This window comes from Marivita sp. (assembly GCF_020055675.1).
Taxonomy (GTDB): Bacteria; Pseudomonadota; Alphaproteobacteria; order Rhodobacterales; family Rhodobacteraceae; genus Marivita.
Map to the genome: position 1 here is coordinate 56,654 of NZ_JAIPUS010000012.1, position 47,757 is coordinate 104,410.

General features: G+C 62.0%; 48 protein-coding genes, 2 tRNA genes and 1 pseudogene (1 of these 51 running past the window's edge). 33 read left to right on the top strand and 18 right to left on the bottom strand.

Annotated features, from left to right (window positions below):
- Together serS and LCF59_RS09965 are read right to left on the bottom strand one after the other, a co-directional pair.
- Positions 1–1,004, bottom strand: the 5' portion of a protein-coding gene (gene serS, locus LCF59_RS09960) for a serine--tRNA ligase (RefSeq protein WP_292287316.1). 289 nt of this gene lie to the left of the window's left edge; the window shows 1,004 of its 1,293 coding nt (coding positions 1–1,004); it begins with the start codon at positions 1,002–1,004; its stop codon lies beyond the left edge, outside the window.
- Between the two features lie 72 nt (positions 1,005–1,076).
- Positions 1,077–1,736, bottom strand: a complete 660-nt coding sequence (locus LCF59_RS09965) for a trypsin-like serine protease (RefSeq protein ID WP_292287317.1) — start codon at positions 1,734–1,736, stop codon at positions 1,077–1,079.
- 195 nt (positions 1,737–1,931) lie between these two features.
- Here LCF59_RS09965 and yajC point away from each other — a divergent pair, with 195 nt between their 5' ends.
- The 10 genes from yajC to LCF59_RS10015 all read left to right on the top strand — a co-directional run bounded on the left by yajC (position 1,932) and on the right by LCF59_RS10015 (position 8,721).
- Positions 1,932–2,219 (top strand): preprotein translocase subunit YajC, encoded by a 288-nt coding sequence (gene yajC / locus LCF59_RS09970; protein ID WP_292287318.1) that lies wholly within the window; start codon positions 1,932–1,934, stop codon positions 2,217–2,219.
- Between the two features lie 32 nt (positions 2,220–2,251).
- The gene (gene secD / locus LCF59_RS09975; protein WP_292287319.1) at positions 2,252–3,910 is read left to right on the top strand and encodes a protein translocase subunit SecD; all 1,659 of its coding nucleotides are present in this window, start codon (positions 2,252–2,254) and stop codon (positions 3,908–3,910) included.
- Between the two features lie 18 nt (positions 3,911–3,928).
- Positions 3,929–4,897 carry a protein translocase subunit SecF gene (gene secF / locus LCF59_RS09980; protein ID WP_292287320.1) on the top strand — a complete coding sequence of 323 codons (969 nt, stop codon included), beginning with the start codon at positions 3,929–3,931 and terminating at the stop codon, positions 4,895–4,897.
- Entirely contained in the window at positions 4,890–5,474 is a 585-nt protein-coding gene (locus tag LCF59_RS09985; protein ID WP_292287321.1) for a TSUP family transporter, read from the top strand. Before secF ends, LCF59_RS09985 begins: the two co-directional genes overlap by 8 nt.
- A gap of 14 nt (positions 5,475–5,488) precedes the next feature.
- On the top strand, positions 5,489–5,845 hold the full coding sequence (locus LCF59_RS09990; RefSeq protein WP_292287322.1) for an Mth938-like domain-containing protein: 357 nt from the start codon (positions 5,489–5,491) through the stop codon (positions 5,843–5,845).
- A 134-nt stretch (positions 5,846–5,979) separates the two neighbouring features.
- Positions 5,980–6,594 (top strand): heme ABC exporter ATP-binding protein CcmA, encoded by a 615-nt coding sequence (gene ccmA / locus LCF59_RS09995; RefSeq protein ID WP_292287323.1) that lies wholly within the window; start codon positions 5,980–5,982, stop codon positions 6,592–6,594.
- Positions 6,591–7,247 (top strand): heme exporter protein CcmB, encoded by a 657-nt coding sequence (ccmB, locus tag LCF59_RS10000; RefSeq protein ID WP_292287324.1) that lies wholly within the window; start codon positions 6,591–6,593, stop codon positions 7,245–7,247. The genes ccmA and ccmB overlap by 4 nt, the downstream gene beginning before the upstream one ends.
- 58 nt (positions 7,248–7,305) lie before the next feature.
- A complete protein-coding gene (locus LCF59_RS10005) occupies positions 7,306–8,034 on the top strand; it encodes a heme ABC transporter permease (RefSeq protein WP_292287325.1) in 729 nt (242 codons plus the stop codon).
- Positions 8,034–8,189, top strand: a complete 156-nt coding sequence (gene ccmD / locus LCF59_RS10010; RefSeq protein WP_367273382.1) for a heme exporter protein CcmD — start codon at positions 8,034–8,036, stop codon at positions 8,187–8,189. Before LCF59_RS10005 ends, ccmD begins: the two co-directional genes overlap by 1 nt.
- Positions 8,182–8,721, top strand: coding sequence for a DsbE family thiol:disulfide interchange protein (locus LCF59_RS10015; protein ID WP_292287326.1), 540 nt, complete (start codon positions 8,182–8,184; stop codon positions 8,719–8,721). The genes ccmD and LCF59_RS10015 overlap by 8 nt, the downstream gene beginning before the upstream one ends.
- Before the next feature lie 374 nt (positions 8,722–9,095).
- Here the strand turns inward: LCF59_RS10015 and acnA are convergent, their stop codons facing one another.
- Positions 9,096–11,885, bottom strand: a complete 2,790-nt coding sequence (gene acnA, locus LCF59_RS10020; protein WP_292287327.1) for an aconitate hydratase AcnA — start codon at positions 11,883–11,885, stop codon at positions 9,096–9,098.
- A gap of 217 nt (positions 11,886–12,102) precedes the next feature.
- On the opposite strand from acnA, the gene LCF59_RS10025 reads away from it, so the two are divergent.
- Complete coding sequence (locus LCF59_RS10025) at positions 12,103–12,813, top strand: thioredoxin family protein (RefSeq protein WP_292287328.1); 711 nt, start codon at positions 12,103–12,105, stop codon at positions 12,811–12,813.
- On the opposite strand, the gene LCF59_RS10030 is transcribed toward LCF59_RS10025, so the two are convergent.
- Positions 12,777–13,718: a lysophospholipid acyltransferase family protein gene (locus LCF59_RS10030; RefSeq protein ID WP_292287329.1), complete on the bottom strand. Its 942-nt coding sequence runs from the start codon at positions 13,716–13,718 to the stop codon at positions 12,777–12,779. The two genes, LCF59_RS10025 and LCF59_RS10030, sit on opposite strands and share 37 nt — an antisense overlap.
- 132 nt (positions 13,719–13,850) lie before the next feature.
- Here LCF59_RS10030 and LCF59_RS10035 point away from each other — a divergent pair, with 132 nt between their 5' ends.
- Both LCF59_RS10035 and LCF59_RS10040 read left to right on the top strand, forming a co-directional pair.
- Positions 13,851–14,066, top strand: a complete 216-nt coding sequence (locus LCF59_RS10035) for a hypothetical protein (protein ID WP_292287330.1) — start codon at positions 13,851–13,853, stop codon at positions 14,064–14,066.
- Positions 14,067–14,075: 9 nt separating this feature from the next.
- Complete coding sequence (locus LCF59_RS10040) at positions 14,076–14,795, top strand: sirohydrochlorin chelatase (protein ID WP_292287331.1); 720 nt, start codon at positions 14,076–14,078, stop codon at positions 14,793–14,795.
- A 30-nt stretch (positions 14,796–14,825) separates the two neighbouring features.
- Here LCF59_RS10040 and LCF59_RS10045 read toward each other — a convergent pair.
- Positions 14,826–14,902 (bottom strand) — tRNA-Ile (locus tag LCF59_RS10045).
- Positions 14,903–15,016: 114 nt separating this feature from the next.
- On the opposite strand from LCF59_RS10045, the gene purM reads away from it, so the two are divergent.
- From purM to rnd, 3 genes are all read left to right on the top strand, one after another.
- On the top strand, positions 15,017–16,063 hold the full coding sequence (purM, locus tag LCF59_RS10050) for a phosphoribosylformylglycinamidine cyclo-ligase (RefSeq protein WP_292287332.1): 1,047 nt from the start codon (positions 15,017–15,019) through the stop codon (positions 16,061–16,063).
- On the top strand, positions 16,060–16,653 hold the full coding sequence (gene purN / locus LCF59_RS10055; RefSeq protein ID WP_292287333.1) for a phosphoribosylglycinamide formyltransferase: 594 nt from the start codon (positions 16,060–16,062) through the stop codon (positions 16,651–16,653). The genes purM and purN overlap by 4 nt, the downstream gene beginning before the upstream one ends.
- A gap of 72 nt (positions 16,654–16,725) precedes the next feature.
- Positions 16,726–17,883: a ribonuclease D gene (gene rnd, locus LCF59_RS10060; RefSeq protein ID WP_292287334.1), complete on the top strand. Its 1,158-nt coding sequence runs from the start codon at positions 16,726–16,728 to the stop codon at positions 17,881–17,883.
- 93 nt (positions 17,884–17,976) lie between these two features.
- Here rnd and LCF59_RS10065 read toward each other — a convergent pair whose 3' ends face one another.
- Entirely contained in the window at positions 17,977–18,495 is a 519-nt protein-coding gene (locus LCF59_RS10065; RefSeq protein WP_292287335.1) for a hypothetical protein, read from the bottom strand.
- A 133-nt stretch (positions 18,496–18,628) separates the two neighbouring features.
- On the opposite strand from LCF59_RS10065, the gene LCF59_RS10070 reads away from it, so the two are divergent.
- Positions 18,629–19,042: a SufE family protein gene (locus tag LCF59_RS10070; RefSeq protein WP_292287336.1), complete on the top strand. Its 414-nt coding sequence runs from the start codon at positions 18,629–18,631 to the stop codon at positions 19,040–19,042.
- Positions 19,043–19,239: 197 nt separating this feature from the next.
- On the opposite strand, the gene trpE is transcribed toward LCF59_RS10070, so the two are convergent.
- From trpE to fabI (LCF59_RS10095), 5 genes are all read right to left on the bottom strand, one after another.
- Positions 19,240–20,754, bottom strand: coding sequence for an anthranilate synthase component I (gene trpE / locus LCF59_RS10075; protein ID WP_292287337.1), 1,515 nt, complete (start codon positions 20,752–20,754; stop codon positions 19,240–19,242).
- A gap of 7 nt (positions 20,755–20,761) precedes the next feature.
- The gene (locus LCF59_RS10080; protein WP_292287338.1) at positions 20,762–22,606 is read right to left on the bottom strand and encodes a peptidylprolyl isomerase; all 1,845 of its coding nucleotides are present in this window, start codon (positions 22,604–22,606) and stop codon (positions 20,762–20,764) included.
- 42 nt (positions 22,607–22,648) lie between these two features.
- On the bottom strand, positions 22,649–23,845 hold the full coding sequence (locus LCF59_RS10085) for an aminotransferase (RefSeq protein ID WP_292287339.1): 1,197 nt from the start codon (positions 23,843–23,845) through the stop codon (positions 22,649–22,651).
- Positions 23,846–23,944: 99 nt separating this feature from the next.
- The gene (gene gpt, locus LCF59_RS10090) at positions 23,945–24,448 is read right to left on the bottom strand and encodes a xanthine phosphoribosyltransferase (protein ID WP_292287340.1); all 504 of its coding nucleotides are present in this window, start codon (positions 24,446–24,448) and stop codon (positions 23,945–23,947) included.
- A 157-nt stretch (positions 24,449–24,605) separates the two neighbouring features.
- Positions 24,606–25,412, bottom strand: coding sequence for an enoyl-ACP reductase FabI (fabI, locus tag LCF59_RS10095; protein WP_292287341.1), 807 nt, complete (start codon positions 25,410–25,412; stop codon positions 24,606–24,608).
- Positions 25,413–25,578: 166 nt separating this feature from the next.
- Between fabI (LCF59_RS10095) and pdxH the strand changes: the two genes are divergently transcribed.
- The 5 genes from pdxH (at position 25,579) to LCF59_RS10120 (ending at position 31,627) form a co-directional block, all read left to right on the top strand.
- Complete coding sequence (gene pdxH, locus LCF59_RS10100) at positions 25,579–26,184, top strand: pyridoxamine 5'-phosphate oxidase (protein WP_292287342.1); 606 nt, start codon at positions 25,579–25,581, stop codon at positions 26,182–26,184.
- Positions 26,185–26,287: 103 nt separating this feature from the next.
- On the top strand, positions 26,288–26,827 hold the full coding sequence (locus LCF59_RS10105; protein ID WP_292287343.1) for a cold-shock protein: 540 nt from the start codon (positions 26,288–26,290) through the stop codon (positions 26,825–26,827).
- A gap of 32 nt (positions 26,828–26,859) precedes the next feature.
- On the top strand, positions 26,860–27,282 hold the full coding sequence (locus LCF59_RS10110; protein ID WP_292287344.1) for a DUF192 domain-containing protein: 423 nt from the start codon (positions 26,860–26,862) through the stop codon (positions 27,280–27,282).
- Between the two features lie 69 nt (positions 27,283–27,351).
- Positions 27,352–27,428 (top strand) — tRNA-Pro (locus tag LCF59_RS10115).
- Positions 27,429–27,964: 536 nt separating this feature from the next.
- Positions 27,965–31,627, top strand: coding sequence for a vitamin B12-dependent ribonucleotide reductase (locus tag LCF59_RS10120; RefSeq protein WP_292287345.1), 3,663 nt, complete (start codon positions 27,965–27,967; stop codon positions 31,625–31,627).
- A gap of 219 nt (positions 31,628–31,846) precedes the next feature.
- On the opposite strand, the gene LCF59_RS10125 is transcribed toward LCF59_RS10120, so the two are convergent.
- On the bottom strand, positions 31,847–32,512 hold the full coding sequence (locus LCF59_RS10125) for a YafY family protein (protein WP_292287346.1): 666 nt from the start codon (positions 32,510–32,512) through the stop codon (positions 31,847–31,849).
- Between the two features lie 185 nt (positions 32,513–32,697).
- Between LCF59_RS10125 and LCF59_RS10130 the strand changes: the two genes are divergently transcribed.
- Genes LCF59_RS10130 through LCF59_RS10145 form a run of 4 tightly spaced genes read left to right on the top strand, consistent with a single transcriptional unit; the run spans position 32,698 to position 35,173 of the window.
- Positions 32,698–32,940 carry a twin-arginine translocase TatA/TatE family subunit gene (locus tag LCF59_RS10130; protein ID WP_292287347.1) on the top strand — a complete coding sequence of 81 codons (243 nt, stop codon included), beginning with the start codon at positions 32,698–32,700 and terminating at the stop codon, positions 32,938–32,940.
- Between the two features lie 6 nt (positions 32,941–32,946).
- A complete protein-coding gene (tatB, locus tag LCF59_RS10135) occupies positions 32,947–33,432 on the top strand; it encodes a Sec-independent protein translocase protein TatB (protein WP_292287348.1) in 486 nt (161 codons plus the stop codon).
- Positions 33,429–34,340 carry a twin-arginine translocase subunit TatC gene (tatC, locus tag LCF59_RS10140; RefSeq protein ID WP_292287349.1) on the top strand — a complete coding sequence of 304 codons (912 nt, stop codon included), beginning with the start codon at positions 33,429–33,431 and terminating at the stop codon, positions 34,338–34,340. The genes tatB and tatC overlap by 4 nt, the downstream gene beginning before the upstream one ends.
- Positions 34,337–35,173: an ATP-binding protein gene (locus LCF59_RS10145; RefSeq protein ID WP_292287350.1), complete on the top strand. Its 837-nt coding sequence runs from the start codon at positions 34,337–34,339 to the stop codon at positions 35,171–35,173. Before tatC ends, LCF59_RS10145 begins: the two co-directional genes overlap by 4 nt.
- Before the next feature lie 84 nt (positions 35,174–35,257).
- Here LCF59_RS10145 and LCF59_RS10150 read toward each other — a convergent pair whose 3' ends face one another.
- Genes LCF59_RS10150 through LCF59_RS10165 form a run of 4 tightly spaced genes read right to left on the bottom strand, consistent with a single transcriptional unit; the run spans position 35,258 to position 38,263 of the window.
- Entirely contained in the window at positions 35,258–36,340 is a 1,083-nt protein-coding gene (locus LCF59_RS10150; protein WP_292287351.1) for a methyltetrahydrofolate cobalamin methyltransferase, read from the bottom strand.
- The gene (locus LCF59_RS10155; protein ID WP_292287352.1) at positions 36,337–36,996 is read right to left on the bottom strand and encodes an HAD family phosphatase; all 660 of its coding nucleotides are present in this window, start codon (positions 36,994–36,996) and stop codon (positions 36,337–36,339) included. The genes LCF59_RS10150 and LCF59_RS10155 overlap by 4 nt, the downstream gene beginning before the upstream one ends.
- A gap of 10 nt (positions 36,997–37,006) precedes the next feature.
- Complete coding sequence (locus tag LCF59_RS10160; RefSeq protein WP_292287353.1) at positions 37,007–37,939, bottom strand: methylenetetrahydrofolate reductase; 933 nt, start codon at positions 37,937–37,939, stop codon at positions 37,007–37,009.
- Positions 37,940–37,966: 27 nt separating this feature from the next.
- Positions 37,967–38,263, bottom strand: a complete 297-nt coding sequence (locus tag LCF59_RS10165; protein ID WP_292287354.1) for a virulence factor — start codon at positions 38,261–38,263, stop codon at positions 37,967–37,969.
- A gap of 266 nt (positions 38,264–38,529) precedes the next feature.
- Between LCF59_RS10165 and LCF59_RS10170 the strand changes: the two genes are divergently transcribed.
- A complete protein-coding gene (locus LCF59_RS10170) occupies positions 38,530–39,642 on the top strand; it encodes a Ppx/GppA phosphatase family protein (RefSeq protein WP_292287355.1) in 1,113 nt (370 codons plus the stop codon).
- Positions 39,643–39,660: 18 nt separating this feature from the next.
- Here LCF59_RS10170 and aroQ read toward each other — a convergent pair whose 3' ends face one another.
- Positions 39,661–40,098, bottom strand: a complete 438-nt coding sequence (gene aroQ, locus LCF59_RS10175) for a type II 3-dehydroquinate dehydratase (RefSeq protein WP_292287356.1) — start codon at positions 40,096–40,098, stop codon at positions 39,661–39,663.
- A gap of 190 nt (positions 40,099–40,288) precedes the next feature.
- Here aroQ and LCF59_RS10180 point away from each other — a divergent pair.
- The 3 genes and pseudogenes from LCF59_RS10180 to LCF59_RS10190 form a co-directional block, all read left to right on the top strand.
- Positions 40,289–40,731, top strand: a pseudogene (locus LCF59_RS10180) (fumarylacetoacetate hydrolase family protein); the annotation flags it as partial.
- A 48-nt stretch (positions 40,732–40,779) separates the two neighbouring features.
- A complete protein-coding gene (locus LCF59_RS10185) occupies positions 40,780–41,058 on the top strand; it encodes a hypothetical protein (RefSeq protein WP_292287365.1) in 279 nt (92 codons plus the stop codon).
- 278 nt (positions 41,059–41,336) lie between these two features.
- A complete protein-coding gene (locus LCF59_RS10190; protein ID WP_292287357.1) occupies positions 41,337–41,912 on the top strand; it encodes an exopolysaccharide biosynthesis protein in 576 nt (191 codons plus the stop codon).
- Positions 41,913–41,971: 59 nt separating this feature from the next.
- Here the strand turns inward: LCF59_RS10190 and LCF59_RS10195 are convergent, their stop codons facing one another.
- Positions 41,972–42,751: an IS5 family transposase gene (locus LCF59_RS10195; protein WP_292287358.1), complete on the bottom strand. Its 780-nt coding sequence runs from the start codon at positions 42,749–42,751 to the stop codon at positions 41,972–41,974.
- Between the two features lie 1,356 nt (positions 42,752–44,107).
- Between LCF59_RS10195 and LCF59_RS10200 the strand changes: the two genes are divergently transcribed.
- From LCF59_RS10200 to LCF59_RS10210, 3 genes are all read left to right on the top strand, one after another.
- Positions 44,108–45,691, top strand: a complete 1,584-nt coding sequence (locus LCF59_RS10200; RefSeq protein WP_292287359.1) for an alpha/beta fold hydrolase — start codon at positions 44,108–44,110, stop codon at positions 45,689–45,691.
- Positions 45,692–45,696: 5 nt separating this feature from the next.
- Entirely contained in the window at positions 45,697–46,470 is a 774-nt protein-coding gene (fabI, locus tag LCF59_RS10205; protein WP_292287360.1) for an enoyl-ACP reductase FabI, read from the top strand.
- Positions 46,460–47,757 (top strand): bifunctional enoyl-CoA hydratase/phosphate acetyltransferase (locus LCF59_RS10210; RefSeq protein WP_292287361.1); only part of this gene is annotated, 1,298 nt, incomplete at its 3' end. The genes fabI (LCF59_RS10205) and LCF59_RS10210, both read left to right, overlap by 11 nt.

Sequence of the window (47,757 nt, forward strand, 5' to 3'; positions counted from 1 at the left end):
TGGGTCCGCCGGGCGCCGAAGCCCATGTCGCCGGTGCACAGCACGACCGTCCGATAAGGCAGGCCAAGCCGTTCAAGGATGCCTTGCGCGCATCCGGTCATCCGGTCCAGCTCGGCGCGGCTGTGATCGGGATGGGTGATCGACACCATCTCGACCTTTTCGAACTGGTGCTGGCGCAGCATTCCGGCGGTGTCGCGCCCGGCGCTGCCCGCCTCTGAGCGGAAGCATTGCGTGTGCGCGACGTAGCGGCGGGGCAGGCTGTCTTCGTCCACGGTCTCGCCATTGACGATATTGGTCAGAGTGACCTCGGCGGTAGGCACCAGCCACCAGCCATTGGTGGTTCTGTAGCTGTCCTCGCCAAATTTCGGCAACTGGCCTGTGCCCAGCATCATCTCGTCGCGCACCAGCACCGGTGTCCAGGTCTCGGCCAGCCCGTTTTCGCCGATATGCGTGTCCAGCATGAACTGCGCCAGCGCGCGATGCACGCGGGCCACCGCGCCGGACATCACGACAAAGCGCGATCCCGACAGCTTGGCGGCGGTCTCGAAATCCATGCCGGGTTGAACGCCCGCGATGTCGTAATGCTCTTTCGGCTGGAAATCGAACGTGCGCGCCGTGCCCCAGTCATAGATCTGCACGTTGTCTTCTTCGTCGGTACCGCCGGGCACATCGTCGAAGGGCAGGTTGGGCAGACCCAGCAGCAGGGTTTGCAGCGTCTCGTCCATTTCCTTGGCGCGGGCCTGCATCTCTGCAACCGCGGTCTTCTTGGCGGAGACCTCGTCCCGCAGGCGCTGGAACGCGGCATCGTCGCCCGACGCTTTTGCCTTGCCGATTTCCTTGGCGGCGCGGTTCTGATCGGCCTGCGCGGTTTCGGCTTCGAGAATCGCCGCGCGACGTGCCTCGTCGATCCGAAGCACTTCGGACGAAACCGGCTCCAATCCACGGCGCGACAGGGCAGCGTCAAACGCGGCGGGGGCCTCGCGGATGGCTCGGATGTCATGCATGGGTCTCGTCCTTCTGACTCGCATCTGTGTTGCCGCGCCTTATGCACCGGAATGCAATGCTTTGGTAGGGGGTCAGCGCGATAGCAGCCGCGATACCGGAACCGCCAATGCGCCGGGCTGTCCCATGGCGCTGATCACCGCGGTGACGGTCCATTCCGCGCCGGCCCTGGCCATGACCGGCCCCCCGGAATTTCCCGGCAAAACCGGGCAGTCGAGGCGCAACAGCGCCGATGCGAAGCGGCCCGTGCAGGTAAACGACGCGCTGAGCATATGTGGCCGGCGGTTCGAATAGCCGATGACGGCAAACGGCGGTCCGGCAGCGTCGCGATCGACGCGCAGCGGTGCGACCGTGGACGGGCGCGCCAGGGTCAGCAGCGCGACATCGTAGCGAATATCGAGCGTGCCATCTGCATAGGCGCGGGGATGCACCCAGATTGATGCGCCATCCACGCTGTCGGCGGCCGTCCCGCGCATCCAGCCCGCGACGAAGGTGATGTCTTCGGGGCGGGGGCCGAGCCCATCCACACCGGACACGCAATGCGCCGCCGTCAGAACGGTGTCGGGCGCAATCAGCGCCCCGGTGCACATGTCCCGTGTGCGGTAGCCGGCGGTGTTGATCCGGCCAATGGCCTGCCACGCCGCGTGATCATCGGCCGGCAGGACGGGCAGGTCCTGCGCCCGCACGACAGGGGCGAGGCAAACAAGCAAAGCAGCGACAAGACACCGGACCATGGCGCGATGTAAGACGCAATTTGCCCTCAGCCACAAGGCATGCTGTCCCGGCCGCGGCCGAATTTCGCCCGTTGCGCCATCGGCCCGTGCGCGCGTCGAAGCCGCCTTGCAAAGCATGGCACGGCAACATAGGTTCCGCGCAAATTACCGGTCTGACATGCGGGGTGTGCCCCGCCATCTTCAAGGAGCACGCTCATGGACGGCAACGCCATTGCCCAGTTTATCCCGCTTATCCTGATTTTCGCGATCATGTATTTCCTGCTGATCCGTCCGCAGCAGAAAAAGATGAAAGAGCATCAGAAAATGGTCGAAAACCTGCGCCGCGGCGACGTTGTCGTGACCCAGGGCGGGTTGATCGGCAAGGTGATCAAGGTGAAGGAAAACAACGAGCTGGATGTCGAAATCGCAGATGGTGTGAAGGTGCGCGTGGTGCAGAGCACCATCGCTCAGGTCACCTCCAAGACAGAGCCGGCCAACACCTGATTCCTTCCTGAACCGCATCGGATCATCCGCCCATGTTGCAGATCGACCTATGGAAGCGCATCCTGATCTGGGCCACTGTAGCGGTGGGTCTGGGGCTGGCGCTTCCCAATCTATTTTATCCGCGTGTCGAGCAGCATAACGATGCCGTTGCGGCCATCGAACAATCTGGCGAGACGCCCGAACGGCTGGCGCAGAGCGCCGGCTGGCCCGACTTCCTGCCCTCTGGCCTGGTAAACCTGGGCCTTGACTTGCGTGGCGGGGCGCATCTTCTGGCAGAGGTGAAGGTCGAGGACGTCTATGCATCGCGGCTTGAGGCGTTGTGGCCGGATGTGCGCGACGTCTTGCGCCCAGAGCGGGCGACCGTTGGCACAATCCGCCTTCAGGAGTCCGATCCCGGAGAGCTGCGGGTAAGCATTTCACAACCCGAAGGCATGGAGCGTGCGCTTCAGCTGGTGCGCGGGTTGGCGCAGCCCGTGGCGTCGCTTAGCGGGTCGGTGAGCAACGATCTGACCGTGCGCGCCGACGGGTCGGACATCGTCGTGACCCTGTCGGAGGCTGAACAGATCGCCACCGATGAACGCACGATGCAGCAAAGCCTTGAAATCATCCGCCGCCGCATCGACGAGGTCGGCACGCGCGAGCCGACGATCCAGCGGCAGGGCAGCGACCGGATCCTGATCCAGGTGCCGGGAATCGGCTCCGCCGCCGAGTTGAAAGAGATCATCGGCACCACCGCACAGCTGACATTCCAGCCGGTTGTGGGGCGCACGGATGATGCCGATGCGCGCGCCGGTGTCGGCAACGAGATCCTGCCTTACCTGGACCAGGACGGATATGTCATCCTGGAACAAGCGCCCGTCGTGACCGGTGATGAATTGGTCGATGCGCAGCCGGCCTTCGATCAGAACGGCCGTCCGGCTGTCAATTTCCGGTTCAATCCGGCTGGTGCGCGGGACTTCGGGGATTACACGGCGGCCAATGTTGGCAATCCGTTCGCCATCGTGCTGGACAACGAGGTTCTGTCCGACCCGGTGATCCAGAGCCATATTCCGGGGGGGTCGGGGATCATCACCGGCAATTTCACCGTCGAGGAGAGCACCCAACTGGCGGTGCTGCTGCGCGCCGGTGCCCTGCCTGCCGGCATGGATTTCCTGGAAGAGCGGACCATCGGCCCGGAACTGGGCCAGGACAGCATCGAGGCCGGGCGCATTGCGACCATCATCGCCTTTGTCGCTGTGCTTGTGTTCATGGGGCTCAGTTACGGGCTGTTCGGGCTTTTTGCCAATACGGCGCTGATCATCAACATCGGGCTGATCTTCGGGTTGCTGAGCCTGATCGGCGCAACGCTCACGCTGCCCGGTATCGCGGGGATCGTGTTGACGGTCGGCATGGCGGTGGATGCCAACGTGCTGATCTTTGAAAGGATCCGCGAGGAATTGAAGACCGCCAAGGGACCGGCCCGCGCCATCGAGCTGGGCTACGAAAAGGCGCTGTCGGCCATTCTGGACGCCAATATTACCACGTTCATCACGGCGACGATCCTTTTTGTCATGGGCTCTGGCCCGGTGCGCGGCTTTGCGATCACGCTGGGCCTGGGGATCCTGACATCGGTCTTCACCGCCATCTTTGTCACCCGGCTTCTGATCGTGATGTGGTTTGAACGCCGTCGCCCCAAGACAATCGAAGTTTAGAGAAGGGCTCGGCCTGATATGCGCTTGCGACTGGTCAAACAGAACACGAATTTCGATTTCTTCAGCCGATGGAAGGTCTGGCTTGGCATATCCGGCCTGTTGATGGTGCTGGCCTTGTTGTCGTTTTTTCTGCAGGGGTTGAATTACGGCATCGATTTCCGGGGCGGCACGACGATCCGGACGCAGAGCGCGGAACCGCTGGATGTCGGTCAGTACCGCGACGCCATTGGCGGGCTCGGACTGGGGGATGTCAGCATCACGGAGGTGTTCGACCCGACCTTTGGCCCGGACCAGAACGTGGCCATGGTCCGCATACAGGCGCAGGAGGGCGAAGAGGCCGTCAGCGTGGAGGTGATCGAACGGGTCGAAGCCGCCTTGTCCGAAGTTGTGCCCGACATCGAATTCGTGTCGGTGGAATCGGTCGGCCCGAAAGTGTCGGGAGAGTTGATCCAGACGGCGGCCATCGCGGTCTTGCTCGCCATCGGCGCGGTGCTCATTTATATCTGGCTGCGGTTCGAATGGCAGTTCGCGCTCGGCGCCGTGGCGGCGCTGGTGCATGACGTGATCCTGACCATCGGGATATTCTCCGAGCTTCAGATCAAGTTCGATCTTGCCATCATCGCGGCGCTTCTGACCATCGTGGGCTATTCGCTCAACGACACGGTGGTGGTCTTTGACCGGGTGCGCGAGAACCTCATCAAGTACAAGAAGAAGGACCTGAAGGAGGTTCTGAACATCTCGATCAACGAAACGCTCAGCCGAACCTTCATGACTTCCGTCACCACGCTTCTTGCGCTGGTGTCGCTTTTCGTGCTGGGCGGGGACGTCATCCGGGGGTTTGTCTTTGCGATGATCTGGGGTGTGATCGTCGGCACCTATTCGTCGATTTTCGTGGCCTCCGCGATCCTGCTCTGGCTTGGGGTCAAGCGGGACTGGTCCAAACCAACGGATACCACGGGCAACCAATTCGCCAACGTGGATGCTTGATGCGGGTCTGAGCGCCCTGGCAACGCCGGGTCTGGCTTGGATCGTCCTGATCACTCTTGTCGCCGGTATCGTTTACGGCTTTGCCGGATTCGGTGCGGGGCTTGTCTTCATGCCGGTGGCGGTGATCTTCTTGCCGCCGGTCATGGCGATCGCAACCTTTTCGGTTTCGTCCATGTCATCGCTTGTGACCGTGTTTCCAAGGGCGCTACCGCTGGTGCACCGCAAGGCGGTTCTGGTGCTCATCCTGTCGGCCGCGGTGGCGGCGTCCCTGGGGCTCTGGGTGTTGCGCGTCTCGGATGTGACCGCGATCCGCTGGGTGGTCGTCACGACACGGGCCACAACCGTCGTTTTCCTGACGGCAACAAGCCTCTTGATGCTGCCCTTGATGGCGTTGCAGGGGATTCTGACAGCGCCTGCCGTGGCCTTGGGATGTGTTCTGCTGGTTCCCTACGGCGCGGGCGCGCTGATCGGGCAGGCCCTGTTCCGGCCCCGGAGGGAACGGTTTTATCGCGTGGCGGCTTATGCCATTATCAGCGCGGCGACGCTGGCGGGCGTGCCGCTCTGGGACAATCTGTGAACGGAGGGTCAAACATGCGACTGAACGAAGTTGTCTTTAATGATGCCGAACCGATCGACGGCTATGGCCCCGGTTTCTTTCGCATCGGAGGCAAGAGGCACGACGGCGCGCTTGTGACCGGCTACATGGGCACGCGGCCCTGGGGCGGGTACACGGACGCCGAGACGCTTCTTGATCTGGTTGAAGACGTGGATGTGTTGTTCATCGGGACCGGAACCGAGATTGCCCATATCCCCGCCGCGTTGCGCAACCGGCTCGAAGCCGAGGGGCTGGGTGTCGAGGCGATGAATTCACCCGCGGCATGCCGGACCTATAACGTGCTTCTGTCCGAAGGCCGCAGGGTCGCGGCGGCCTTGTTGCCGGTCGATTAGCAGGGGCGGCGATGCGATGACGCATCGTGACTGTCCATTGACGGAAAGCCCCCGGCGGCATCGTCGCGCGTCGAATTCCGACAAGCGACATTTTCGCGCTTTTGCCAGCCGCGCCCTTGGTCTAAGCGGGGGTCATGGTGTTGTCTGTCCGCGATCTTGCCGTCACCCGAGGGGGGCTTGCGATCCTCGAAGGGGTGTCATTTGACGTCCCCCCCGGCGAGGCGTTGGTGCTGCGCGGCCCCAATGGTGTGGGCAAGACGACCCTTTTGCGCAGCGTTGCCGGGTTGCAGCCCGCCGAAGTCGGGCAGGTGACCGGCGCAGAGGACGAGATTGCCTATTCGGGCCATTCCGACGGGCTCAAGGCGATGCTGAGCGTGACGGAAAACCTGCGCTTCTGGGCGTCCGTGTTCGGACTGTCTGACATCGCACCGGCCCTCGCCGCTTTCGACCTGGAGGGATTGCGCGACCGGATGGCCGGCACGCTGTCCGCCGGGCAAAAACGCCGGCTTGGGCTGGCGCGGCTTATGGTGACGGGCCGGCCCGTCTGGGTGTTGGACGAACCGACCGTGTCGCTCGATACCGCGTCGGTGGCGCTGTTCGCCCAGGCGGTGCGCACCCATCTGGGGCAGGGCGGCAGTGCGTTGATGGCAACCCATATCGACCTTGGACTGGCCGAGGCCCATGTGCTCGACCTGACCCCCTACAAGGCGGGGCCGCGGTCGCGCCAGATGGACGAGGCGTTCCTGTGAGGGCGCTGTTGTTGCGGGATCTGAGACTGGCGATCCGGGCTGGCGGGGGCTTTGGCCTGGGACTCGCGTTCTTCCTGATCGTGACGGTGCTTGTGCCGTTCGGTGTCGGCCCGGAAACCGCGCTCTTGTCGCGCATCGCGCCGGGTATCCTGTGGATCGGCGCGCTGCTTGCCTGCCTGTTGTCGCTGGACCGTATCCTTGCGCTGGACTGGGAGGATGGATCGCTTGACCTGCTGGCCACGGCGCCGCTGCCGATGGAGGGAATCGTGACGGTGAAGGCCATCGCGCATTGGATCACCACGGGCCTGCCACTGGTTCTGGCCGCCCCGGTGCTGGGTGTCCTGCTGAGCCTGCCCGTACCGGCCTATCAATGGGTGGTGATCAGCCTTGTGCTGGGCACCCCCGCGCTGAGCGTGATCGGCACGTTCGGCGCGGCCTTGACCGTGGGGCTGAAACGCGGCGGATTGCTGATGTCGCTCTTGGTGTTGCCGCTTTATGTCCCGACCCTGATCTTCGGGGCAGAGGTCGCCCGGCGCGGGGCAGAGGGACTGACCGTACAGACGCCGCTGCTGCTCCTGGCGGGGATCAGCCTTGGCGTGATCGCGCTTTTGCCCTTTGCCAGCGCCGCGGTGCTGAGGATTAATCTGCGATAACGCGTCCCATGCGGTTTTTTGAATTGAAGGGGGGCAATGAACCGCCTATTTGACATGCATGTCTTTGTGGGAATACGCAAATCCGGTGAAATTCATCCGCACCACCGACAAGGTGTTGCCGTGGATTTGGACCTTTGCCGTGGTCGCCCTTGTGGTCGGTCTTGTCTGGGGATTTTTCTTCACGCCAGATGACTTCCGGCAGGGGTCGACCGTCAAGATCATTTATATCCATGTGCCTTCGGCGCTGATGGCGATCAATGCCTGGTTGATGATGCTGGTCGCCTCTCTTGTCTGGATCGTCCGCCGGCATCACGTCTCGGCGCTTGCGGCCCGGGCCGCGGCGCCCGTGGGGGCTGTGATGACCCTGATCGCGCTGGCGACAGGGGCATTCTGGGGCCAGCCGATGTGGGGAACATGGTGGGCCTGGGATCCACGTCTGACCTCGTTCCTGATCCTGTTCCTGTTTTACCTTGGCTATATGGCGCTCTGGGAGGCGATCGAGGATGACGACACCGCCGCCGATCTGACGTCGATCCTGTGCCTTGTCGGCTCGGTCTTTGCGATCCTCAGCCGCTATGCTGTGAACTTCTGGAACCAGGGGCTGCATCAGGGCGCGACGCTCAGCCTGGACAAGGAAGAAAACATCTCGGACGTGTTCTGGTTTCCGCTGCTTGTCTGCATCGCGGGGTTCGTTCTGCTTTTCATCGCATTGGTGTTCCTGCGCACGCAGACGGAAATCCGCGCACGCCGCACACGGGCGCTGCTGGCACGTGAAGGACAAGTCTGATGCCGGAGCTTGGCAAATACGCGGTCGCGGTCCTTGGCTCTTACGGGGTAACGGTAGCTTTGCTGGCGTTGATCGTGCTGGTCAGTCTGAAACGCGCGAGAAAAGTGCGTGCTTCACTTGACGAAGTCGAACGGTGGAGCGGCAAGAATGGCTAGAATTTCGCCCCTGATGGTGCTTCCCCCGGTGCTTTTCGGGGCCTTCGCGGTGATGGCCTATGTCGGCATGTTCCGTGAAGACCCGCAAGGCCTGCCGTCGACGCGTGTCGGCCAGCCTGCACCACCGATCACGGAGGCGACGCTTCCGGGATATGATGCGTTTTCGCCGGATATGCTGACGTCGGGTGACGTGACATTGGTGAATTTCTGGGCCAGCTGGTGCCCGCCATGTCGCGTTGAACATCCCAAGCTGTTGGAAATGCAAGCCGATGGTATGAATATTATCGGCGTCAACATCCGCGATCAGGAAGCAAACGCGTCGCGGTACCTGCAAGAGGATGGCAATCCGTTTGTCGCTGTGCCCTTTGACCCGGCCGGACGCACCTCGATCGACTGGGGTGTGACCGCGCCGCCGGAGACATTCATTGTCGATGGCGACGGCACGGTCCTGTTCCGATTTGCCGGGCCGCTGGTCGGGTCGGATTACGAACAACGATTCGTCCCGGCCTTGGCCGCGGCACTGGCCGATTAGCCCCTCCTACGGAAAGAACGGCTGAACGGCCTCTGGTGTGGCGGCAAATACGCTTGCACCTGCGATGAAGAGCAGGGCAGCGGTCTGAATTAGGGTCAGAATTTTCATGTTGAAGCTCGTAACTGCGGTGCCTGTTCACTGACCATTTGGGGCTGGGCCGCCAAACTTGAAGGGGCCAAGCTGTCACATGCGACAGGATGTGCCAGACTCAGCGCTTCTCTTTCGCAGTTCCGTTGCGTTTTCCGGCGAGATCATGCCACCTGCCCAAGGCGGAGGCAGTTCGGGAACACGTCGGCGTCGGTAGCAATCGTGCGTAGATATGAAAAAGGCGGGCCCGCAAGCCCGCCTCCGTGATCGTGAATATTAACGATTTGTCATTCAGCCGCGATTGCGTCGCGTCCGGCCAGGTCGCGCAGCACGTAGTGCAGCACACCGCCATGTTCGATATACTCGATCTCGATCGCGGTATCGATCCGGCACTTGAGATCGATCGTCTTGGTCGATCCGTCTGCATAGGTGATGTGGCAAGGCAAGATGGCCTGCGGGGTGACGTTGTCCAGCCCCTCGATACTCACCGTCTCGTTACCGGTCAGGCCCAGCGTTTTGCGGGTGTCCCCGCCGGTGAATTCGAACGGGATCACACCCATGCCGACAAGGTTCGACCGGTGAATCCGCTCAAAGCTTTCGGCGATCACCGCCTTGACACCCAGAAGAGCCGTCCCCTTGGCGGCCCAGTCCCGCGACGAGCCCGCGCCATACTGTTCGCCACCGAAGATCACCAGCGGCGTGCCCGCCTCCTGATAGGCCATCGCCGCGTCGTAGATCGAGGTCTGTTCACCGTCCGGACCCTTTGTGTAGCCGCCTTCGACACCATCCAGCATTTCGTTCTTGATTCGGATATTGGCGAAGGTGCCCCGCATCATCACCTGGTGATTGCCGCGCCGCGACCCATAGGAGTTGAATTCACGCGCGGGCACCTGCCGTTCGACGAGGTACTGACCCGCGGGTGTGCTTTCCTTGAACGATCCGGCCGGGCTGATGTGGTCCGTCGTCACCATGTCGCCAAGGAGCGCCAGAACACGGGCATCTTCGATATTGGAGATCGTGCCCGGGGTCTTTTCCATCCCCTGGAAATAGGGTGGGTTCTGGACATAGGTCGATTGCGGCGGCCAGTCATAGGTCTCGGCGTCGGACGTCTCGACCGACTGCCACTTCTCATCGCCTTCGAAAACCTCACCGTATTTCTCGATGAAAGACTCGCGGGTCACGGTTTTTTCAACGAGTTCTGCAATCTCTTGCTGGCTTGGCCAGATGTCTTTCAGGAAGACGTCGTTGCCGTTCTTGTCCTGCCCGAGGGGTTCGCGGGTGATATCGACATTCATGTCACCCACCAGCGCATAGACCACGACGAGGGGCGGGCTGGCGAGGTAGTTGGCACGCACATCCGGGCTGATGCGCCCTTCGAAGTTGCGGTTGCCTGACAGCACCGAGACCCCGATCAGGTCGTTGTCGTTGATGCACTTGGAAATCTCGGGCGCCAGAGGGCCGGAATTGCCGATGCAGGTGGTGCAGCCATAGCCCACCAAGTTAAAGCCCAGGGCGTCGAGATCGTCCTGCAATTCGGCCGCTTCGAGGTAGTCTGTCACCACCTTCGAACCCGGCGCCAGCGAAGTCTTGACCCACGGCTTGCGCGTCAGTCCCAGTTCGTGTGCCTTGCGGGCGACAAGGCCCGCCCCGATCATGACATAGGGGTTCGAGGTGTTCGTGCAGGAGGTGATCGAGGCGATCACCACCGAACCGTCGTGCAACTGATAATGGCTGTCCTTGTCGCTGACGAAGCCATGCTGGTGCGTGCCGGTATCGCCCGGGATATCATCGGGTTCCGGTGCGCCGCCTTCGCCTTTCCAGCGGGTTTCTTCGGTGGCCTTGACATCACGGCCTTCGCGGAAGCCGTCGACATATTTTCCGAATTCCTTGGCAGCCATATCCAGTGCGATGTGATCCTGCGGGCGCTTGGGACCGGAAATCGCCGGGACGACCGTACTCATGTCCAGGCCCAGCGTGTCGGTGTAGACCGGTGCATAGGTTTCGTCGCGCCAGAAGCCGTTTTCCTTGGCATAGGCTTCGACCAAGGCGATCCGGTCGGTGTCGCGGCCGGTCAGTTCCATGTAGCGCAGGGTTTCGCGGTCGATCGGGAAAAAGCCGCAAGTGGCACCGTATTCGGGCGCCATGTTGGCAATCGTCGCGCGGTCGGCCAGCGGCAGCGTGTCGAGACCGTCGCCGTAGAATTCCACGAACTTGCCGACCACGCCCTTGGCGCGCAGCATCTCGACGACCTTGAGCACCAGGTCGGTGCCGGTGGTGCCTTCCGTCATTTCACCGGTCAGCTCGAAGCCGATCACTTCGGGGATCAGCATCGAAATCGGCTGACCCAGCATCGCGGCCTCGGCCTCGATCCCGCCGACGCCCCAGCCCAGAACGGCCGCGCCGTTGACCATGGTGGTGTGGCTGTCGGTGCCGACAAGCGTATCGGGATAGGCGACGGTTTCGCCGTTCTGGTCCTCGTCTGTCCATACGGTCTGGGCAAGGTATTCGAGATTGACCTGATGGCAGATGCCGGTGCCCGGCGGCACCACGCGGAAGTTGTTGAACGCGCCCTGGCCCCATTTGAGGAACTGGTAGCGTTCCATGTTGCGTTCGTATTCGCGATCCACGTTCATCTGGAAGGCCCGGGGATTGCCGAATTCGTCGATCATGACCGAGTGGTCGATCACCAGATCGACCGGGTTCAACGGGTTGATCTTTTGTGCATCGCCGCCAAGCGCCTTGATGCCGTCGCGCATCGCGGCAAGATCGACGACGGCCGGCACGCCGGTGAAGTCCTGCATCAGCACGCGCGCCGGACGGTAGGCAAGTTCGCGGGTGCCCTTGCCGCCATTCTTTGCCCAGTCGGAAAACGCGGTGATGTCATCGACCGTGACAGTCTTGCCGTCCTCGAAGCGCAGTATGTTTTCGAGCACGACCTTGAGCGAGGCGGGCAGGGTGGAGAAAGTTCCGAATCCGGCTTCTTCGGCAGCGGGAATTGAGTAATAGGCTACGGATTTGCCATTGACCGTCAAAGTCTTGCGGGTTTTGGCAGTATCCTGACCAACTGTGATGGGCATGACATGGCTCCTCAGAGGGGATAATTCAGGTGTCTGTAGTGTTATTTGCCTGATGCCCCGGAAGCGATCAAGGGGGGTGCGACAATATTTGTATACTATTGTGCACAATTCATCGGGACACCGTGGACACACATGCTATCGCAAAACGTTGATTGGTCATTTCACTCAGAGATGGCTATCTGTCACGTTGGCTCGGATGGGACAGGACCGGAACTCGATGAACAGGTTTTTTGCGTTTGTGACAATACTCATGTTGGGGGTGCCGGTGACCAGCCTGCGCGCCGAAAACGCGCCTGTCGTGGTCGAGCTCTATACCTCTCAAGGCTGCTCGGCCTGCCCGCCGGCGGATGCGTTGCTGGCCCGGCTTGGGGATTACGAGGACATCATCCCGCTGGCGCTGCATGTGGATTACTGGGATTACATCGGCTGGAAGGACAAATTCGCCATGCCGGCCTTTACCAAGCGTCAAAAAGCCTATGCGCACAGCCTTGGTACAAACATCATCTACACACCGCAGATGGTCATCAACGGCAGCGATTCGGTGGTCGGCACACGCACGATGGACGTGTCTGATCTTGTTCAGGCGCACAAGGCCAAGGGGCTGCCGGCAAAGCTCGACATCGACCGGGCTGACGGAATATTGACGATCAAAAGCCGCCCGAACAGCCATATCACCGCTGCCGCCGCCGGTGCCGATGTAATCGTGGTGCGCTACCGGCCGTCCGCCACGGTCGACGTCGCGCGAGGCGAAAATGCAGGCAAGACGCTGGCGCACAGCTTTATCGTGACCGAGTGGACGGATGTCGGCGACTGGGACGGCGCGTCTGAATTATCTCAGGCCGTGCCGGTGGAGGGCCCGCGTCCGATCGTCGTGCTTGTTCAGGAAAAAGGTCACGGGGCCATCTTTGCCGCGGCGCGCTTGCGCTGACGTTTCGGCTTCCAGCGGCGGTGAATCCAGAACCATTGTTCCGGGTTCTCGCGAATGCGCGCCTCGAGCCGTTCGGTAACATGCCGCATCATCTCGACCGGGTCGCCATGCGGTACGGGGGCTTCGAACACGGCGTCGATGCCCACGCCATCCGGGTGCCGAATGCCGAAAAAAGGCACCAGGAGCGCCCCGGTCTTGAGCGCGATATCCGCCGCGGACGTCAGGGTCGGCGCGGGCCGGCCCATGAAGTCGATGGGGACACCGGCGCTGTCGTAGACATCGAAAAGCAAAACCCCCATGCCGCCCTCCCGGATATGCCGGATCAGCCCCATCGTGCCGCGTCGCCCTTGTTTGAACACGGGATCGGACAGCTTGTGCATGTTGGCCGCGTAATGGGCGTTGAAAAAGGGATTCGACATGGGGCGATACAGACCGCCAATGCGGTACCCCCGCGCCACCAGGGCGGCACGCGGCGCTTCGAAATTGCCGAAATGCCCCGTGACGAACAGAACCGGACGCCCCTCTGCCCTGGCGCCCTGCACGGCTGCAAGGCCCTCGCCGCGGATCGGCGCATCGGCCATCCGGCGCAACAGGCCATGCACGTCATAATTGTCGATCATCGTGCGCCCGGCATTGTCGGCCACCCGGTCCGCCAGCCTTTGGCGGTCCAAGGCGCCCATCTCGGGCCAGACATGGGCGAGGTTGTCCATCGCACGCTGCCGGTAGCCGGCAAACGGCGCCACCACGCGCCGCACCAGCCACCCCATCAGCCACAATCGCACCCGCAATGGCAGCGAGAGCGCCAGCCAGATCGTCCCGCGCAACACGCGGTCCGTTGCCCAGTCCTTCCAGCCGCCGGAGGCAGGCATGCGCGGGTTCGTCTTGGCCAAGGTCAACCTTTTCATGAGATCGGCGGGCAAACGCCTTCGAAGGCGTTTGATACGCGATTTCGAAATCGCGTGTCAAAGCCCGTTGCAACGGGCTTGTCAGCCGAAGCGCCCACGCAATAGATACACGCCAACCAGAGGGAGCAACACATGCAAATCACGTCGGAAACGATTGCCGTCATTGCGGGCGGCGCCCCGGGCCTTGGGGCCGCCATGTCCCGCATGCTGTCCGCGCAGGTCCCGATCCCGTCCCGTTCGGGAGATCCGACGCAATTCGCGGCGCTGGTGCGGCATATCGTCGATACCCGGATGCGGTGCGGCGAAGTGATCGGCCTTGATAGTGCTATCCGCATGGCGTCGCGCTAGGAGGAGCCCATGATGTTCAACGCCCTCATCGTCAGCCACGGCCAACCTTCAAACCCGGAGGCGGGCGAGGCGGAAATCGCTGCCCTTGCCTCTGCGGTGGCGCAGCATGTGCCGGAGGCGCAAATCGACGGTGTGACGCTTGCCGCCAAGGGCCGGATCGAGGCGCTGTCCGCAGAGCGGCCCGGCGCGTTGGTCTATCCGATGTTCATGGCCGATGGCTGGTTCACGCAAAGCCAGTTGCCAAAGCGCTTGACCGCCGGTGTTGGACCGCAAATGGTCAGTTTCGGTCTCGACTGCACCTTGCCGATCCTGGCCGCACGGTGGCTTTTTCAGGTCTGTACCTATGGGGCGATCGATCCGCATGGCTGCGACCTCGTGATCGCGGGCCACGGCTCTGGCAAATCGCGCCGCGTGTCCGAGGCGACGCGCGCTTTTGCGGCGCGCGTGGCAGAGGATTTCAAACCCCGCTCGCTGCGCTGCGGATTCGTAGAGGAAGACCCGTCCCTGACCGATGCGCTGTCCGGGCTTGGACCGACCGCGATCTGCCTGCCGTTCTTCGCGGCCCGGCGCGGCCATGTTCTGGAGGATCTGCCAGAGGCGGTTGCGGCGTCCGGGTTTCAGGGCATCGTGCTCGACCCGATTGGCCTGCACGCGGAGGTGCCGAGGATGATCGCGGATGCGCTGCGCTGGCGGGCGACGACGCCGGATGTGTCAAAATGCGTTTTCTGAAAGCGGCGTCTCTTGCAAAACAGGGCGATATGGTAGGCCCGGCAGGACTTGAACCCGCAACCAAAGCGTTATGAGCGCTCTGCTCTAACCAATTGAGCTACAGGCCCGCCATATGTGTTTCACTAGCAGACGGTCGGGGCGCGTCAAGAGCTGTGGCACGCGGATGATGGACTCGTGTGAATGCCTGCGCTAAGCCAGCCGCGACCATTGGAGACTGCGGCATGAGCGACGGCAAGACCGGCATCACCTACCGGCAAGCGGGTGTGGATATAGACGCGGGCAACGCGTTGGTGGAGCGTATCAAACCGGCCGCGAAACGCACGGTACGGCCCGGCGTGATGTCGGGGCTGGGGGGCTTTGGCGCGCTCTTCGACCTCAAGGGCGCGGGGTATAGCGATCCGGTTCTGGTCGCGGCAACCGACGGCGTCGGTACCAAGCTGCGCATCGCGATCGACACGGGCCATGTCGATGGCGTGGGCATCGACCTGGTGGCGATGTGCGTGAACGACCTGGTCTGCCAGGGTGCAGAGCCATTGTTTTTCCTCGACTATTTCGCGACGGGCGCGCTCGACACCGACACAGCCGCGCGGGTGATCGAGGGCATTGCCGAAGGCTGCACGCGGTCGGGCTGTGCGCTGATCGGGGGCGAGACGGCGGAAATGCCGGGCATGTATCCGGCCGGAGATTTCGACCTCGCGGGCTTTGCCGTCGGCGCGATGGAGCGCGGCACGGAGCTGCCCTGCGGCGTCGCCGAGGGAGATGTGCTTCTGGGCCTTGCCTCGGATGGTGTGCATTCCAACGGCTATTCCCTCGTGCGCAAGCTGGTCGAGATGTCGGGTCTCGGCTGGGACGCGAAGTGCCCGTGGAGCGCGGAAACCCTGGGGGCCGCGCTGCTTACGCCGACGCGGCTTTACGTGACGCAGGTGCTGGCGGCCGTACAGGCAGGCGGCGTGCATGCGCTGGCCCATATCACCGGCGGCGGGTTGACCGAGAACCTGCCGCGCGTGTTGCCCGACGGCTTGGGTGCCGAGATCGACCTCTCCGCCTGGACCCTGCCGCCGGTGTTTCAGTGGTTGGCAAAAACCGGCGGGATGACCGAGACGGAACTGCTCAAGACCTTCAATTGCGGATTCGGCATGATCCTTGTCGTGACCCAGGAACAAGCCTCGGCGCTGACATCGGTCCTGCAAGAGGCGGGCGAGACGGTGGTCGAGATCGGCAGTGTGACCGGAACGCCGCATGTGACCTACACGGGCGCGCTGCTTTGACAAAACGCGTTGCGATCCTGATTTCGGGTGGCGGGTCCAACATGATGTCGCTGGTCGAGGACATGACCGGCGATCATCCTGCGCGACCCGTTCTGGTCCTGTCCAACAGCGCCGAGGCGGCCGGCTTGGAAAAAGCCAGAGCGCGCGGCATCGTGACGGCGGTGGTCGATCACCGGCCCTTCGGATCGAATCGCGCCGCGTTCGAAGACGCATTGACCACGGTTCTGGATCAGGCGCGGCCTGACATCATCTGCCTGGCCGGGTTCATGCGCGTGCTGACCGACCGCTTCGTCTTGCGCTGGCAGGGAAAAATGCTCAACATCCATCCGTCTCTGCTGCCGAAATACAAAGGGCTGCATACACATCGGCGTGCGATCGAGGCAGGCGACACAGAGGCTGGCTGTTCGGTGCACGAGGTCACGGCCGAGCTTGATGGCGGCCGCGTGCTTGGCCAGGCCCGCGTTGCGATCCAACCCGGTGATACGTCAGAAGCACTGGCTGACCGTGTGCTGCCGCTGGAACACCAGCTCTACCCGATGGTTCTGCGCCGCTTTGCCGAAGGCATCCGCACGCGGATTGATCTGCCATAAGCAAGCTCTGGCCTTTCCGTTGCGCCCGTGCTTGGGTGCGGCACTCGACCTTACAAGCGAACGACGCGAATTATGCACATAATCACCACCACGAAAGACCTTGCCGATTTTTGCGCGCGGGCTGCGGAAACGGCGTATGTGACCGTGGATACCGAATTTCTGCGCGAGCGGACCTATTATTCGAAGCTCTGCCTGATCCAGGTGGCCTATCGCGGGAACGGCGAAACCGATGCCGCCCTGGTCGATCCGCTTGTGGACGGCTTGTCGCTTGATCCATTGCTGGACCTCTTCCGCGACCAATCGGTGGTCAAGGTGTTCCACGCGGCGCGGCAGGACCTGGAGATTTTTCATATCGACCACGGGGTGATCCCGAAACCGCTTTTCGACAGCCAGGTCGCGGCGATGGTGGCGGGATTTGGTGAACAGGCCGGGTATGAAACCCTGGTACGCAAGATTGCCAAGCAATCGCTCGATAAATCTTCGCGCTTCACCGACTGGTCGCGGCGACCGTTGTCCGACCAGCAAAAAGCCTATGCGCTGGCGGACGTGACGCATTTGCGGGTGATCTACGAATACCTTCGCAATCGATTGGCCGAGACGGGGCGCGAGAAATGGGTCGAAGAAGAGATCGCAACGCTTCTGGCACCAGAGACCTATGTCACCCAGCCGGATGAGGCCTGGATGCGCGTCAAGACACGGTCAAATGCGCCGCGGTTTCTGGCTCTCGTGAAAGAGCTGGCCCGCTTCCGCGAGGCCTATGCGCAAGAGCGCAACGTGCCGCGCAACCGGGTGTTCAAGGATGATGCCCTGATCGAGATGGCCTCGACCAAGCCCAAGGACCTGGGCGATCTGAGCCGGTCGAGGCTGCTCCTGCGCGAAGCGCGCAAGGGCGAGATCGCGGAGGGGATCCTGACGGCGGTTCAAAAAGGCCAAAACATGCCCAAGGATCAATTGCCCGCGACCGACCAGGCCCGGCAATCGCAGCAAGTGAACCCGGCCCTGGCGGACCTGCTGCGCGTGCTGCTCAAGGCAAAGACCGAAGCGTCCGGCGTGGCGTCAAAGTTGATCGCGACATCGTCGGAGCTGGATGCGCTGGCATCGGGAGAGCGGGATATGCCCGCACTGCGCGGGTGGCGGCACGAGGTGTTCGGCCATGACGCGTTGCGCCTGTGCGAGGGGCAGGTGGCGCTTGCCGCCAAGGGCAAGCATGTCGAGATTGTCGACCTGTAGCGCATCACGCCTGCAAACGAGCCGCTCTGACCCTCAGATGCACGTCCCGGACGCGGGAAACCGGTCCCGTGGGGCCGCCGCGACGGGTCCGGTCTAACGCCGAGTCGTGCGGGCGTTGTTGGCCCCGCGCACCGTGATCGTGCGGATGCCGCCGAGGTCCTGATCGGAAATGTAGCGCGCCGCGGTCACCTGACGGGCCCGTGGACCGACGTTGCGGGGCCCGGCCTGTTGCAGGGCCTTGAGATCGAACACGAGCGTTGACGGATTCGACGCTGCCTCATCCCCGACAAGACGCACATCGAACGGCCCGGCTCGATTGGCCTGACCGGTGGCGCGGATGATTGCCCCGCCGGGACGGCGTTCGACCAGCAATTCGGTGATGTTGGCAATCGGGCGGCCTGCAAAGGCTTCGGGCTGACCGCTGCGAAAGATAGAAAAGCTGCGACGCGGAATAAGCGGGTTCACGTTGCTTTCGGCCCCACTCGCCGCCGCCGCCGGATCAGGGGCGCTTGTTCCGAACCAGTTCAACGGATTGAGGCGCGAAGAGCTGATGGTGGCGCAACCGGTCAGGATCACCGTTGCAAGGATCAAGAGCGTCACGGGTTTGCGCATGGTCGGTCCCTCTGCCTGTGCCCTATCGACGTAACCGATTGCACCGCCATTGAAAAGCGCCAAGCCTGGTCTGGACGTTTGCAGCGCGCCTGCCTAGGTGTCTGGAAAGCACAGTGACAGACCGGAGAGTCCGATGGCCAACGCTGCATTTGAAGAGATTGTCGAGGATTTCGAATTTCTGGAGGATTGGGAAGATCGCTATCGCATGGTGATCGAACTGGGCAAGGCGATGGAGCCGTTGCCGGATGCGCTCAAGGTGCCGGCGACCAAGGTCGATGGCTGTGCCAGCCAGGTCTGGCTGCATCCGCAGATCGAGGGCGATGCGCTGACCTTTGACGGCGAGTCGGATGCGATGATCGTCAATGGGCTGATCGCGGTGCTGCGCAAGCTCTATAACGACTTGCCTCCCGATGAAGTCGCCGCCATCGACGCGCGGGCCGAGTTGGGTCGCCTGGGTCTGAACGACCACCTGTCGGCGCAACGCTCCAACGGGCTGCGCGCGATGATCGAACGTTTGCAAAGCTTTGCGCGGGCTTCTTCAAGTTAGATTGAACGCCTGCGGCATGCAGGTTCAGCGGACCGCCCCTGCGGGCCGGTCCGCCGTTGGGGGCTCTGCCCCCAAACCCCCGGGATATTTCGAAACCAGAGACGTCGGGATCACGCTGATGCCGTCTTCGTTTTTCAAATATCCCGGGGGAGGCGCGCGCAGCGCGACGGGGGCAGAGCCCCCCATCACCGGTGGACTCAGGTGTTGCCGTTTCCGGTAAAGCGCGCCGCATCGGCGGCGGCACGGCGGATCGCGTTGGATTTGTGCACGGTTTCCTGGTACTCGGATTCCGGGTCGCTGTCATGGACAATGCCGCCGCCGGCCTGGATGTAGAGTTTCTTGTCTTTCACCAAGGCGGTGCGCAGGGCGATACACATATCCATGTCGCCACCGGCGCTGAAATACCCGACACCGCCACCGTAAATTCCGCGCTTTTCCGGTTCGAGTTCGTCGATGATTTCCATCGCGCGGACTTTGGGTGCCCCCGAGACGGTCCCTGCCGGCAAGCCTGCGAGCAGGGCGGAAAGCGCGTCATGCTGGTCGCTCAACTCGCCAACGACGTTCGAGACGATATGCATGACGTGGCTGTAGCGTTCGATGATGAATTTTTCGGTCGGCTGCACGGTGCCGATTTTCGCGACGCGGCCCACGTCGTTGCGGCCGAGGTCCAACAGCATCAGGTGTTCGGCGCATTCCTTGGCATCACCCAACAGGTCTTTTTCGAGCGCGTCATCCTCGGCCGGGGTCGCGCCGCGCGGACGGGTGCCTGCGATCGGGCGAATGGTGACGTCATTGCCGAAGACCCGCACGAGGATCTCGGGGCTTGCGCCGATCACCTGGAAGCCGCCGAAGTTGAAGTAGAACATGAAGGGCGAAGGGTTTGTCCTTCGCAAGGACCGATACAGCGCGAACGGAGGTTGTACGAAGTCCTGCGTCCAGCGCTGTGCGGGAACGACCTGGAAGATGTCGCCCCCGCGGATATAGGCCTTGGCTTTTTCGACGGCCTGCTTGTAGGCCTCATGGGTGAAATTCGACACCGGTGGCGCGATATCCGTGGCATCCCCGATTTCGCGGGCCTGTTGCGGGAGCGCACGTTCGAGATCGCGAACGGCGTCCATGACACGTTCTGCGGCCTGGGCGTAGGCGGCGCGCGCGGTTTGGCCCTCGGTGACCCAGGCGGGGGAGACCACCGTGACCTCGCCTTTGACGCCGTCGAGGACCGCGACGACCGACGGCCGCTGCAGCATGGCATCGGGCAAACCGAGCGGATCCGGGTTGATATCGGGCAAGTGTTCGACCAGCCGGATCATGTCGTATCCCAGGTAACCGAAGAGGCCCGCCGCGGATTGTGGCAGGTCATCGGGCAGGTCGATCTGCGATTCGGCGATCAGGGCGCGGAGAGCGGTGAGTGGATCGTCCTGCTGTGGTTCGAACGCGTCAGGGTCGTAGCGAGCGGCGCGATTGATCCGGCTTTGGGCCCCATGACATTGCCACACCACATCCGGCTTCATGCCGATGATCGAGTAGCGCCCGCGCACTTCGCCGCCGGTGACGCTTTCAAGGACGAAGGTATCCTTTCCGGCCCCGGTCAGCTTGAGCATCAGTGAGACCGGCGTGTCGAGATCTGCGGCGAGCCGGGCATAGACCACCTGGTTTTGTCCGGCCTCGAAGGCGCGGGCGAAGCTGTTGAAATCGGGGGTCAGGCTGGCCATTGCTCTACTACTGCATCTGGGCGTGAATGGCGTTGATCGCGCCCTGGTTCACGTCAACGCCGGCGCGGCGCTGGACGTCGCCGGCATAGGCGCGGAACAGGTCTTCGGCGATGCTGTTGGCGGCCTGGTTTCGCAGGGCGTCGGCAAGCTGCTGCATGTTGGGATCGGTGCTGTCTACAGGGTTGATATCGTCGAGCCGCAGCAAGATTGCCGCGCCGGTGTCGGGCACGGTACGGGTGTCGCCCTCTTGCATGTCGAACACGGCTGACAGCAGGCCGGCCGGCAGATCGGCGATCTGCGCATTGCGTCCAAGCCCGGTTTCGGTGCGCGCCACCAGGTCGAGCGCGTCGAAGCTGTCGCCGCTGGCGAGCGCTGCTTCAAGCTCCTTGGCCTGTTGCATCAGCTGGTTTGTCTGTTCCCGTGTTTCCCAACCGCGGCGCACCTGGTCGATCACGTCATCCAGGGGCTGCGGGGCCGGGGGCTGGATGCGGTTGAGACGCATCGCAAAGATGCCACCGTCGCCGAGTTCGAGGACTTCGGGAAAATCATCCTCGTGCAGATCGGCCGCGGCTGTGCGGAACGCGTCGTAGGCCGCGATCGAGCCGTCGGCGCTCGGAAACCAGTCGATCTGACCTAACTCCGCTTCGGTTGTTCGCGCGATTTCTTCAAGGGTGGCTCCTGCGGCAAGTTCATCGTCGATCGATTGCGCCAGCGTTTCGATCACACGGCGGGCCCGGTCGAGGGCCAGCGCGCTGCGAAGGTCGGGGCGCGCCTCGTCGAAGGACGTGCTCTGCGCATCGAGAACCGCATTGATGCGATAGAGCGCCGGTCCGAGCGGTGACGGCAACGGTCCCACCACGTCTCCGGTATCGGCGGCAAACACGTCATCTGCGGCATCGTCCAGCCTGTCGCGGGTCACGTCACCCATATCCACATCCGCCATTTCAAGCCCGCGGTCCTCGACCAGGGCTTGAAAGCTCAGACCGTCCTCGATGCGGGCACGCGCGTCGGCGGCGGCGTCCTCGGTGTTGAAGACCAGCCGTTCGACAAGGCGTCGTTCCGGCAGGTTGAATTCGTCAAAACGCTCTTCGTAGGAGGCACGCAGGGTGTCCTCGGCAATCTCGACGGTGTCGACGATCATCGCGGGCGTGATCCAGGCGTAGGTGATGTCGCGCAGCTCTGGTACCGTGTAACTTTCGATATTGTCCTGGTAATACGCCTCCAGGTCGGCATCGCCGGGCTCTGGCAGGCTGGTTTCCAGGTCGGACCCGGTAAGGCGCGCCCATGTGAAATCCCGGGTCTCGCCGGTATAGGCAATCAGGGTATCGATATAGGTGTCCGGTAGCGTATTTCCGGCGATCAGAGCGCTTTGCAGGATGGTCCGCGCGGTGTCGTCGCGGAGCTGTTCTTCGAACTCCGATTCCGTGAGTCCCTGGTTGCGCAGGGCAAAGCTGTATGCGTCCCGATCGAAGGTGCCGTTGGGACCCTGGAACGCGGCGACTTGCAGGAGCTGTTCTGCCACCACGTCATCGCCGACGGACAGCCCGATGCGGGCCGCTTCGTTGTCGAGCGCGCGGGCGGTGATGAGTTGCGAGAGCACCTGCCGATCCAGCCCGATGGATTGTGCCTCCGAGATCGGAACCGCGCGGCCAACCTCGGCGGAATAGGCATTGATCTCGGATCGCAGGCTGCGCAGGTACGCGTCGGTCGACACTTCTTTTTCACCGACGGTTGCGACGCTGCGCGCGGTGCCGGTCAGGCTGGTCGCGCCAAACCCGGCAAGACCAATGAAAAGAAGCCCCATCAGGATCCAGATGAAGGTCTTCGACAGCTTGCTCTTGCCCATGGCCATGCGGGGGAGCCCCTTGCGTTTGTGTGACTTCGTGTGACGTGTCTACGCGTCGCGGTCAGGGGTCGCAAGAGGCCAGTCCAGGCCCGCCAGGCGGGTGAAAAGCGTTTCGATCCCGGCCCGGTCCACATTGGCGAAGGCGATCCGAAACTGGCGTGCGCCGGCGGGGTCTGAGGCCGGCATGAACATGGTTCCCGGCAGAGCGAGCACGCCGATCTCATGCACCAGGTCCGGGGCAAGCGTGGCGCTGGAGGCCGCGAACGGATGTTGCAGGTAGGCGAAATATGCACCGCAGCCCATCAGGCGCCATCCCGTGTCTTCGAGCAGCGGGAGATGGTCGTGGATGGCGGCGCGGCGGTCGAGGATCTCGGCGCGTTCGGCGGCAAGCCAGCCGCCGAGGTTTTGCAAGCCCCAAAGCGCCGCGCGCTGGCCGAGTTGCGAAGGGCAGATGGTGACGGTGTCGAGGAACTTCTCGATCTCCGAAAGCAGGGCCTCATCGGTGACAATCGCGCCGACGCGGTGGCCGGTGAGGCGATAGGCCTTGGAAAAGGAGTAAAGCTGGACGAGCGTTTTTTCCCAGTCCGGGGCGGACAGTAGTGGATGTGGTGGCGACGGGCGGCTGTCGAAATCCCGATAGGTTTCATCCATGATCAGCTTGATGCCCGTCTCCCGTGCCAAGTCGAAAACCGCCTGAACGGTGTCACCGGGATATTCGACCCCCCCGGGGTTATTCGGCGTGACCAGGACGATGGCACGGGTGCGTTCGGTGATCAGGGCGCGGACCGCTTCGGGATCGGGTAACAGGTCTGGGCCCGTGGGCAACGGAACGGTGGTGACACCCGCCATATCGAGCCACATCTTGTGATTGAAGTACCATGGCGTCGGCAGGATCACCTCGTCGCCGTCGGTGCAAAGCGCCGAGATGGTGGCGGCGAAGGCCTGGTTGCAGCCCGACGTGATGGCCACGCGGTCGGCGGTGACCGTGCCACGGTAATCCTGCGACCACTTCGCCGCGAGTTCCGCGCGCAAGGCCGGCAGGCCGAGAACCGGACCGTAGAGATGGGTTTCCGGCTGTTCGAGCGCATCGGCCATGGCCGCACGCAACGGCGCGGGCGGCGGATCTATTGGCGCGGCCTGGCTGACGTTGATCAGCGGCCGGTTTTCGGGAAAGGTCGCGTCCTGGAGCCAGCGGCGGGCCTGCATGACAGGAGGGGCGAACGTTGTCTGAGTGCGTGATGTCATGCAGCCTGCTCCGAATTGAGCGCCTTCGGCGCGCGTGAATCTTGGGTTGCAGGGGCGTTGCCCCTCACCGGGAGATCGTCGGGTTTCAAGGAAACCGGGTCAGTCGGTGCCGCGATAAGGTGAGACATATTGCAGGGCCATGTCCCAGGGGAAGAAAATCCAGGTGTCCTGGCTGACTTCGGTAATGAAGGTGTTGACCTGCGGGCGGCCTGACGGCTTGGCATACACCGTGGCGATATGGGCCTTTGGCATGTGCTGTCGCACCACTTCCAGCGTCTTGCCGGTGTCGACAAGATCATCGACGACAAGCACGCCAGTGCCGTCGCCCACCACGTTCATGTCAGGCGACTTGATCACTTTCGGCTCTGACTGGGTTTGATGATTGTAGCTTTTGACGCTGATCGTATCGACCATGCGGATGTCGAGTTCGCGTGCGACGATCATCGCCGGGGCCATGCCCCCGCGGGTGATGGCGACGACCGCGCGCCAGCCGCCCTCGTCCGGGCCGTCGCCCTGCAAGCGCCACGCAAGGGCACGGGCGTCGCGGTGCAACTGGTCCCAGCTGACGTGAAAACCTTTTTCATGGGGCAGGCGGTCGGACATGGAAGGTTCCTTTCAAGCGGTGCGATGGGTCAGCGGCCAGATGGCAGCCACAGGCCGAGCGGCCCACGGATAGCGGCAGCAGCGCGGTGCCTGCCGCGGGCATCGCCGCCGGCCGCATACGCTGTTATCGTGATCGCCCGGGCCTTGGTCACGGTCGTTATTCCTTAGTGATGTCCGGTGCGTCCACCGCCTTCATGCCGACGACATGATAGCCCGCATCGACATGGTGTGTCTCGCCCGTCACGCCGGACCCCAGGTCGGACAGCAGGTAGAGCGCCGACTTGCCCACATCGTCGAGCGTCACGTTCCGGCGCAGCGGCGAGTTGTATTCGTTCCACTTCATGATGTAGCGAAAATCGCCGATGCCGGACGCGGCGAGCGTCTTGATCGGGCCCGCGCTGATCGCGTTGACGCGGATGCCGTCCTTGCCCAGGTCCTCGGCCAGGTAGCGCACCGATGCCTCCAGCGCCGCCTTGGCGACGCCCATCACGTTGTAATGCGGCATGATCCGTTCGGCGCCGTAATAGGTCATCGTGAGCGCCGCACCGCCGTTGGTCATCATCTTTTCGGCACGTTGCATCACGGCTGTGAAAGAATAGACCGAGATGTCCATCGTCATGTTGAAGTTGTCGCGGCTGGTGTCGACGTAACGACCGCGCAGTTCCGACTTGTCGGAAAAGCCGATCGCGTGGACGATGAAGTCGAGCTGGTCCCAGTGCTCTTTCAGGTTGCCGAACAGCGAATCAATCGACGCTTCATCATTGACGTCGCATGGCAGAACGATATTCGAGCCAAGCTGCGCCGCGAGGGGGGTGACCCGTTTCTTGAGCGCGTCGCCCTGATACGAGAAAGCCAGTTCGGCCCCCGCATCCGACAGGGCACGGGCGATCCCCCAGGCGATGGATTTGTCATTGGCCAGGCCCATGATAAGCCCGCGCTTTCCCGCCATTATTTCGCTTTTCATGGTTCCGCACCTTTCGTCTGTGGTCTTTACTTCGTTTAGGCGATGGGCGCGGGGGCGGCAAGGCTGGAGTGTCCTATGCGTCTCATCGCACTATTTGGACCCGTGTGATATGTCGCACTGCTTCACATCCCGCCGTTGTTACGGCGCAATTCCGAGGAGATCCCCGATGAGTGACCGCACTGGACTTTTTGCTGGCGACGACCCCTTCGAGATCGCCCGCGCCTGGCTGACCGAGGCGGAGGCGTCCGAGGTGAATGACCCCAACGCGATCGCCCTGTCCACGGTCGATGCGCAGGGCATGCCCAATGCGCGCATGGTGCTGTTGAAAGAGATCGAGGCGGATGCCTTCGTGTTCTACACCAATTATGACAGCCGGAAGGGGCAGGAGATCGCCATCTCCGGCAAGGCCGCTTTCGTGATGCACTGGAAATCGCTGCATAGGCAGATCCGGGTGCGCGGGACGGTCACGCGTGAGGAGGGCGAGAAGGCGGATGCCTATTACGCCTCGCGCTCTCTCAAGAGTCGTCTGGGTGCCTGGGCATCGCGGCAATCGGAACCTTTGGGCTCGCGCACCGAGTTGATGGCAGAGGTGGCGCGGCTGACGACAAAGCTGGGGACACATCCGCCCAGACCGCCGTTCTGGGGCGGGTTCCGGATCACTCCGACGGAAATCGAATTCTGGGCTGACGGAGCGTTTCGTCTTCACGACCGGTTTCGTTGGGAGCGTGAGGACGAAAATTCAGCATGGAATATCAATAGGTTAAATCCCTGACATTCACGTTATGTGAATTGCGGGATGGAAATCTCCCCTGATTTCCCTAGTCTGCGGGGTTGAAAAGGCCGTCTTGGGCGCGCAGTTACCCCTTGGGAATTTGATGTTGGATAAGAACGTGGAACAAGCACAGAATCCGGACACGCGCGTGTCCGGGCAAGTGAAGTGGTTTGACCCTGCCAAAGGGTTCGGTTTTTTGGTTTCGGATGAGGGTGGGCCGGACATTCTGCTTCACGCGAACGTACTTCGTAACTATGGTCAGGGCTCCGTTGCCGACGGGGCGCGGATTGATGTGGTTGTCCAGACCACCGCCCGGGGGCTGCAAGCTGTCGAAGTGCTTGAAATCACGCCTCCGGACCTGCCGGACGTTGCACCGCTGGAAGATTTCAGCGGCGTCTCGCCAGAAGAGATCGCGGAAGCCGCCCTGGAGCCGGCCCGCGTCAAATGGTTCGACAAGGCAAAGGGCTTTGGTTTCGCCAACGTGTTTGGCAAATCAGAGGATGTGTTCATTCACATCGAGGTCTTGCGCCGCTCCGGTCTTTCGGATTTGTTTCCCGGCGAGGCGCTCGCGCTCCGCTCGATCCAGAGCAGTCGCGGGCGCATGGCTGTAGAGGTGCTCGCGTGGGAAAGTGGTTTGGTTTAGCTGCCCTTTTTGTCGTGCACGCATCATCGGCATTGGCCCTTGATGCGTGCCACGAGGAAATACTTCACCTTCGGGGAGACTGGGGCAATGCACAGATTGCCGTTTCCGTTGCGGATACAGCCGAGAGCCGCAGCAAGGGTCTGATGTTCGTCGAAGACCTGCCGACGATGTCAGGGATGCTGTTTGTCTATGACCGGGCGCAATCGGTGTCGTTCTGGATGAAGAACACGCTGATCCCGCTGGACATGATCTTTGCTGACGCAACCGGGGTTGTCCGGAAAGTCCATGAGAACGCAGTGCCGGGGGACCTCACGGGGATTCCCGGCGGCGCGAACATCCAGTTCGTCCTTGAATTGAATGGCGGCATGGCGGATCGGCTCGGAATCGGTCCGGAAACCGAGATGCGGCACCCGGCGATTCCCGACGAGATCGCCGGGTGGCCCTGCGCGTCCTGAGCCCGGTATCAGGCAACAAGAAAAAAGCGCTTTTCAATCCTGATCGCGGTCGCTAAACGACGCCTCAGTCGGGGCGTAGCGCAGCCTGGTAGCGCGACGGTTTTGGGTACCGTAGGTCGCAAGTTCGAATCTTGCCGTCCCGACCATCATCCAGACGATATGACATTCGGCATGTAAGCCATCTCGGGCATCGCACCGGGCTGAAATTCCTTTGGCTGTTGCCCGTGTATTTCATGTCACAGGGCAAAGCGGCCACCCGAGTCGGCAGCCGTGGTGACAGCAGCCGTGACGCGGCGTTTCGCGTGTTCCGGTAACGTCTCAATGCCTGTGGATAACTGTCTGCAAAGGCGCGCATAATCGCGCCGTTATTTATCCACAGACATATACAGGCATCGTTCACAGTTGAATCACAACGTTTAGTGCCGCCAGTCATGGTCAACCCAAAATCTATGGCAAAATTGCCAAAAAACGTGTTGACGACACGGCTGGTTTTCCGTCAGTTTGTGCAAGTCGCCGTGATCACCACTACATGTAGTGCCAGTGCGGGGCGATGGGCAGACTTACCGGCTATCGGCTTTGAGGCGCTTTTGCGTGCAGGGGTGCACGCAAAGCCGGCAGACTTGTCCTCGACGCGGCTTTTGACGTGGCCATGACATATACATCAAGAAAAGAGACCGGTGCGATGAAAATCGAGAGAAAATTTACCAAGGCGGGGCAGGATGCATACGCGGAGATCGAATTCGTAAAAACAAAGTCCGAGATCCGGAACCCCGACGGGACCACGGTTTTCGCACTGGAGAACGTCGAAGTCCCGAGCAGCTGGAGCCAGGTCGCGAGTGACGTGCTGGCACAGAAGTATTTCCGCAAGGCAGGCGTCCCGGTTTCGGTCAAAAAGGTCAAGGAGCGTAACGTCCCGTCGTTCCTCTGGCGGTCCGTTCCGGCGACCGACGACACTGAGCGCACCGGGGAAGTCTCGTCCAAGCAGGTATTTGACCGCCTGGCAGGGGCGTGGACATATTGGGGCTGGAAAGGCGGCTACTTCACCACTGAAGAAGACGCCCAAGCCTATTTCGATGAAATGCGCTACATGCTGGCGACGCAGAAGGCCGCACCAAACAGCCCCCAGTGGTTCAACACCGGTCTGCACTGGGCCTATGGCATCGACGGTCCGAGCCAGGGGCACTTTTACGTCGACTACAAGACCGGCACGTTGACGAAGTCCACGTCGGCCTATGAACACCCGCAACCGCATGCGTGCTTCATCCAGTCCGTGGCGGATGATCTGGTCGGCGATGGCGGCATCATGGACCTCTGGGTCCGCGAGGCACGCCTGTTCAAGTACGGGTCGGGCACCGGTACCAACTTCAGCTCGCTCCGCGCGGCCAACGAGCCGCTGTCGGGTGGCGGCAAGTCGTCTGGCCTGATGGGGTTCCTCAAGATCGGTGACCGCGCGGCAGGCGCGATCAAGTCGGGCGGCACCACGCGCCGCGCCGCCAAGATGGTGATCTGCGACGCCGACCACCCCGATATCGAGGAATTCATCAACTGGAAGGTCAAGGAAGAGCAGAAAGTCGCGTCCATCGTCGCCGGATCGAAGATGCACGAAAAGATGCTCAACGCGATCTTCACTGCCATCGGGCATTGGGACGGCTTGCAGGACGACGCTTATGACCCCAAGAAAAACAATGGCTTGAAAGACGCAATTCGCACGGCGAAGAACGCGTTGATTCCCGAGACCTACATCAAGCGCGTGCTGGATTACGCGCGGCAGGGATACGCGTCGATCGAGTTTCCGACCTATGACACCGATTGGGACTCCGAGGCCTATGCAAGCGTATCGGGCCAGAACTCGAACAACTCGATCCGTGTGACCAACGCGTTCCTTCAGGCGGTCAAGGATGACGCCGATTGGGAGCTGATCCGCCGCACCGATGGCAGCGTCGCCAAGACGATCAAGGCGCGCGACCTGTGGGAAGACGTGGGCCACGCCGCATGGGCCTGTGCCGATCCCGGCATCCAGTTCCACACCACCGTCAATGAATGGCACACCTGCCCTGAAGATGGCGAGATCCGCGGCTCGAACCCGTGCTCGGAATACATGTTCCTTGACGACACGGCGTGCAATCTTGCGTCGATGAACCTGCTGACCTTCCTGAAGGACGGCGAGTTCCAGTCCGAAGACTACATGCATGCCACGCGGCTCTGGACGCTGACGCTGGAAATCTCGGTGATGATGGCGCAGTTCCCGTCCAAGGAAATCGCGCAGCGGTCCTATGACTTCCGCACGCTAGGTCTGGGCTATGCCAATATCGGCGGCCTGCTGATGAACCTCGGATATTCCTATGACAGCGACGAAGGCCGCGCGCTTTGCGGTGCGCTGACCGCGATCATGACCGGCGTGTCCTATGCCACATCGGCCGAAATCGCCGGAGAGCTTGGTGCCTTCACTGGCTACGAGACCAACCGCGACCACATGCTGCGGGTCATCCGCAACCATCGCAACGCGGCCTATGGCGCGACCACCGGATATGAAGACCTGTCGGTCAAGCCGGTTGCGCTGGATCACGCCAATTGCCCGGACGGACTGTTGGTCGAGCTTGCGATGTCGAGCTGGGACGAGGCACTGCGCCTTGGCGAAAAGCACGGCTACCGCAACGCGCAGGCGACCGTGATCGCGCCCACCGGCACGATCGGCCTGGTGATGGACTGCGACACCACCGGGATCGAGCCGGACTTCGCATTGGTGAAATTCAAGAAACTGGCCGGGGGCGGCTATTTCAAGATCATCAACCAATCGGTCCCGGCCGCGCTGGAAAAGCTGGGCTACACCACCGCCCAGATCGAGGAAATCGTTGCCTATGCCGAAGGGCACGGGACCATCGGCAACGCGCCGGCGATCAACCACACCACGCTCGCGGGGCATGGTTTCGGACCTGCGCAACTCGACAAGATCGAAAAGGCGATGGACGCGGCGTTCGACATCCGCTTCGTGTTCAACCAGTGGACGCTGGGCGAGGAATTCTGCCGCGAGGTGCTGGGTATTCCGCAGGACAAGCTGAATGATCCCACCTTCGACCTGCTGCGGCACCTTGGCTTCAGCAAGGCAGAAATCGACGCGGCAAACGATCATGCCTGCGGGACGATGACGCTGGAAGGCGCACCGCATCTGAAGGTCGAACATTACCCGGTGTTCGATTGCGCCAACCCCTGCGGCAAGAAGGGCACGCGCTACCTGTCGGTCAACAGCCACATCACCATGATGGCAGCGGCGCAGTCCTTCATTTCCGGTGCGATCTCCAAGACGATCAACATGCCCAACGATGCCACGATCGAGGATTGCCAGAAGGCGTATGAGCTAAGCTGGTCGCTTGGCACCAAGGCGAACGCGCTTTACCGCGACGGCTCCAAGCTGTCGCAGCCATTGGCGGCGGCATTGGTCGAAGACGATGAGGACGCCGCCGAGACGCTGGAGACCGGATCAACACACGAAAAGGCACAGGTCCTGGCCGAAAAGATCGTCGAGAAGGTGGTCATCAAGGAAATCCAGAAATCGCATCGTGAGAAAATGCCCGAGCGCCGCAAGGGCTACACGCAGAAGGCGGTTGTCGGCGGGCACAAGGTTTACCTGCGCACCGGCGAATACGCGGACGGCAACCTGGGCGAGATCTTCATCGACATGCACAAGGAAGGTGCCGGGTTCCGGGCGATGATGAACAACTTCGCAATCGCGGTGTCGGTCGGCCTGCAATACGGCGTGCCGCTCGAGGAGTTTGTCGATGCCTTCACCTTCACCAAGTTCGAACCGGCAGGCATGGTGCAAGGCAACGACAGCATCAAGAACGCGACATCGATCCTCGACTACATCTTCCGCGAACTGGCAGTGTCTTATCTCGACCGTACAGACCTGGCCCATGTGAAGCCCGAGGGGGCGTCTTTCGACGACCTTGGCCGGGGCGAGGAAGAGGGCGTGTCGAATGTCCAAGAGCTGTCGGATACCGCGGCCTCCCGCTCGCTCGAGGTGCTCAAGCAGATCAGCTCGACGGGCTATCTGCGCAAACGCCTGCCGCAAGAGCTGGTTGTTTTGCAGGGCGGCCAGTCCGGCGCCGTGGCGTTCGAGGGCGATACTACCATCGCACCGCTCAACAGGCTTGTGCCGGAAACCGGCGGCGTGGCGGTGGCGACGCAGACCACCAGCACCTCGACCACGGCCATGACCGCCGTGACCCGCGCCAAGATGCAGGGCTACGAGGGCGAGGCCTGCAGCGATTGCGGCAACTACACACTGGTCCGCAACGGCACCTGCATGAAGTGCAACACCTGCGGTGGCACGAGTGGGTGTAGCTGATGCACCGCCTCTGACGCGCGCCGGGTTGCTGGCATGGTCATGCCGCGCGGTGTGGAACGTCAGGGCGTGACGCGTGAAACGTCAAAAGGGGGCCTTGCGGCCCCCTTTTTTGTGCGTCTTCGGGTGTCATGTACCGAGACCGAGGTCGAACGCCGGGGGCCGACAGCCCATCAGGTCATCGATACCATCCGTGACAGGATTTCGACCCGGTCAACCCGGTCACGACCGCAGCGCCTGAAAATCCTTGAGCCGTTTACCGGCCTCCTCGACGAACAAGCCCGGAAGCGGCGTCAGCTCGGTTACGCGATCCATGCGGAAGGTCGCGAAGGCGTCATCGGTTTCATCCCAGACCACGCAGGTCCAGATGCGGCCCCAGTAATCCAGTTGCAATGGCCGGACCGTGTGCCCCTTGTCCTGTCCCTCTATCCGCAGGCGAAGCTTCTGACCCGCCCGGATCGCCTTGCGAAAGGCCGGCATATGGCGAAACCCTTGTGCAGCCTTGTCAAAGGGGTAGGTGGCAAACCCGAACCGTGCCGCGGGGGCTCCGGTGTCTTCGGGCAGCACGGCGTCAATCTTGTCGGCCAGCGCACGGGCGGCCGCCGACAGGGTCTCGTCCTCGGCCGCGCCGACAGCGGCAAGCGCCACATGCAAAGCCTCGAGTTCGGTCTGGGTCAGGTTCAGCGGCGGCAGCGTGACCATCGCCTGGGCCGTATACCCGGCGCCGCGCGCGCCCTCGACCGGCACGCCGGACGCGGCAAGCGTGTCCATGTCGCGGTAGATGGTACGCACGGACACGCCAAGATCCTGGGCCATCGCCTCGGCTGTGTGCAGGCGACCATCCTTGAGCCGCTGCATCAATGCATAAAGCCTGTCACTGCGTTTCATGTGATTCCCGCCCCTGACCTGTCGCGATACTGACAAAAACCTGACAACTGACAAGCTCTTGACAAAAATCCAGTGCGATTCATCGCGATCGTGAGAGTTTGGCGCTTTTCCACAGGCGTCAAACCCATTAGAACATCGCAGTCAGGATGCGCCGCGACGCGGCAATACAACGTTAGGAGAGAGCCATGCTCAACAATATCGGCCTTCCCGGCCTTCTGCTGATCGCCGTTGTGGTGCTGGTGCTGTTCGGTCGCGGCAAGATCTCGTCGCTGATGGGCGAAGTCGGCAAGGGTATCACGGCCTTCAAAAAAGGCGTGAAAGACGGAACCGAGGAAATCGAGCAGGCCGATACCGGCGACGATGCCAAGGATGTCACACCCGGAACGGACACCGCCGCCGATACCGAGTCCCACAAGGACAAGGTGTAACCCGACATGCTCGATCTGGGCTGGACGGAACTTCTGGTGATCGGTGTCGTCGCGCTGATCGTCGTGGGGCCCAAGGATTTGCCGGTGCTGTTTCGCAGTCTCGGGCAGTTCATGGGCAAGGCGCGCGGCATGGCGCGGGAGTTCAGCAAGGCGATGAACGACGCGGCTGACGATTCCGGCGTGTCGGAGATGTCCAAGACATTCAAATCCGCGACGAACCCGGTCTCGTCTGCGATGGATGGGGTGACGGACGCGGCAAAGTCGATGACAGAGCTTGATCCCGAAAGCCACACGGGAAAGCTTTCCGCGGAACGCCAGGAAGCCAAGAAGAAAATCGAATTGTCCGCCGCAAAGGCCGCCGCAGAGCGCAAGGCGCGCGAGGCCGCGGATGCGGCCGCGAAGGTGGAAGAGATGGAGACGGCGGCCGAAGCGCCTGACGACGCCGAGCCCGAATCCGATCCCGCGCCATCCGAGACGAAAGACAGCAAATGAACACCACGCCCGACGAGATCGAGGACAGTTCGGCGCCGCTGATCGAGCATCTGGCCGAGTTGCGAAACCGGCTGATCCATTCGGTCGCCGCATTTCTGGTCGGGATGATCATCTGTTTCACGGTTGCGACACCGCTGTTCAACTTCCTGACCGATCCGCTGTGCCAGGTCCTGGCGGCGCGCGGGCAGGATTGCGACCTGATTTTCATCAGCCCGCAAGAAGGCTTTTTCGTTGCCATAAAGATATCGCTTCTGGGCGGATTTATCCTGGCGTTCCCCTATATCGGCTTGCAGATGTGGCGCTTCGTGGCGCCGGGGCTTTACAAGACGGAAAAAGGCGCCTTCCTGCCGTTTCTGGTGGCGTCGCCCTTCATGTTCGCCCTCGGCGCGGCCTTTGCCTTTTATGTCGTCACACCGCTGGCATATGATTTCTTCCTCGGCTTCCAGCAATTCGGGTCCGAAGGTGAGGCGGTTGTCGATGAAGAGGTCACGCAAGGGCTATCGGTCGTGTTCCAGGGGTCGGCCCAGGAATACCTTAACCTGACCATCAAGTTCATCCTGGCGTTCGGCCTGTGTTTCCAATTGCCCGTCCTGCTGACGCTGATGGGCAAGACCGGTTTGGTGAGCGCGGATGGTCTTGGCGCGGTGCGCAAATACGCGGTCGTCGCGATCCTGATGCTGGCCGCCCTGGTCACGCCGCCGGATGTGATCACGCAGGTGATCCTGTTTGTCGTGGTCTATGGTCTGTACGAGGTGTCGATCTTCCTTGTGCGCCGGGTGGAGCGCAAACGCGAGGCCGAATTGCGGGCGCAAGGCCTCTGGTTCGAGGAAAATGATGACCCCGAAGACGATCCTCTGATGCGCGAATTTGACGAGGACGAGGACGAGGACGAGGACCGCGACCGATGAGTGACCCGATGGATCGAATCGCCGCCGCGTTGGAGCGGCTTGCTCCGGCGCCGCAACCTGCACCAGATTTCGACATGGCGGATGCGTTCGTCTGGCATGTCGATCCGGATCGGCTTCAGCCGGTGCCCGATGTCAGCCGCGTGGCCGTGGACCTGCTGATCGGCGTGGACCGCAGCCGCGACACGCTGCTGGCGAACACCCGCCAGTTCGCCCGTGGATTGCCCGCCAACAACGCGCTTTTGTGGGGCGCGCGGGGAATGGGCAAGTCAAGCCTGGTAAAGGCGGTTCACGCGGCGGTCCTGGCGGAAGGCACGCCGATCAAGCTGGTCGAGTTGCAGCGCGAAGACTTGCCCAGCGTGTCACGGCTCTTGACCCTTTTGCGGGACGCGCCGCACCGGTTCCTGCTTTTTTGCGACGATCTCAGCTTCAGCCATGACGATGAGCACTACAAATCACTGAAGGCGGTGCTGGATGGCGGCGTCGAAGGCCGGCCCGAAAACGTGGTTTTCTACGCCACCTCGAATCGACGTCACCTGATGCCGCGCGACATGATCGAGAACGAACGTTCTTCCTCGATCAATCCCTCCGAGGCGGTCGAGGAGAAGGTGTCCCTGTCCGACCGGTTCGGCCTGTGGCTGGGCTTTCACCCGTGCAACCAGGACGACTATCTCGCCATGATCCGAGGCTATTGCGATGCCTATGAGGTCGAAATCGACGAGACAACGATGCGGGCCGAGGCCATCGAATGGCAGGCCACGCGGGGGGCGCGATCCGGCCGGGTCGCGTGGCAGTATTTCACCGATCTGGCAGGACGCCGCGGCGTCGCGATCTGAGATTGGGTCGGACCGCTTGCGCGGTCCGACCGGTTGGGGGGCCAGCCCCCCAAACCCCCCGGCATATTTGCAAAGAGAAGAAGATCAGGCACGGCGGCGGCGGCCGCCGGTACGGCCCGCGCGGCCGCGGCCCTCGTGACCGGCTTTCGGTGGCTGTTTGTTGAACGCGATCCAGGCTGCACCGCCGTCGTCGTTATTGGTCAGGAAATTGGCGGCGCGAATGGCTTCCATTTCCTTGCCGGGGCGCGGTTTGGTCGATCCTAGGCCGAACAACTGGCAAAAGCTCTCGTCATCCATGTCGTCGGGCAGAACGATCCCGGCCGCGGCGACCTCGGCACGTTTTTCGGCAATTCTGGTCGGTCCGGTTGCGAGCGCGACTGGGTTCATGATCGCCGATGTCATGCCTGCGCCCATCGCCATCGGAAGGAAAGCGTTGTTGATCCCGTGCCGATTGGGCAGGCCAAAGCTGATGTTGGAGGCGCCGCAGGTCGTGTTCACGCCAAGTTCGTCACGCAGGCGGCGGACGAGGGTAAAGACCTGCAAACCGGCCGTGCCCATGGCGCCGATCGGCATGACCAGCGGATCGACCACGATGTCATGCGCCGGGATGCCGAAATCGGCGGCGCGTTCGACGATCTTTTTCGCAACGGCAAAGCGCACATCCGGGTCTTCGGAGATCCCGGTGTCGTCATTCGAGATCGCCACGACAGGCACGTTGTATTTCTTGACCAGAGGAAGCACCAGGTCCAGCCGCTCTTCCTCGCCGGTGACGGAGTTCAGCAGCGGGCGGCCATGCGCGGCGGCAAGGCCGTTTTCCAGCGCTCCGGGAACCGAGCTGTCGATGCAGAGCGGGCAATCGGTGACGGCCTGCACCCGTTCGACCAGTTCTCGCATCAAGGTTGGTTCGACGAAGTTGTTGTCGGCATAGCGCGGGTCTTCGGCCATCTTGTTGGAAAACACCGCGCCCGAATTGATGTCGAGCACACTGGCCCCGGCGGCCACCTGGGCAATTGCATCCGCCTCGACCCGGCTGAAATCTCCGCGTTCCAGTTCCTCGTTCAGGATCTTGCGGCCCGTCGGGTTGATCCGTTCGCCGATGACGCAGAACGGCTGGTCGAATCCGATGATGGCGGTTCTGGTCCTGGACTCGACGATGGTACGGGTCATGCGGCTACTCCTTCAATGCGGGCCAGGATGGCTGGCAGCGCGGGGTCTGTGAAATCGCGGATGGTCATATGGGCCCCGGCGGCGCGCAGCGTGGCGTCGTCGAGTGCCGAGCGGATACCGATGCTATAGGCGCCCGAGGCGGCGGCGGCACGCATGCCCGAGGGGCTGTCCTCGAAGGCGATACAGGTTGCCGCGGTTTCTCGCAAAGCCTCCATCGCCGTCAGGTAGGGCAAGGGGTGTGGCTTGCCGTGGGCGCATTCCTCGCCGATCACGATCACCTCGAACCGGTCGCGCAACCCGATGGCGCCCAGCATGGCTTCGGCATTGAGCCGCATGGCATTGGTGACAACGGCCATTTTCCAGCCCTGCGCCTGTGCGTGATCCAGAAACGCGGTCAGGCCCGGTGTTTCAGGGTAAGGCGCCGGCAGGCGGTCGCGGAACTGCGCCTCTTTCCATTTGCTCAAAGCCTGCGGATCGGGGTCGTCCGGCAGGTAGTCGGCGAAGACATCGACATTCAGGCGGCCATGCACCTGCTCCATGTAGAAGCCCTCGGGCACCGGCAGGCCGCGGGCCGTCCACAATTCGGTAAAAACCGCCTCGTGGATCGGATCCGAGTTCAACATGGTGCCGTCGAGATCGAAAAGCAGGGCTGGCATATCCGGTCGATCAGCTTGCGACAGCGGCGGCGGGCGCGGTGCCGGTCCCACCGTTCTCGATCGCCCAGGTGGCAGTGGACGTGATCCCGCCCAGCGGGAAGAAATGCACCTGTTTGATGTTGAAATCGGGATGTGCGGCCTTGTGCGCCGCCAGCTTGCTCAGCACCTCGGTCGGCTCGTAGGGCAAGAGCAGCTTGGTCACGTCCATCGCGCGTTTCTGCAGCACCTTGAGTGACGGGCCGACACCGCAGGCGATGGCGAACTTGATCAGGGTTTGCAATTTTGCAGGTCCGGCTATGCCGATATGCACCGGCAGGGTGATGCCGGCCGCCGAGAGGTCCTCGACCCATTTGATGATCGGGTCGGCATCAAAGGCGAATTGCGTGGCCAGCGCCATGTGCGCGTCGGTGCGCTCTGAAAATGCTTGCTTCCAGCGCAGCGCGTCTTCGACAGCCTTCATGCCGCCATCGGGGTCAATATCCTTGTTGCCCTCGGGGTGGCCGGCGACATGCAAGCGCTTGAAGCCCGCCTTGTCGAAAAGTCCGGTGTCCATCAGCTGCATCGAGCTGTCGAAGGCGCCATGCGGGGCCGCCACGCCCCCCGCGAGAAGCAGCGCCTGATCGACGCCGGCTTCACCCTGGTAGCGCGCGATCCAGTCCGCGAGCATTGCCCGATCCTTGATGATCCGGGCGGGGAAATGCGGCATCACCCGAAAGCCGTCATCAGCCAGGCGCCTGGCGGTGGCGGTCATGTCCTCGATCGGGGTGCCGTCGATATGGGCGATGTAGACCCGGGTGCCTGGGGCCAGCAGGGCGCGGAAATCCTCGACCTTTTCGGCGGTGCGGGGCATCACCTCGATGGAATAGCCCTGCAGGAACGCCGCCATCTCGGGGGGGACGGCGGTCTCGACGGTGTCGCGCTTGCGGAAATTCAACAATGCCATGATAGCCTCCCTCAAGGTCATGCGGGGTTATGCCCAACCTTCGTTTTCGATCAGCGTTTTCAGGCGCTGCTGGTCGTAGTCCGCGTCAAGGCGCGCAGCCTCCGCGGTGCAGATCTCGGTGGCGTCACCGTCGACCGGGTAAGGATCGGCCTTGCGCCATTGTGCCAGGTAGCTGTCGGTATCGGACGCGCCGATCTTCATCGCGGCGCGGTCTATGGCCTGCTCGAACCGCTCGGGCAATTGTGCCTTGGCGCCCCGGCGGCCCTTGCCGACGATCACCTGTGCCGGGATATCGCGCCAATAGACAATAGTGACTTCCGCCATGTCGTGATTCCCTCGTGTGTTCTGCGCCTTGGTAATCGAGCGCGGTTGCAAGATAAGGATGATTTTCGACGTGTCCGCTGCTGTCTGCGACGCTCTGCCTTCACAGGCCCAAGCGCATGCGATTGCGATACACCAAGGAGTGCATGATTTGTCGTCTTTCCAGAAGATCGCGTCATAACTGTGCGACAGATGCATCACGAAACTTGCGATAGTCCGAAAGCAGGCATAAGGTCGGGGCAACTCAGATATTCGGAAGGCGCAAAGTCATGGCGCCAAAGCGTCCCAAGGGTGCGGGCGCATTCCCGAAACCGGTAGAAAGCCCCGCGCCGTCCCGGCCCGATCCGTCCGAGCTTTATGCCGCGCTGGATTTGGGCACAAATAGTTGTCGTATGCTGATTGCCCAACCCAAAGGCAACCAGTTCCACGTCGTCGACAGCTTTTCCAAATCCGTGCAGCTTGGAGCCGGGCTTGAAAAATACGGTCGGCTCAGCCGGTCGTCGATGAACCGCACGATCTCAGCGCTGCGCGTGTGCCAGCAAAAAATCCGCCGTCACGAGGTGACGCGGATGCGCCTTGTCGCGACCGAGGCCTGCCGCCGCGCGCATAATTCCCGCGACTTCATCCGTCAGGTCAAACGCGAAACCGGCCTGACCCTCGAGATCATCCAGCCAGAGGAAGAGGCGCGGCTGGCCGTGATCTCCTGTGCGCCTTTGGTCAGCACCAAGACCGATCAGCTTCTGGTGGTCGATATCGGTGGTGGCTCGACAGAGCTTGTCTGGATCGACCTGACAGCGGTCCCGTCATTCGAACGCCCGCGCGCGATTATGCGGTTGCACGCCGGGTTCCACCCCAAGGACAGCCCGTTCCCGGCTGCGCGGGTCGTCGACTGGATCAGCGTGCCGTTGGGTGTGGCCACCTTGCGGGACCAGTTTTCCGATGTCGAAAGCGACAGCGCACGTTACGCGCTGATGAGCTGGTTCTTCGAGGAAAACCTGGCCGAGTTTGCGCCCTATAAGGATGAACAGACGCGCGAGGGATTCCAGATCGTCGGCACCAGCGGCACGGTGACGACGGTCGCGGCCAGCCATCTCGGGCTCAAGCGATATGACCGCAACAAGGTGGACGGTCTGCGCATGACCTCGGACCAGATCGAGAAGGTGATCGCGGGATACCTGCATCTTGGTCCCGAGGGGCGACGCGCCGACCCCCGAATCGGGTTGGACCGGCAGGCGCTGATCATGTCGGGGGCCGCGATCCTGCAAGCGCTATTACGGTGCTGGCCCACGGACCGGTTGTCCGTGGCGGACCGGGGGTTGCGGGAAGGTCTGCTTTACGCCCAGATGTCGGCCGATGGTGCGCTCGAGGACGGGCCTTTCTGAGAGCCTCGGGTCCAGGTCCTAGGCCAGCAGGGTGATCACACGCCGCAGCGCCAGCTCGTACCCTTCGACGCCAAACCCCGCGAGCACGCCCTCGGCGCGGGCCGAGACGTAGGAGTGGTGACGAAACGGCTCGCGCTTGTGCACATTCGTGATGTGGATTTCGAACACCAGCCCTTCAAAGGCCTGCAGTGCATCGAAGATTGCCACCGATGTATGGGTGAACGCACCGGGGTTGATCAGGATTGCCTGGGCCTTGTCCCGCGCCTCGTGAATCCAGTCGATGATCTGGCCTTCGTGGTTCGATTGCATCGCAGTCAGGGTCAGACTCGCAGAGCGCGCCAACCCGTCACACCGGGACGTCACGTCGTCTAGAGTGTCCGCGCCATAGATCGCGGGCTCGCGCTTTCCAAGCAGGTTCAGATTGGGTCCATTGATCAGGTAAACGGTCTTGGACATTGCGGCGCTCCAACAGTGATACCCGTGACGTGCCAGCTTGCCAGCCTCCGCGCAACCCACGCCAGCAGCACGCGGCTCCGGACGTGTCCCGGCGGCGACATGATGCGGCGCCGAGAAGCCGCTGCACGGAATGGCATCACCGTTGATCCGGGGTAAGGATTGACGCGGCGGTCGCACCCCGGAGACACCCATGACCGACTACGCCATCAACACCGCGCCCATCGCTGCACTCCCGATCGCGGGAGAAGAAAGCCGTTTTCCGGTGCGCCGTGTCTACTGCATTGGCCGCACCTATGCCGCGCATGCGATTGAAATGGGTCACTATCCCGACCGGGAAATCCCGTTTTTCTTTCGGAAAAACTCCGATAACCCCGTTTCCTCCGGCGAATTTCCCCATCCGCCGCGGTCCACGCAGGTGCATCCGGAAGCCAAGATGCTGGTTGCGCTGAAGAGCGGAGGTCGCAACATCCCCGTGGACAGGGCGTTGGATCTTGTTTTCGCGGATGGCCTCGCGCGCGACATGACGCGGCGCGACCTTCAGGGGATCGCCAAGAAGGCCGGGCGCCCCTGGGCGGTCGGCAAGGCGTTCGAACGCTCCGCCCATGCGGACCGGTGCATCCTGCCTCACGCATTCGCGACGGCAAGATCGCCAGTTTGGGCCATGATATGGGAGGCGATGACGTGATCGAAGCCACCGTCAAGCTGGTGCTGCCCGGCGGGATCGAGGCGCATTGCCATATCGCGCAGGAATGCGGCATGGGACTGATGACGGCGGACGATTACGAATCCGGGTCGATTTCGGCGGCATGGCGGGCTGAGAGTCAAAACCACCCCATGCCTATGACCCAAGAAAACATTCGCCATATCAATCCAATGGCACGCCCGTGGGTCCGGCGTGGCGGGGCGGCGACTTGGCCTTCCAGCGCCATACGGTTCACGCTTCTGCCCGTCCCGGGCTGAGCGCGCCGGCTGGGAAATCCAACCACGTTCGACACTCCCCCCGGCCATCGCTGCCAAGGCCCCGCTGTGATTGTTCCCTGATATGGCCGGACGGCCATGTCCCTGCGCCGCCTGCGGCTGGCAGGGCAGGGCGTCGCACTGGAATTCTTCCGGTTTTTCCTTGCCAGGGCACGGTCCGCGATTGCAAAGGGATGTCGGCAGGCCGATATCCATGACAGCCGTGCGAAAGGACTCTGATGCAGCGCGATGACGGAATACGACGACGGACATCTCTATCGATGCCGATTCTGCGCACGTCCCGAAGCCAGCACAAGGCCGGTACTCTGACCCTTGGCAACCTGCTGACGGCGCTTGGCGAGACGTCCTTCGGGTGGGCCATCGTCGTGTTTTCGCTGCTCACGCTGCTGCCGCTGCCACCGGGGTCGTCTTTGATCACCGCTTTGCCGCTGCTGGTGACGACGGGGCAGATGGTGCTCGGATATCCGCATGTGAAGCTTCCCGGGCGGCTGGCGCGCCTGCGGCTCGACCCGGTCAAGCTGCGCCGCACGGTTCTGCGGCTGCGGCCGGTGACGCGCAGGCTCGAACGCGTCCTGACCCCGCGCTACTTGCCGCTTTTCGCCCGCCGAAACGAACGGGTGCTTGGCCTGCTGCTGCTCGTGATCGCCGTTGCGCTGTTCCTGCCCGTGCCGTTCAGCGGCTGGTTCCCGGCGATCTCGCTCTTTGTCTTCGGTGTCGGCCTGGTCGAACAAGACGGGCTGGTCGCAACCATTGGCCTGATCCTGGGGGGCGCCTCGGTGCTCGTGACCGCCACGATCCTTGTCACGCTGTCAGCGGGCGCCGAGGCGATCTTCTGATTTTCCGGACCGGGGGTACCTGCCATCAACACTGCCCTTCCGAGGCTTCGAAGGGTCGGTCAGCGGTCTAGGGTCAGGATACATAACCAATAAATGACGAGAGATGCCAGAGAGATGGCTGAGAGGAACACCTTGGGGCATCGGTCATAGCGGGTTGCCACGCGCCTCCAATCCTTGAGCCTGCCGAACATGATCTCGATACGGTTTCGCCGTTTGTAGCGGCGCTTGTCATATTTGACCGATGTCTTCCGCTGCTTCCGGCCTGGAATGCAAGCGCGTATGCCCTTGTCTTGCAACGCTTCTCTGAACCAGTCTGCGTCGTAGCCGCGATCTCCGAGCAGCCATTTGACGTTTGGCAGACTGCTGAGCAGCGCCCGCGCGCCGACATAGTCGCTCACCTGTCCAGCGGTGACAAACAGGTTCAGCGGCCGACCTTGGCTGTCACAGATGGCGTGCAGCTTGGTGTTCATACCGCCCTTGGTGCGACCGATCAGGCGACCACGTCCCTCTTTTTTGGTAACCATGCTGGTCGCCGTTCGGTGTGCCTTGAGGTATGTTGCATCGATCATCACGGTCTTCTCCTCGCCGTGCTCCGCAGCCAGCCCGACCATCATCCGAGCGAAGATGCCTTTCTCGCTCCAACGCTTCCAGCGGCTGTAAAGCGTCTTGTGCGGGCCATAGGCTGCAGGGGCATCGCGCCACCTTAACCCATTGCGGTTGATGAAGATTATCCCACTCAGAACGCGCTTGTCATCGACCCGGGGCTTTCCGTGCGACTTCGGAAAGAAAGGTTCCAGACGCGCCATTTGCGCGTCGCTAAGCCAAAAAAGATCGCTCATGTCACTGCTCCATTTTCGGAGCCGTGAATCAGGCAGTGCGACCGAAATCAATGCATCCTGACCCAAAACGGCCAGCATCGTTTTTCCGATTCAGCGAGGACCATGTCGCGGCCTTCGCGGCTGAATATACGACCGAGATCCGTGTCGCCAATGCGAACGGCATCGAGAAAAAAGACGTGGTGAAGCGGCTCAGAACGCGGGGAGTGCGACCGATCCTCGGTCAGGTTGATATTGGCCTTGATATGTATCGGGCACAGGATAGCCCGATGTTCGAACCGGCTTGATGCTTGGTCGCGCGATACAGAAAAGATGAATTGATAGGCCGCCCGATGGGCGGCCTTTTTCGTTTGCAGTGATCGAAACCGTGGCCTATTTTTTCAGAAAGTAGTGCAAGCATCGGGAATTTTCGACGTTGCCAACTATGTCCACGAATTGGTGGTCGAAAGGACAAATCGGCGGATTTTTCCCACTTGGTCACCGGAAAATCAATGACTTAGACGCGGCTGATGGCCAAGTTTTGATGGTCGCTTCATCTGTTGAAGCGACCATCAAAACTTGACCATCAGGACTGTCCAAATGTCCATTGGACAGTCAATTCGTGTCCTCTGACCGGACTTGAGCACGGTAAGAAGTCGTATGTTTATGGTGGAGCGAAAGTTGACGTGATCTGCATGGCGCTTGAGGCTCAACTTCTATCCCTCCGTTAAGCAGTGGCGATTGAGCACCCGGCCAACTTGAAAGGGTGTGAATATTGACAGCCAGAAATCCTTCCGCGAGATTCAGGCGGCTCCTTTCGCATGGCTTCTTCGCGCCCGAGCTCCCTGCCTGCTGCATCTCAGAAGACCTTGCTCGCTGCAGGGCGGCGATCTGGCGGGATATTCAGGGGCGGCGCTGCACCGAGGGCACTGACTTCCGGGATCGGCTGCCCGAAGGCGCAACATAGATCGCAAAGCATCGCGAACCGGATGGAATGTCGAGTGCGTCCGGCAGGTTGCAGAGCCGCCGCGCCTGGTCCCAGGGTGATCGAAGATTTCACAACGCGACGCTTTGAGCGGACGCCTGAAAAAGCGGCAAACTGCGTGGATTGGGCTCCACTCCGGTCAAAAAGACCCGTTTGTCGAGAGTTACCTGAAAGATCTTCAGCGGTGTTGTTGGACTGTTATGAAAAGGTTCTAAGCGGGAGGCGGTACATGATGACTTCGCCAGGATCCGATGAAAGATTTTCAACCCAAAGCATCCGACACTGAGGACGCTCCCGCGCACAGTATACACCAACGCCCGCTTCGGAGACTGCTTACCAAGTGGTCTCAAGGCAGTTCTCCGGTTTCGACACAGGCCTTGTGGAGCGACTGGGCGGTGCATTTTGCAACCGCCCCCGATCTTCACGTCGACTTGGCCAAGTCGGCCACCGAGGGATGGATGGAATGGTTGCGCTACGTCTCGTCGGGCTGTCCCGATGATCCGGACCTGCAACCGGTGACACCTCCGAAAACGGACCGCAGGTTCACCGGTCCCGAGTGGCAATATCCGTCATTTGCAGCGGCGGCACAGGCATTCTTGTTGACCGAGGAATTGGCTGAGAAAGCTGCCCGCAACGTGCCGGGGCTTGCGCCCTCGCGTCAGGCGTCGATGGCGTTTCTCACGCGCCAAATCCTCGACGCGGTTTCGCCCTCCAATTTTCCGATGACCAATCCGAAGGTTTTGGCCCGGACACTGCAGACAGGTGGAGCAAACATTCATCACGGTCTGGACCGCGTGGTGCGTGACGTCACATCAGGAGAGCAACCCGCGAAGACTGCCAAGATCGGCAAAGATGTCGCCACGGCACCGGGCAGGGTGGTGTATCGCAATCACCTGATCGAATTGATCCAGTACGAACCGACAACGGAACAAGTTCACCCCGAATCGGTTCTGATCGTTCCGGCATGGATCATGAAATACTACATTCTAGACCTCAGCCCCGGGAATTCGCTTGTCCGCTATCTCACCGAGCAGGGGTTCACGGTTTTCATGATTTCCTGGCGCAACCCCACCGCAGAAGATGCGCATTACGGCATGCAGGACTATCTGGACCTCGGTCCGCGCGCCGCACTCGATGTCATCGCGGATCGGACTGGCATGCATTCTGTGCACGCCGCGGGATATTGCCTTGGCGGCACCTTGCTCTCGATTGCAGCCGCGGCGATGGCGCGGGACGGCGATAACCGCCTCGCAAGCATGACGCTGCTGGCCGCGCAAACCGATTTCAGTGAGCCGGGGGAACTCAGCCTTTTCATCGACGAAAGCCAGGTGTCGTTCCTCGAGGACGTGATGCACGCGCAGGGCTATCTCGATGCCAGCCAGATGATGAGCGCATTTCAGATGTTGCGGTCGAACGACCTGGTCTGGTCGCAGATGATCCATAAATATCTGCTCGGAGACGAAGACGCGCCGATGAACGATCTCATGTCATGGAATGCGGACACGACGCGCCTGCCAGCGCGGATGCACTCGGAATATCTGCGGCACATGTTCCTCAACAACGACCTCGCAGCGGGTCGGTATCATGTGGATGGGCATCACATTTCCTTGCGTGACATTCGCAGCCCGGTCTTTGCCGTGGGCACGGAAACCGATCACATCGCGCCGTGGACCTCGGTCTTCAAAATCCACAATTTCGCCCATGCGGATGTCACCTTTGCCTTGACCAATGGCGGGCATAACGCCGGTGTTCTCTCGGAGCCCGGCCACCGCTACCGACACTATCGCCTTCACACAGTCCGCGATCAGGGAAAAGCCCTGTCTCCGGAGGATTGGATGCAGGCGGCGCAGCGTGAAGACGGAAGCTGGTGGCCCGCATGGGCGGCATGGTTGGCAGATAAGTCGGGACCGAAAGGCCAGCCTCCGAAAATGGGCAAGGCGCTCGATGATGCGCCCGGCACATATGTATTTCAGGAGTGACCGGCATGTTTCCTGAAAATGACTTTCTCAAGGGCAAGGTCGGGCTTGTGGTTGGCATTGCAAACGAGCACTCGATCGCAGCGGGCTGCGCCGCCGCGTTCCGGGCATCCGGAGCAAGGCTTTGCCTGACCTACCAGAACGAAAAGGCGCTCCACTACGTTGAACCCGTGGCGACGTCTCTGGACGCTGACTTGCTCTTGCCCCTCGACGTGACGGACAGCGCACAGTTGGACACTGTCTTCACGCAGATCCGACAGACCTGGGGCAAGCTCGATTTCCTGGTGCATTCAATCGCCTTTTGCCCGCGCGACGATCTGCACGGGCGGGTCGTGGACTGTTCGCAGGACGGGTTCGCGCTGGCCATGGATGTCTCGGTGCATTCGCTGATCCGCCTCGCCAAGCGGGCGGAACCACTGATGGCGGATGGCGGGACGATCCTGACCGTCTCTTATCATGGCGCAGAGAAAGTCGTCGGCAACTACAACATCATGGGGCCGGTCAAGGCCGCCTTGGAGGCCACGACACGTTATCTCTCGGTGGAGCTTGGGGAAAAGAACATCCGGGTGAACGCATTGTCACCCGGACCGTTGGAAACGCGTGCGGCTTCGGGCATTGATCACTTTGACGAACTGATCGATGATGCTCGCACGCGCGCACCACTGCACCGCCTGACCACAATCGAAGAAGTTGGCGCGATGGCTGCGTGTCTCGTGTCCGACTTTGCGGTCTCGGTCAGCGGCAACACGGCTTTCATTGACGGAGGACATCATGTTGTCTGACCCGGAACCGCTGGGGTACATCGAAAATCGCCCCTTCGACGAGATCAAGATAGGCGACTCCGCAGAACTGGTGCGCACTTTGACGGCGCAGGATATCGACGCGTTTGCCGTCGTGTCGGGTGACGTGAACCCGGCCCATGTGGACGTCGAATTCGCCGAGGGCGACATCTTTCACAAGGTGATCGCGCACGGCATGTGGGGCGGTGCTCTGATCTCGAACGTGCTCGGCACGCAACTGCCTGGACCGGGGACAATCTATCTCGAGCAATCGCTGAAATTCCTGAAGCCGGTCGGTGTTGGCGACACGGTTGTGGTCCGCGTCGAGGTCACGGACCGCGACCCGGAGCGTCACAGGCTGACGCTTGCCTGTACCTGTACCAATGGCGATGGAAAGCCGGTGATCGAGGGCGTCGCCAGAGTGATCGCCCCGGATCGCAAGATCCGTCGGCCCCGCATGACCATGCCCGATCTTGTGATGCACCGACACGGCAAGGCACATGGCGAGATGCTGGTCCGTGCCCAGGCGCTGGATCCCACGGTGACGGCGGTTGTTCACCCATGCGACAAGCCCTCGCTTGAAGGCGCCCTGCAAGCGCGCGATCTCGGAATTCTCTCGCCCATTCTGGTGGGACCGTCAGCGCGGATTCGGGCCGTTGCCGACGAACATGCCCTCGATATCTCGGGGTTGAAGATTGTCGACACGCCCCACAGCCACGCTGCAGCCGAGGCCGCCGTCGATCTGATCCGTGCCGGCGCAGCCCAGGCCCTGATGAAAGGCGCATTGCACACGGACGAGGTGATGTCCGCCATTGTCTCCAAGACCGGCGGCCTGCGCACCGAACGCCGCATGAGCCATGTCTACGTGATGGACGTGCCGACCTATCCCAAACCGCTGATCATCACCGATGCCGCGATCAATATCGCGCCGGACCTCGAGACCAAGGCGGACATCATCCAGAACGCCATCGACCTGGCGCGGGCCATTGGCATCGATGTTCCGAAGGTGGCGATCCTGTCGGCGGTCGAAACCATCAACCCGCGGATGCAATCCACGATCGAAGCGGGCGCCCTGTGCAAGATGGCGGATCGCGGTCAGATCACCGGAGGGCTTCTGGACGGACCCCTGGCCTTCGACAATGCCATCTCGATGCGCGCCGTTGCCACCAAGAGCATCGTGTCCCCCGTGGCAGGGCAGGCGGATATTCTGATCGCTCCCGACCTCGAGGCCGGCAACATGATCGCCAAGCAGCTGATGTATCTCGCGGGCGCCGAAGCCGCTGGCGTGGT

Bases quoted from the DNA above. Each gene is read 5' to 3' on its own strand.
- LCF59_RS09965 (WP_292287317.1), bottom strand. From the start codon at position 1,736: ATGGTCCGGTGTCTTGTCGCTGCTTTGCTTGTTTGCCTCGCCCCTGTC.
- yajC (WP_292287318.1), top strand. From the start codon at position 1,932: ATGGACGGCAACGCCATTGCCCAGTTTATCCCGCTTATCCTGATTTTC.
- secD (WP_292287319.1), top strand. From the start codon at position 2,252: ATGTTGCAGATCGACCTATGGAAGCGCATCCTGATCTGGGCCACTGTA.
- secF (WP_292287320.1), top strand. From the start codon at position 3,929: ATGCGCTTGCGACTGGTCAAACAGAACACGAATTTCGATTTCTTCAGC.
- LCF59_RS09985 (WP_292287321.1), top strand. From the start codon at position 4,890: ATGCTTGATGCGGGTCTGAGCGCCCTGGCAACGCCGGGTCTGGCTTGG.
- LCF59_RS09990 (WP_292287322.1), top strand. From the start codon at position 5,489: ATGCGACTGAACGAAGTTGTCTTTAATGATGCCGAACCGATCGACGGC.
- ccmA (WP_292287323.1), top strand. From the start codon at position 5,980: ATGGTGTTGTCTGTCCGCGATCTTGCCGTCACCCGAGGGGGGCTTGCG.
- LCF59_RS10005 (WP_292287325.1), top strand. From the start codon at position 7,306: ATGTCTTTGTGGGAATACGCAAATCCGGTGAAATTCATCCGCACCACC.
- ccmD (WP_367273382.1), top strand. From the start codon at position 8,034: ATGCCGGAGCTTGGCAAATACGCGGTCGCGGTCCTTGGCTCTTACGGG.
- LCF59_RS10015 (WP_292287326.1), top strand. From the start codon at position 8,182: ATGGCTAGAATTTCGCCCCTGATGGTGCTTCCCCCGGTGCTTTTCGGG.
- acnA (WP_292287327.1), bottom strand. From the start codon at position 11,885: ATGCCCATCACAGTTGGTCAGGATACTGCCAAAACCCGCAAGACTTTG.
- LCF59_RS10025 (WP_292287328.1), top strand. From the start codon at position 12,103: ATGAACAGGTTTTTTGCGTTTGTGACAATACTCATGTTGGGGGTGCCG.
- LCF59_RS10030 (WP_292287329.1), bottom strand. From the start codon at position 13,718: ATGAAAAGGTTGACCTTGGCCAAGACGAACCCGCGCATGCCTGCCTCC.
- LCF59_RS10035 (WP_292287330.1), top strand. From the start codon at position 13,851: ATGCAAATCACGTCGGAAACGATTGCCGTCATTGCGGGCGGCGCCCCG.
- LCF59_RS10040 (WP_292287331.1), top strand. From the start codon at position 14,076: ATGATGTTCAACGCCCTCATCGTCAGCCACGGCCAACCTTCAAACCCG.
- purM (WP_292287332.1), top strand. From the start codon at position 15,017: ATGAGCGACGGCAAGACCGGCATCACCTACCGGCAAGCGGGTGTGGAT.
- rnd (WP_292287334.1), top strand. From the start codon at position 16,726: ATGCACATAATCACCACCACGAAAGACCTTGCCGATTTTTGCGCGCGG.
- LCF59_RS10065 (WP_292287335.1), bottom strand. From the start codon at position 18,495: ATGCGCAAACCCGTGACGCTCTTGATCCTTGCAACGGTGATCCTGACC.
- LCF59_RS10070 (WP_292287336.1), top strand. From the start codon at position 18,629: ATGGCCAACGCTGCATTTGAAGAGATTGTCGAGGATTTCGAATTTCTG.
- trpE (WP_292287337.1), bottom strand. From the start codon at position 20,754: ATGGCCAGCCTGACCCCCGATTTCAACAGCTTCGCCCGCGCCTTCGAG.
- LCF59_RS10080 (WP_292287338.1), bottom strand. From the start codon at position 22,606: ATGGCCATGGGCAAGAGCAAGCTGTCGAAGACCTTCATCTGGATCCTG.
- LCF59_RS10085 (WP_292287339.1), bottom strand. From the start codon at position 23,845: ATGACATCACGCACTCAGACAACGTTCGCCCCTCCTGTCATGCAGGCC.
- gpt (WP_292287340.1), bottom strand. From the start codon at position 24,448: ATGTCCGACCGCCTGCCCCATGAAAAAGGTTTTCACGTCAGCTGGGAC.
- fabI (WP_292287341.1), bottom strand. From the start codon at position 25,412: ATGAAAAGCGAAATAATGGCGGGAAAGCGCGGGCTTATCATGGGCCTG.
- pdxH (WP_292287342.1), top strand. From the start codon at position 25,579: ATGAGTGACCGCACTGGACTTTTTGCTGGCGACGACCCCTTCGAGATC.
- LCF59_RS10105 (WP_292287343.1), top strand. From the start codon at position 26,288: ATGTTGGATAAGAACGTGGAACAAGCACAGAATCCGGACACGCGCGTG.
- LCF59_RS10120 (WP_292287345.1), top strand. From the start codon at position 27,965: ATGAAAATCGAGAGAAAATTTACCAAGGCGGGGCAGGATGCATACGCG.
- LCF59_RS10125 (WP_292287346.1), bottom strand. From the start codon at position 32,512: ATGAAACGCAGTGACAGGCTTTATGCATTGATGCAGCGGCTCAAGGAT.
- LCF59_RS10130 (WP_292287347.1), top strand. From the start codon at position 32,698: ATGCTCAACAATATCGGCCTTCCCGGCCTTCTGCTGATCGCCGTTGTG.
- tatB (WP_292287348.1), top strand. From the start codon at position 32,947: ATGCTCGATCTGGGCTGGACGGAACTTCTGGTGATCGGTGTCGTCGCG.
- tatC (WP_292287349.1), top strand. From the start codon at position 33,429: ATGAACACCACGCCCGACGAGATCGAGGACAGTTCGGCGCCGCTGATC.
- LCF59_RS10145 (WP_292287350.1), top strand. From the start codon at position 34,337: ATGAGTGACCCGATGGATCGAATCGCCGCCGCGTTGGAGCGGCTTGCT.
- LCF59_RS10150 (WP_292287351.1), bottom strand. From the start codon at position 36,340: ATGACCCGTACCATCGTCGAGTCCAGGACCAGAACCGCCATCATCGGA.
- LCF59_RS10155 (WP_292287352.1), bottom strand. From the start codon at position 36,996: ATGCCAGCCCTGCTTTTCGATCTCGACGGCACCATGTTGAACTCGGAT.
- LCF59_RS10160 (WP_292287353.1), bottom strand. From the start codon at position 37,939: ATGGCATTGTTGAATTTCCGCAAGCGCGACACCGTCGAGACCGCCGTC.
- LCF59_RS10165 (WP_292287354.1), bottom strand. From the start codon at position 38,263: ATGGCGGAAGTCACTATTGTCTATTGGCGCGATATCCCGGCACAGGTG.
- LCF59_RS10170 (WP_292287355.1), top strand. From the start codon at position 38,530: ATGGCGCCAAAGCGTCCCAAGGGTGCGGGCGCATTCCCGAAACCGGTA.
- aroQ (WP_292287356.1), bottom strand. From the start codon at position 40,098: ATGTCCAAGACCGTTTACCTGATCAATGGACCCAATCTGAACCTGCTT.
- LCF59_RS10190 (WP_292287357.1), top strand. From the start codon at position 41,337: ATGCCGATTCTGCGCACGTCCCGAAGCCAGCACAAGGCCGGTACTCTG.
- LCF59_RS10195 (WP_292287358.1), bottom strand. From the start codon at position 42,751: ATGAGCGATCTTTTTTGGCTTAGCGACGCGCAAATGGCGCGTCTGGAA.
- fabI (WP_292287360.1), top strand. From the start codon at position 45,697: ATGTTTCCTGAAAATGACTTTCTCAAGGGCAAGGTCGGGCTTGTGGTT.